Annotated in this window: 45 protein-coding genes and 1 tRNA gene (2 of these 46 only partly in view); 28 read left to right on the plus strand and 18 right to left on the minus strand. The window is 57.2% G+C overall.

All coding sequences use genetic code 11. The features are described from left to right. From RB2501_RS05910 to RB2501_RS05935, 6 genes are all read right to left on the minus strand, one after another. Positions 1-138, minus strand: the 5' portion of a protein-coding gene (locus RB2501_RS05910; protein ID WP_015753850.1) for a hypothetical protein. 774 nt of this gene lie to the left of the window's left edge; the window shows 138 of its 912 coding nt (coding positions 1-138); its start codon is at positions 136-138; the stop codon falls past the left edge of the window. A 57-nt stretch (positions 139-195) separates the two neighbouring features. Next, on the minus strand, positions 196-327 hold the full coding sequence (locus tag RB2501_RS16440; protein WP_015753851.1) for a hypothetical protein: 132 nt from the start codon (positions 325-327) through the stop codon (positions 196-198). Positions 328-395: 68 nt separating this feature from the next. After that, entirely contained in the window at positions 396-722 is a 327-nt protein-coding gene (locus tag RB2501_RS05915; protein WP_015753852.1) for a hypothetical protein, read from the minus strand. A gap of 319 nt (positions 723-1041) precedes the next feature. Then, a complete protein-coding gene (locus RB2501_RS05925; RefSeq protein WP_015753854.1) occupies positions 1042-2508 on the minus strand; it encodes a glutamate synthase subunit beta in 1467 nt (488 codons plus the stop codon). 1 nt (position 2509) lies between these two features. Next, entirely contained in the window at positions 2510-7012 is a 4503-nt protein-coding gene (gene gltB / locus RB2501_RS05930) for a glutamate synthase large subunit (RefSeq protein WP_015753855.1), read from the minus strand. A 424-nt stretch (positions 7013-7436) separates the two neighbouring features. Beyond that, positions 7437-8579, minus strand: a complete 1143-nt coding sequence (locus tag RB2501_RS05935) for an acyl-CoA dehydrogenase family protein (RefSeq protein WP_015753856.1) — start codon at positions 8577-8579, stop codon at positions 7437-7439. 270 nt (positions 8580-8849) lie between these two features. On the opposite strand from RB2501_RS05935, the gene RB2501_RS05940 reads away from it, so the two are divergent. From RB2501_RS05940 to RB2501_RS16485, 9 genes are all read left to right on the plus strand, one after another. Next, on the plus strand, positions 8850-10076 hold the full coding sequence (locus tag RB2501_RS05940) for a Glu/Leu/Phe/Val dehydrogenase dimerization domain-containing protein (RefSeq protein WP_041327537.1): 1227 nt from the start codon (positions 8850-8852) through the stop codon (positions 10074-10076). A gap of 15 nt (positions 10077-10091) precedes the next feature. Next, the gene (gene nhaD, locus RB2501_RS05945; protein WP_015753858.1) at positions 10092-11441 is read left to right on the plus strand and encodes a sodium:proton antiporter NhaD; all 1350 of its coding nucleotides are present in this window, start codon (positions 10092-10094) and stop codon (positions 11439-11441) included. A gap of 88 nt (positions 11442-11529) precedes the next feature. Then, positions 11530-12222 (plus strand): MotA/TolQ/ExbB proton channel family protein, encoded by a 693-nt coding sequence (locus tag RB2501_RS05950; RefSeq protein ID WP_041327023.1) that lies wholly within the window; start codon positions 11530-11532, stop codon positions 12220-12222. Between the two features lie 9 nt (positions 12223-12231). After that, positions 12232-12618 carry an ExbD/TolR family protein gene (locus RB2501_RS05955; RefSeq protein ID WP_015753860.1) on the plus strand — a complete coding sequence of 129 codons (387 nt, stop codon included), beginning with the start codon at positions 12232-12234 and terminating at the stop codon, positions 12616-12618. Then, positions 12618-13523, plus strand: a complete 906-nt coding sequence (locus RB2501_RS05960) for a hypothetical protein (RefSeq protein ID WP_015753861.1) — start codon at positions 12618-12620, stop codon at positions 13521-13523. The genes RB2501_RS05955 and RB2501_RS05960 overlap by 1 nt, the downstream gene beginning before the upstream one ends. Then, entirely contained in the window at positions 13524-14744 is a 1221-nt protein-coding gene (locus RB2501_RS05965) for a bifunctional folylpolyglutamate synthase/dihydrofolate synthase (RefSeq protein ID WP_015753862.1), read from the plus strand. Positions 14745-14899: 155 nt separating this feature from the next. Next, complete coding sequence (locus RB2501_RS05970) at positions 14900-16450, plus strand: sulfatase family protein (RefSeq protein WP_015753863.1); 1551 nt, start codon at positions 14900-14902, stop codon at positions 16448-16450. A 94-nt stretch (positions 16451-16544) separates the two neighbouring features. Further along, positions 16545-16619, plus strand: a tRNA-Val gene (locus RB2501_RS05975). A gap of 540 nt (positions 16620-17159) precedes the next feature. Continuing rightward, a complete protein-coding gene (locus RB2501_RS16485) occupies positions 17160-17330 on the plus strand; it encodes a DUF6747 family protein (protein ID WP_015753864.1) in 171 nt (56 codons plus the stop codon). Positions 17331-17585: 255 nt separating this feature from the next. Here RB2501_RS16485 and RB2501_RS05980 read toward each other — a convergent pair whose 3' ends face one another. The 3 genes from RB2501_RS05980 to RB2501_RS15965 all read right to left on the minus strand — a co-directional run bounded on the left by RB2501_RS05980 (position 17586) and on the right by RB2501_RS15965 (position 20731). Further along, positions 17586-18536: an amidohydrolase family protein gene (locus RB2501_RS05980; protein WP_015753865.1), complete on the minus strand. Its 951-nt coding sequence runs from the start codon at positions 18534-18536 to the stop codon at positions 17586-17588. Between the two features lie 180 nt (positions 18537-18716). After that, positions 18717-20327: a helix-turn-helix transcriptional regulator gene (locus RB2501_RS05985; protein WP_015753866.1), complete on the minus strand. Its 1611-nt coding sequence runs from the start codon at positions 20325-20327 to the stop codon at positions 18717-18719. 197 nt (positions 20328-20524) lie between these two features. Then, positions 20525-20731, minus strand: a complete 207-nt coding sequence (locus RB2501_RS15965) for a YgaP family membrane protein (RefSeq protein WP_083760691.1) — start codon at positions 20729-20731, stop codon at positions 20525-20527. A 252-nt stretch (positions 20732-20983) separates the two neighbouring features. On the opposite strand from RB2501_RS15965, the gene RB2501_RS05995 reads away from it, so the two are divergent. Next, positions 20984-21250: a hypothetical protein gene (locus RB2501_RS05995; protein WP_015753868.1), complete on the plus strand. Its 267-nt coding sequence runs from the start codon at positions 20984-20986 to the stop codon at positions 21248-21250. Between the two features lie 78 nt (positions 21251-21328). Here RB2501_RS05995 and RB2501_RS06000 read toward each other — a convergent pair whose 3' ends face one another. Further along, positions 21329-21952 (minus strand): HmuY family protein, encoded by a 624-nt coding sequence (locus RB2501_RS06000; protein ID WP_015753869.1) that lies wholly within the window; start codon positions 21950-21952, stop codon positions 21329-21331. A 24-nt stretch (positions 21953-21976) separates the two neighbouring features. Further along, entirely contained in the window at positions 21977-24106 is a 2130-nt protein-coding gene (locus RB2501_RS06005; protein ID WP_015753870.1) for a TonB-dependent receptor plug domain-containing protein, read from the minus strand. A 123-nt stretch (positions 24107-24229) separates the two neighbouring features. Between RB2501_RS06005 and RB2501_RS06010 the strand changes: the two genes are divergently transcribed. From RB2501_RS06010 to RB2501_RS06070, 13 genes are all read left to right on the plus strand, one after another. Continuing rightward, the gene (locus RB2501_RS06010) at positions 24230-25141 is read left to right on the plus strand and encodes a DUF6607 family protein (RefSeq protein WP_015753871.1); all 912 of its coding nucleotides are present in this window, start codon (positions 24230-24232) and stop codon (positions 25139-25141) included. Continuing rightward, positions 25138-26661, plus strand: a complete 1524-nt coding sequence (locus tag RB2501_RS06015) for an ankyrin repeat domain-containing protein (protein ID WP_015753872.1) — start codon at positions 25138-25140, stop codon at positions 26659-26661. The genes RB2501_RS06010 and RB2501_RS06015 overlap by 4 nt, the downstream gene beginning before the upstream one ends. After that, positions 26661-27149, plus strand: coding sequence for a DUF2271 domain-containing protein (locus RB2501_RS06020; protein ID WP_015753873.1), 489 nt, complete (start codon positions 26661-26663; stop codon positions 27147-27149). The genes RB2501_RS06015 and RB2501_RS06020 overlap by 1 nt, the downstream gene beginning before the upstream one ends. Positions 27150-27158: 9 nt before the next feature. Beyond that, positions 27159-29423 carry a PepSY domain-containing protein gene (locus RB2501_RS06025; RefSeq protein ID WP_015753874.1) on the plus strand — a complete coding sequence of 755 codons (2265 nt, stop codon included), beginning with the start codon at positions 27159-27161 and terminating at the stop codon, positions 29421-29423. Positions 29424-29644: 221 nt separating this feature from the next. Beyond that, on the plus strand, positions 29645-31285 hold the full coding sequence (locus RB2501_RS06030; RefSeq protein ID WP_041327026.1) for a TldD/PmbA family protein: 1641 nt from the start codon (positions 29645-29647) through the stop codon (positions 31283-31285). Positions 31286-31312: 27 nt separating this feature from the next. Next, on the plus strand, positions 31313-32629 hold the full coding sequence (locus RB2501_RS06035; protein ID WP_015753876.1) for a TldD/PmbA family protein: 1317 nt from the start codon (positions 31313-31315) through the stop codon (positions 32627-32629). A gap of 95 nt (positions 32630-32724) precedes the next feature. Then, positions 32725-33345, plus strand: coding sequence for a DUF4159 domain-containing protein (locus tag RB2501_RS06040; RefSeq protein ID WP_015753877.1), 621 nt, complete (start codon positions 32725-32727; stop codon positions 33343-33345). Positions 33346-33355: 10 nt separating this feature from the next. Further along, the gene (locus RB2501_RS06045) at positions 33356-34360 is read left to right on the plus strand and encodes an AAA family ATPase (protein WP_015753878.1); all 1005 of its coding nucleotides are present in this window, start codon (positions 33356-33358) and stop codon (positions 34358-34360) included. Further along, on the plus strand, positions 34361-35323 hold the full coding sequence (locus tag RB2501_RS06050) for a DUF58 domain-containing protein (RefSeq protein WP_015753879.1): 963 nt from the start codon (positions 34361-34363) through the stop codon (positions 35321-35323). A gap of 35 nt (positions 35324-35358) precedes the next feature. Continuing rightward, positions 35359-36657, plus strand: coding sequence for a BatA domain-containing protein (locus tag RB2501_RS06055; RefSeq protein ID WP_015753880.1), 1299 nt, complete (start codon positions 35359-35361; stop codon positions 36655-36657). Further along, complete coding sequence (locus tag RB2501_RS06060; RefSeq protein WP_015753881.1) at positions 36654-38936, plus strand: DUF4175 family protein; 2283 nt, start codon at positions 36654-36656, stop codon at positions 38934-38936. Before RB2501_RS06055 ends, RB2501_RS06060 begins: the two co-directional genes overlap by 4 nt. Then, positions 38926-40671 (plus strand): hypothetical protein, encoded by a 1746-nt coding sequence (locus tag RB2501_RS06065; RefSeq protein WP_015753882.1) that lies wholly within the window; start codon positions 38926-38928, stop codon positions 40669-40671. The genes RB2501_RS06060 and RB2501_RS06065 overlap by 11 nt, the downstream gene beginning before the upstream one ends. 36 nt (positions 40672-40707) lie before the next feature. Continuing rightward, entirely contained in the window at positions 40708-42375 is a 1668-nt protein-coding gene (locus tag RB2501_RS06070; RefSeq protein ID WP_041327027.1) for a sulfatase family protein, read from the plus strand. Positions 42376-42503: 128 nt separating this feature from the next. On the opposite strand, the gene katG is transcribed toward RB2501_RS06070, so the two are convergent. Further along, complete coding sequence (gene katG / locus RB2501_RS06075) at positions 42504-44783, minus strand: catalase/peroxidase HPI (RefSeq protein WP_015753884.1); 2280 nt, start codon at positions 44781-44783, stop codon at positions 42504-42506. Between the two features lie 145 nt (positions 44784-44928). Between katG and RB2501_RS06080 the strand changes: the two genes are divergently transcribed. The 4 genes from RB2501_RS06080 (at position 44929) to RB2501_RS06095 (ending at position 48412) form a co-directional block, all read left to right on the plus strand. Then, positions 44929-45270 (plus strand): hypothetical protein, encoded by a 342-nt coding sequence (locus RB2501_RS06080; protein ID WP_015753885.1) that lies wholly within the window; start codon positions 44929-44931, stop codon positions 45268-45270. Positions 45271-45317: 47 nt separating this feature from the next. After that, positions 45318-45827: an RpiB/LacA/LacB family sugar-phosphate isomerase gene (locus RB2501_RS06085; RefSeq protein ID WP_015753886.1), complete on the plus strand. Its 510-nt coding sequence runs from the start codon at positions 45318-45320 to the stop codon at positions 45825-45827. Between the two features lie 142 nt (positions 45828-45969). Beyond that, positions 45970-47691, plus strand: a complete 1722-nt coding sequence (locus RB2501_RS06090; RefSeq protein WP_015753887.1) for a GMC family oxidoreductase — start codon at positions 45970-45972, stop codon at positions 47689-47691. Between the two features lie 4 nt (positions 47692-47695). Continuing rightward, positions 47696-48412 carry a gluconate 2-dehydrogenase subunit 3 family protein gene (locus RB2501_RS06095; protein WP_015753888.1) on the plus strand — a complete coding sequence of 239 codons (717 nt, stop codon included), beginning with the start codon at positions 47696-47698 and terminating at the stop codon, positions 48410-48412. An 80-nt stretch (positions 48413-48492) separates the two neighbouring features. Here RB2501_RS06095 and RB2501_RS06100 read toward each other — a convergent pair whose 3' ends face one another. The 6 genes from RB2501_RS06100 to RB2501_RS06125 form a co-directional block, all read right to left on the minus strand. Beyond that, on the minus strand, positions 48493-50112 hold the full coding sequence (locus RB2501_RS06100; protein ID WP_041327028.1) for a sodium:solute symporter: 1620 nt from the start codon (positions 50110-50112) through the stop codon (positions 48493-48495). Positions 50113-50124: 12 nt separating this feature from the next. Continuing rightward, a complete protein-coding gene (locus RB2501_RS06105; RefSeq protein ID WP_041327548.1) occupies positions 50125-51330 on the minus strand; it encodes an aldose epimerase family protein in 1206 nt (401 codons plus the stop codon). A 101-nt stretch (positions 51331-51431) separates the two neighbouring features. Next, entirely contained in the window at positions 51432-52937 is a 1506-nt protein-coding gene (araA, locus tag RB2501_RS06110) for an L-arabinose isomerase (protein WP_015753891.1), read from the minus strand. Between the two features lie 12 nt (positions 52938-52949). Beyond that, positions 52950-53651 carry an L-ribulose-5-phosphate 4-epimerase gene (locus RB2501_RS06115; RefSeq protein WP_015753892.1) on the minus strand — a complete coding sequence of 234 codons (702 nt, stop codon included), beginning with the start codon at positions 53649-53651 and terminating at the stop codon, positions 52950-52952. A 2-nt stretch (positions 53652-53653) separates the two neighbouring features. Next, on the minus strand, positions 53654-55342 hold the full coding sequence (locus RB2501_RS06120; protein ID WP_015753893.1) for a ribulokinase: 1689 nt from the start codon (positions 55340-55342) through the stop codon (positions 53654-53656). 59 nt (positions 55343-55401) lie between these two features. Next, on the minus strand, positions 55402-56946 hold the full coding sequence (locus tag RB2501_RS06125; RefSeq protein WP_015753894.1) for an alpha-N-arabinofuranosidase: 1545 nt from the start codon (positions 56944-56946) through the stop codon (positions 55402-55404). Positions 56947-57231: 285 nt separating this feature from the next. Between RB2501_RS06125 and RB2501_RS06130 the strand changes: the two genes are divergently transcribed. Beyond that, positions 57232-57671, plus strand: partial view of an NUDIX hydrolase gene (locus RB2501_RS06130; RefSeq protein ID WP_015753895.1) — the 5' portion only. Its footprint extends 256 nt past the window's final position; the window shows 440 of its 696 coding nt (coding positions 1-440); its start codon is at positions 57232-57234; the stop codon falls past the right edge of the window.

The raw sequence follows: 57671 nt of genomic DNA on the forward strand, positions 1-57671 counted from the left end.
GGACGGGATGGTATCCGGAGAAATGAATTCCATGGAATTGGTCACCACCTCGATGGTGGGTTCCGGTTCCGGTTCCGGGTCGCCGGCAACTTCCGCCTTCTTGGGGTCTGATTTGCAATTCCAGAAGAGAAGCCCCATGCACAACATGAGTAAGTGCGCGGAGCTTCTGTAATTTCTATGAAACATAGGTCGCTGTTATATATTAAACTTGACACCGCCCATCAGGACAAGCTGTCCTTCGTCGATGATTACGTATTTGAGTTCGGCAAACGGAATGACGGAGCCGCCGATGATAAAGTTGGCGCCGGCCCCGAGGTTCAGCCCCAAACGACCATCGGAAACTGAAATGTCACCGCCAAACCCGGAATCGCCCGATACTTTGACCGAGGTGTAGTTCAGTCCGGCCAGGCCGTAGAATCCGATACCGTCGCTATCGAGAAAGCGTAGAATCCGATACCGTCGCTATCGAGAAAGTAGTAATTGACATTTCCATTGGCCTCAAACCAATTGATGTCGATTCCTTCTTCTTCCCTGGGGAAGTAATAGATCAGCGACGGGGAAATGACCAGGTTGGTGGCAATTGGAAACTCCGCATTGGCACCGATTCCCAGGCTTTCTACTTCTGTTCCGTAGGCGAGGAATCCCCCGATCCGGGTGTCTTCCTGGGCACTCCCCAGATTGGCAAGCAGAATTGCTCCGATAAGTAATACGAATTTTTTCATGTGATTGGAATTTTAGGTTGAATTGCTATTAAAATAAAAGTTTTTATTAAAAAACCATAACCTGGGTGGTTTGCCCGGTAGATTGCCGGGTCGCCGCAGGCTGAAAGGCCATCGGCTGTGGGGTCCTCTCCCTGCCTTTATTTACAGCCATGCCAAAACTATGTGGAAAGGGCCCAGGATGATCCCACAGATGTATCAAATGATTATACATATGTATCATTGGTCCGAAAATCCACATGTCTGCCGCAGGGCGTACCATGTGCCATAAAAAAGCCGCGGGGATCCCCGCGGCTTACTGTCAGAAACCTATAGCTAATTCTCAAATCCTGGGCAGGTCCCCTTCGCCCTTCAGGGGCAGTTCGGAACTTCCCATCAAATAGGAATCCACATGATGCGCAGCCTGTCTCCCTTCGGAAATGGCCCAGACGATCAGGGATTGTCCGCGTCGCTGATCGCCGGCGGCAAAAACACCCGGTACGTTGGTCTGGTAATCGGAAACAGAGGCTTTGATATTCGTGCGGGGGTCGAGTTCAAGGCCCAGCTGGTCGGCGATGCTCATTTCCGAGCCGGTAAAACCCAATGCAAGCAGGGCCAGGTCGCAGGGCCATTCCTTCTCGGTGCCCTTGAGTTCCACGAGCTTGGGCCGCTGGCCGGGGACTTTTTCCCATTCCACCTCCACGGTGACCAGGCCGGTCAGTTTCCCATCCCCGTCGCCTTTGAATTCTTTGGTGGATATGCTGAAATAGCGCTCTGCCCCTTCCTTGTGGGAAGAGCTCGTGCGGAGCCGCATGGGCCAGAATGGCCACGGCTGGTCTTCCGGCCGGCCGGCTGGCGGCTTCCCGAGGATCTCGAAATTGGAAACGGACTTCGCCCCCTGGCGGAACGATGTCCCGATGCAATCCGACCCCGTATCCCCTCCGCCGATTACGATGACATTCTTGCCTTTGGCGGATAGCTCCTTACCTTTAAAGGGAATACCGTCTACCCTGCGGTTGTTTTGCCCGAGGAAATCCATGGCCTGTACCACCCCGTCCAGGTCGGCTCCAGGAATCGGGAGCGGCCGGCGGACCGTGGCCCCCCCGCAAAGGAGGATGGCGTCGTAGTCGCTTTGCAGGTCTGTGGCGGCCACGTCCTTCCCGACATGTACGCCGCACCGGAATTCGATGCCTTCCTCTTCGAGGATTTCCAGGCGCCGGTCGATGACGTGCTTCTCCATTTTGAAATCCGGGATGCCGTACCGGAGGAGCCCCCCGGGTTTTTCATCCCTTTCAAAAACCGTTACCAGGTGGCCCGCCCGGTTCAGCTGCTGCGCAGCTGCCAGCCCGGCCGGCCCGCTACCCACTACGGCTACTTTCTTGCCGGTCCGCGTTTCAGGCGGGGTGGCAATCACCCATCCCTTGGCAAATGCCGTTTCGGCAATGTGTTTTTCGATATTCTCAATACTTACAGGGTCCTCGTTGATCCCCAGGACACAGGCCTCTTCGCAAGGTGCCGGGCATAACCGCCCGGTGAATTCCGGGAAATTGTTGGTGGCGTGCAATATTTCTGCAGCCTTATCCCATTTTCCCCGGTACACAGCGTCGTTGAAATCGGGGATCAGGTTCCCCAGCGGGCATCCGCTGTGGCAGAAGGGGATCCCGCAGTCCATGCAGCGGGCACCCTGTTCCTTCATGGCCTTCTCGGACAGCGGCTTGGTGAATTCCTTGTAATTCTTAAGACGTTCCTCCACGGGCGCATAGGGGTCCACCTTGCGCTCGTATTCCATAAATCCTGTAATCTTTCCCATTTTATATCGTCTCTAGCTTTTCGTTTTCCAGACGGATCAGCGCCTGGCGGTATTCCTCGGGGAATACCTTAATGAACTGGGGCAGGTAGGTCTCCCATTTTTCGAGGACTTCCTGGGCCAGCGGGCTGAAGGTGGCGTTGTAATGGTCTTCTATCATTCCCCGCAATTCCGCGATGTCCTGGTCTTCCTCTACTTTGAGCAGGTTCAGGGCTTCTTTGTTGCAATTTCGCTCAAAGGTCTTATTCCGGTCCAGCACATAGGCGATACCCCCGCTCATACCGGCCCCGAAATTCCGGCCGACTTCCCCGAGGATGACCGCTACGCCCCCGGTCATGTATTCGCACCCGTGGTCGCCGATGCCCTCTACGACCGCACGGGCCCCGGAATTCCGCACGCAGAAGCGCTCCCCGGCTTTCCCGTTGATATACGCCTCGCCCGACGTGGCGCCGTAGAGGCAGACATTCCCGGTGATGATATTCTCTTCGGGCCGGATGGTGGATCCGCCTGGGACCTTGATGATCAGCCGGGCTCCGGAGAGCCCCTTCCCGAGGTAGTCGTTGGTATTGCCGTTAACTATCATCGTCAGGCCGCGGGTTGCAAACGCCCCGAAACTCTGGCCGGCCGAACCGGTAAAATTCAGTCGGAGCGTATTTTCCGGCAGGCCTTCCGCCCCGTAAATCTTGGATATTTCATTGCTGATGATGGCGCCTACCGCCCGGTCCGTATTGTGGATCGGGAAGTCCAGGGACGTCTTCTCCTTCCGGAAGAGTGCCAGGTGGGCCTTTTCGATGATCTCGAATTCAATGGACTTTTCAATATTGTGGTCCTGCTTTACCGTATTGTAGAACTTCGTGCCTATCGGTACAGGCACCTGGTGCAGGATCGGGCTCAGGTCGATACCCCGCGCCTTGTAGTGGTCAATGGCCTTGCGGCGGTCCAGCTTCTGTACCTGGCCGACCATCTCGTCGACGGTCCGGAAACCGAGTTTGGCCATGATCTCGCGCAATTCCTCGGCTACAAAGTACATATAGTTGACCACGTGCTCCGGCTTGCCCTCAAATTTTTTGCGCAATTCCGGGTTCTGCGTAGCGATGCCTACCGGGCAGGTGTTCAGGTGGCACACCCGCATCATGATGCAGCCGGAAGCTACCAGGGGGGCGGTGGCAAAACCGAATTCCTCGGCCCCGAGCAGGCAGGCAACCGCAACATCCCGGCCGGTTTTGAGCTGACCGTCGCATTCCAGGACTACCCGGTTCCTCAGGTCGTTCATTACCAGGGTCTGCTGGGCCTCGGAAATACCGAGTTCCCAGGGGAGGCCGGCGTGCTTCAGGGAGGTCAGGGGAGAGGCCCCGGTACCCCCGTCGTGGCCGGAGATCAGGATTACGTCGGCCTTTGCTTTGGATACTCCAGCTGCCACGGTGCCCACGCCTACCTCCGATACGAGCTTCACGTTGATGCGCGCTTCCCGGTTGGCGGATTTCAGGTCGTAAATCAACTGGGAAAGGTCCTCAATTGAGTAAATATCGTGGTGCGGGGGCGGGGAAATCAACCCGACATAGGGGGTGGAATTTCGCGTTTTCGCGATGGCGGGATTCACCTTGGGGCCGGGGAGCTGTCCGCCTTCGCCCGGTTTGGCGCCCTGGGCCATCTTGATCTGGATTTCCCGGGCATTGGTCAGGTAATTCGAGGTAACCCCGAACCGGCCGGATGCCACCTGTTTGATGGCGCTGTTGCGCCAATCCCCGGTCTGGCTCCGGTAGAAGCGCTCGGCATCTTCACCTCCCTCGCCCGAGTTGCTTTTTCCCCCGATCCGGTTCATGGCAATGGCCAGGTTTTCGTGGGCCTCCTTGCTGATAGACCCGTAGGACATGGCCCCGGTCTTGAAGCGCTTCACAATTTCGGTCCAGGGTTCCACCTCCTCAATCGGGATCGGGTCGTAATTCGAAAACTCGAACAGGCCGCGGATAGTCATCAGGCTCTTGGTCTGCTCGTTAACCAGTTCCGCGTATTCCTTATAGGTCGAAGGCTCGTTGAGCCGGACCGCTTTCTGCAGCTTGGCGATGGACAACGGGTTGAACATATGCTTTTCCCCGTCCCGCCTCCAGCGGTATTCGCCCCCGATCTCGAGGTCCAGGTTGGCTGCCAGTTCCTTGCGGTCAAACGCCTTGTGGTGCCTGAGGGCTATCTCCTTTTCCATCTCATACAACCCGATGCCCTGGATCCGGGTGGGGGTATTCGGGAAATACTTCTCAACCATCTGGGTGTTCAGCCCGATGCATTCAAAGAGCTGGGAGCCCCGGTAAGAATTTAACGTGGAGATCCCGATTTTGTTCATCACCTTAAGGATTCCCTTGCCGATGGCTTTGTTGTAGTTGCGGATCGCCTCCTCCCGGCTGACGTCCTGGATATCGTGCTCCTCGATCTGTTCGGCGATGATCTCGTTCACCAGATACGGGTTGATCGCGCTGGCCCCGAAGCCAAAGAGCAATGCAAAATGGTGCACCTCCCGGGGTTCGGCCGACTCCACGATGATACTCAGCTTCGACCGCCGACCCAGGCGCTGCAAGCCGCTGTTTACATAGGAACAGGCCAGCAGGGCAGGGATGGGCGCCATGTCTTTGCTGACATTCCGGTCGGAGAGGATGATGATATTCGCCCCCTGGTCTATGGCCCGGGAGGCTTTGGTTAGCACGGCTTCCAGGGCGTTCTCCAGGCCGTTCAGGCCTTTGCTGATCTCATAGAGGATCGGGATGGAAACCACCTTGTAATCCGGGCTGCTGTCGTAGTTCTTTATTTTGTCCAGGTCTTCCTTGGAGATGACCGGGTTCTGAATTTTCAGCTTCCGGCACTGCAGGGGCGAGATGTCGAACAGGTTGTGGTCCGTCCCCAGCGTCAGGCTGATGTCGCAGATCAATTCCTCCCGGATGCCGTCCAGGGGCGGGTTGGTTACCTGTGCAAAGAGCTGTTTAAAGTAATTGTAGATAAGCTGGGGACGTTCGGAGAGCACGGCAATCGGGGTATCCGACCCCATGGAGCCGATGGGTTCCTTGGCGGCCTTGGCCATGGGCAGGATAATCGTATTGATGTCTTCCAGGGTGTACCCGAATGCAGCTTTCCGCTTCTCGAGCGTCTCTTCGTCCAGGAAGAGGGGACAGTCGTTATAGGGAATATCCCGCAGGTGCACCAGGTTCTTTTTGAGCCATTTGGCATACGGGTGTTTCCCGGCGATGGCTTCTTTGATCTCCTCGTCGTTCACGATTCGGCCTTCTTCCATGTTTACCAGGAACATCTTCCCGGGTTCGAGCCGGCCGTGGAAGGCGATATTCTCCGGCTCCAGTTCCAGTACCCCCGTTTCCGAAGACATGACCACATACCCGTCGCGGGTCACCGAGTAGCGGGAAGGCCGGAGCCCGTTCCGGTCCAGGACCGCCCCGATGTAGTTTCCGTCCGTAAACGGGATGGAGGCCGGTCCGTCCCAGGGCTCCATCAGGCAGGAATTGAATTCGTAGAAGGCGCGTTTGGCTTCGGACATGTCCGGGTTTTTCTCCCAGGCTTCCGGCACGAGCATCATCATGACTTCCGGCAGGGACCGCCCGGTCATCAGCAGGAGTTCCACCACCATGTCCATGGTGGCCGAATCCGATTTGCCCGGCAGGATGACGGGAAGGATTTCCTTAATTTCCTCCCCGAACAGGTCGCTCTGGAATAAGCTTTCCCGGGAGTGCATGCGCGACACGTTCCCGCGGAGCGTATTGATTTCCCCGTTGTGGCACATATACCGGAAAGGCTGGGCCAAATCCCAGGTGGGGAAGGTATTTGTCGAGAACCGCTGGTGCACCAGGGCCAGGCGGGTCACCACCCGCGGGTCCATCAGGTCCTTGTAGTATAACTTGATATCCATCGGCATCAGCAGCCCCTTGAAGATAATGATCCGGGTGGAGAGGCTCGGCAGGTAGAAGAAGCCCCGTTCGGACAGTTTGGAAGCGATGATGGCGTGCTCCGTTTTTTTGCGGGCTACAAAGAGCTTCCGCTCAAACGCAAAATCGTCCTGGTCTTCGGCAGCCTTCCCCACGAAAACCTGTTTGACGAATGGTTCGGTTTCCGCAGCGATGCGGCCGGGGACCCGGCGGTTTACCGGGACGTCCCTCCAGCCCAGGAGCCTGAGGCCCTGCGCTTCCAGGTTTTCCCCGAACAGGGTGGTGCAATAATCCCGTTGGTTTTCCTTTTGGGGCAGGAACACATTACCCACCGCATAGGTGCCAGGCTCCGGCAACTCAAAGGAGCATACCTCGGTAAAGAATTCGTGGGGGATATCGATCAGGATGCCCGCCCCGTCGCCGGTTTTGCCATCGGCGCTTACGGCCCCGCGGTGTTCCAGCTTCTCGAGGATCTCCAGGGCTTTATGAATGATGTCATTCGATTTTTTGCCCTTCAGGCTGCAAATAAAACCGGCGCCGCAGTTGTCGTGCTCAAATTCGGGGAGGTACAATCCTTGTTTTTCCATAGGGGTCTCGCTTTTGAATTCCGCAGGCCAAAATTGCTCGAATCGGCTTGCAGGTGGGGTCGCACCGGTCTTTTCCGGTTATGCGATTATCTCAAAATTAGGGATAACTCTGTCATTAATTCATCGATTTTTGTGATAATCTGCAAAAAATTCAACGTTGGTAATTATCACTTAAAATATTCCCATTTTGGGAATTGTTAACAAGACGTATTACGGAATCGTCAATTTCAGGTAAAGAAAATACCCGGGGAGCTGTGTCAGAGGGGTGTGAAGGTGAAAATGCACAGATTGGTTGGTCCAACCCCTGTAAATAATAAGGGGCCTGCCGCATAAACCGAATATTTGTCGTGCATACCGGGTAAAAAACAGGGGTGGGCTGCCCGGATTCGCCAGTAATCCTGCCCTATTTCAAAAGATTATGGGATTAATCCCGGAGGATACTCCTGGAGATGACGATTTTCTGGATCTCCGAGGTGCCCTCGTAGATCTGGGTAATCTTGGCATCCCGCATCAGGCGTTCCACGTGGTATTCCTTTACGTAGCCGTTCCCCCCGTGTATCTGAACGGCCTCCACGGCCGTATCCATGGCTACCTGAGATGCGTATAATTTGGCCATCGCGCCGGAGAGGTCGTAGTTCTCCCCCCGGTCCTTGTCTGTGGCGGCCCGGTACACGAGCATCCGGGCTGCCTCAATTTGGGTGTGCATGTCGGCCAGTTTGAAAGCGATTGCCTGGTGGTTGGCGATCTCCGTCCCGAAGGCCTTCCGCTCTTTGGAGTATTTCAGGGACAATTCGTAGGCGCCGGCCGCAATCCCCAGTGCCTGGGCCGCGATGCCGATACGTCCCCCGGAGAGTGTTTTCATGGCGAATTTAAAACCGAAGCCATCGGCCCCGATCCGGTTTTCCTTGGGCACTTTTACATCATTGAAATTCAGGGAGTGCGTATCGCTCCCCCGGATACCCAATTTTTGTTCCTTGGGTCCGATTTCAAAACCCTCCATGCCTTTTTCGACAATCAGCGCATTGATACCCTTATGGCCTTTTTCCGGGTAGGTTTGCGCAATCACCAGGTAGATATCGGCTGAATTGCCGTTGGTGATCCAGTTTTTGGTGCCGTTGAGCACATAGTGATCGCCGGCGTCTTTAGCAGTGGTCTTTTGGGAGGTCGCATCGCTGCCGGCTTCCGGTTCGGACAGGCAGAAGGCGCCGATTTTTTCTCCTGTCGCCAGAGCTGGCAGGTATTTCTGTTTTTGCTCCTCGGTTCCATAGGCCTCCAGACCCCAGCACACCAGGGAGTTGTTCACCGAAACCACAACGGATGCCGAGGCGTCCACCTTGGAGAGTTCCTCCATCACCAGGACGTAGGACAAGGTGTCGAGGCCGCTGCCGCCGTATTCCGGGGAAACCATCATGCCCATAAACCCGAGCTGCCCCATCGCCTGTACCTGGCGGGTCGGAAATTCCTGCTTTTCGTCCCGCTCAATCACTCCGGGCAGCAGTTCCGTCTGGGCAAAGTCCCGGGCGGCCTGGCGCACCATCTGTTGTTCTTCGGTTAAACTAAAATCCATGCGATTTGTATTTTTCTCAATGAAACTGTGCAAATATACGCCCTGGCTAAACGATATTCAATAGGTGCGGGCCTTTATTGAGAATCTGAAAACGCAGGCGGGGCAACCCTTTTTGAGGTAGCCACCCGATTCGTGCGAAAAGCAGGGCAATATTTTTATATTTGTCCGGGCCGTCACCATTGCGGGAACGGCTGGTTACATCGCCGGGGATTCCGGAAATCCCGGGTTCCGGCACCGATTGCAGACCATTCCAAAAGCCGCATTATGTTGATGAAGGAGCTCCTGGAGCGCTATGAGAACAAACCCCCTGAAATTGTATTTCAGTGGAAGGACCCGGAAACGGAAGCCGAAGGGTGGGCCGTTATCAATTCCCTGCGCGGGGGAGCTGCCGGGGGCGGCACGCGCATGCGGGAGGGCCTGGACCAGAATGAGGTACTCTCCCTGGCCAAGACGATGGAGGTGAAATTTACCGTCTCGGGCCCGCCGATTGGCGGGGCGAAGTCCGGTATCAATTTCAACCCGGACGACCCCCGGAAGAAAGGGGTGCTGGAACGCTGGTACCGCGCGGTTTCGCCCTTGCTGAAGAACTATTACGGTACCGGGGGCGACCTGAACGTCGACGAGATCCACGAGGTGATCCCCATTACGGAGGACGCCGGGGTGTGGCATCCCCAGGAGGGGGTGTTCAACGGGCATTTCCGGCCTACGGAAGCCGATAAGATCAATCGGATCGGCCAGCTGCGCATGGGGGTCATCAAGGTCCTCGAGACGGATACCTATTCGCCGGATACCTCCCGGAAATACACGGTAGCTGACATGATAACCGGTTTCGGCGTCGCTGAAGCCGTCCGGCATTTTTACGACATACACGGCGAGAGCGTGGTCGGGAAACGGGCCGTGGTGCAGGGTTTTGGCAATGTCGGCGGGGCGGCGGCCTTTTACCTGTCCAAGATGGGCGCCCGGGTGGTTGGCATTATCGACCGGGCCGGGGGGGTCATCAAAGAGGAGGGATTCAGCTTCGAGGAAATCCGCGCCTTGTTCGGGAAGAAAAAGGGGAACGCCCTGGTGGCGGAGGACCTGATTCCTTCGGCGGAGATGGATCGACGGATCTGGAGCCTGCCCTGCGAAATTTTTGCCCCCTGTGCCGCTTCGCGCCTGGTAACCCGGGAACAGATCAGTACGCTGATCGATTCGGGCCTGGAGGTCATATCCTGCGGGGCAAACGTGCCGTTTGCCGACCGGGAGATTTTCTTCGGCCCGATTATGGAGTTTACCGACCAGCGCGTCAGCCTGATACCCGATTTTGTATCGAACTGCGGGATGGCCCGGGTGTTTGCCTATTTTATGGAAGGACGGGTGTCCATGGAGGACGCTGATATTTTTAATGACACCTCCGGGACCATTAGAAATGCAATTTTGAATATATTTAACCAAAATCCAACTCGAAGGAATTTCAGCCGGACGGCCTTTGAAATCGCCCTGAAACAACTCGTATAATACAAACCAAACACTATGGAAACCATTATCATCATCGTCTTCCTGGTCGGCTACCTCGCCATCACCCTGGAACACAACCTCAAGATCGACAAGCTGATACCCGCTCTGGCCATGATGGCCCTGCTATGGGCAATCATCGCCCTGGCCCATTTGCCGGTATTTGAGGTGAATGCGGAGCTCAAGGAGCTGGAGCCCACGCATATAGACGAAATCCTGTTGCATCACCTTGGGAAAACCGCGGAGATCCTGGTCTTCCTCCTGGGGGCGATGACGATAGTGGAAATCATCGACTATTTCAATGGGTTTGCCACCATCAAGGGGTATATCCGCACGCGCAGCAAAACCAAGCTGCTCTGGCTGTTTTCCCTGCTGGCTTTTGTCCTGTCGGCCATTATCGACAACCTCACCGCCACCATCGTCCTGGTGACCATCCTGCAAAAGGTGATCAAGGACCGCAATACGCGGCTGTGGTTTGCGGGGATGATCATTATCAACGCCAACGCGGGCGGGGCCTGGTCGCCCATCGGGGACGTGACCACCACGATGCTCTGGATTGCCGACAAGGTATCCGCCCTCCAACTGGTCGAACACGTCCTGCTCCCGTCCATTGTCTGTACGGTGGTGCCGACATTGATCGCCAGCCGGTTCAAGGTATTCCGCGGGCAGATTGCCGCGGAGCCGGAGGATCTGGAGGAGCCGAAATCGAAATTCGGGCCCACCATGCTCTACCTGGGGCTGGGATCCATCGTCTTTGTACCGTTCTTTAAAACCATTACGCACCTGCCCCCCTACGTGGGTATGATGCTGTCCCTGGCCGTGGTGGCAACCTTTGCCGAGATCTACAGCCAGACCAAGTTCAGTATCAGTTCGGTGGATAAATCGGAGAGTGACGAGCACGACGCGCATGCGTCGCACAGCCCGGTGCATTCCTCCCTGTCCAAAATCGAGTTGCCGAGCATCCTCTTTTTCCTCGGAATCCTGCTCGCCGTGGCGGCCCTGGAGTCGCTCGGGTATCTGTTTACCTACGCCGAGGCGCTGAATGAGGCTATCCCGAATACGGATATCGTGGTGATGTTGCTGGGTGTCGGATCGGCCATTATCGACAACGTACCGCTGGTAGCGGCCAGTATGGGGATGTTCTCCCCGGGCATGGACGACCCGCTCTGGCACTTTATCGCCTATTCGGCGGGTACGGGCGGCAGTATGCTGATCATCGGCTCCGCAGCCGGGGTAGTGGCTATGGGAATGGAGAAAATCGACTTCTTCTGGTACCTGCGCAAGATTGCCTGGCTGGCACTGGTGGGCTTCCTGGCGGGGGCCGTGTCGTTTATCCTCCTGCGCGACCTGGTGCTCAACCCGATGTAGGCACCCGGGTAGCCTGCGTATTTTTTCTGCCGGAATACTTAAAACGGTAAAACTCCGTTATTAGAAGCAACCTAATAAGAGAGCTATTATGATAATGTTTCAGGACGCCGTCGATGAAGCCCAGTTGGGTGAGATCGCATCCGAGGAAAAAACCCTCTCCGTTATTGACCTGATCTTTAACGGGGGCACGGGAAGCATCGTGATCATCACGGTGCTTTTCGTCATGCTGGCCGTGGCCATGTACATCTATTTTGAGCGCCTGCTGGCCATCAAGGCCGCGTCCAAAATCGACAAGAATTTCATGAACCAGATCCGGGACCACGTAATGGGAGGCAAACTGGAGGCCGCCAAGATCCTCTGCGCCCAGACCGACAGTCCCGTGGCGCGACTCACCGAGAAGGGGATATCGCGGATCGGCAAACCCCTGGACGACATCAATACGGCTATCGAGAATGCAGGTACCCTGGAGGTTTACAAACTCGAAAAGAACGTGAGCGTCCTGGCAACCGTTGCCGGGGCTGCCCCGATGATCGGGTTCCTCGGGACCGTAATCGGGATGATCCTGGCTTTCCACCAGATGGCTACCAGCGGCGGACAGGCCGAAATGGGCGCGCTGGCATCGGGCATCTACACCGCCATGACCACGACCGTTGCCGGACTCGTGGTGGGCATTATCGCCTATGTGGGCTACAACCACCTGGTGAACCGCACCGACAAGGTGGTCCACAAGATGGAGGCGAATGCCGTGGAGTTCCTGGACCTGCTGAGCGAACCCATTTAAGCAGCGCGTATGAAACTCAAAGGAAGGAACAAAGTGAGCCCGGAGTTCAGCATGTCCTCCATGACGGACATCGTCTTTCTGCTGCTCATCTTTTTTATGCTGACGGCCAATTCCCCGAATGCCCTGGACCTCTTGCTGCCCAAGGCCCGGGGGAAGTCTACCAATACGCAGAATGTCTCGGTGACCATCAACAAGGACCTGGACTATTTTGTAAACAACCAGCAGATCAACGGAGCCTATATTGAAATTGAACTAAAAAAAGCACTGGAGGGCCAGGAAAACCCGACGATTATCCTGCGGGCCGAAGAGAGCGTTGCGATCAAGGAAGCCGTCAACGTGATGGATATCGCCAACAGGAACAACTATAAGGTCATCCTCGCCGTGCGTCCGAATTAATGTCATTACTGGATACGAGACACAAGAAAAAATCCTTCACGCTCACCACATTGCTGTTGAGCCTGCTGGTCCTTTTGCTGTTTTATATCGGCCTGACCTATATGGACCCGCCCGAGGAAAGCGGCATTACCGTCAATTTCGGGACCATGGAGTACGGGATGGGCAATGAGCAGCCCCTGGAACCCGTCCGCAGGCAGCAACCCGAACCTGAAGAAGGGGTTGAGGAGGAAGTCGTGGAGGAACCGGCCGAACCGGTCTCCGAGCCCGAAGTGCCCGAGGAATCTACCCAGACCGATGCCCCCACCGAAGAAGTCCTGACCCATGAAAACGAGGAATCCGTCCGTATCCGCCAGCAGGAGGAAGCTCGCAAAAAGGCCGAGGAAGCCGCGCGCAAAGCGCAGGAGGAGGCCGAGCGCATTGAACGGGAAAAACAGGCGGTGGCCGAGCGGCAACGACGGGAAGAGGAAGCTAAAAAACGGGAACTCGACGCGATGATGGGCGGCCTGAATAATTCGGACGGTACGGCCGAAGGCAGCGAGGGCGACGACGACCGCGCCGGCGACAAGGGCCAGCCCGGGGGGGACCCCTATGCCACTACGTATTACGGGGCACCCGGCAGCGGTACAGGCACCGGCGGCTACGGCCTGAGCGGCCGTTCCCTGGCGAGCAGGGGGCAGGTGCAACAGGAGTGCAACCAGTCCGGGCGCGTGGTGGTGAAAATTACCGTGGACCGCAGCGGAAAAGTCGTCGATGCGCAACCCGGGGTACGGGGAACCACAAACAGCGACCCCTGTTTGCTGGAACCCGCGCGGAAAACGGCGTTTATGCACCGCTGGAACCCGGATTCCAATGCGCCCAGCCGGCAGATCGGCTTTGTGGTGGTGAACTTTAAACTGGGCCAGTAGATGGACTACCGCCAGACGCTGGACTGGATGTTTGCGCGTCTGCCCATGTACCAGCACCAGGGGGGCGACGCCTACCAGGGCAAACTGGAACCCATCCGCCATTTCGCCACCCGCCTGGGAGACCCCCATAAGAAATTCCGGAGCATCCATGTTGCCGGCACCAACGGCAAAGGCTCCAGCAGCCATATGCTCGCCTCCATCCTGCAAGAGGCCGGGTACCGCGTCGGGCTTTACACTTCCCCCCATTTAAAGGACTTTCGCGAACGGATCCGGATAGACGGGCAACCGGTGCCCGAGGAGCGCGTGGTGCAATTTATCGCGGACCACCAGCCTTTCCTTGAAAAGGCGGGCCTTTCGTTTTTTGAATTGACCGTCGGCATGGCCTTTGATTATTTTGCCGGCCAGGAGGTGGATGTGGCCGTTATCGAAGTAGGCCTGGGCGGGCGTCTGGACGCCACCAACATCCTTGTGCCCGAGGTGAGCCTGATTACGAACATCGGGCTGGACCATACGGAATTTCTAGGAAAAGAGCCCCGGCAGATTGCCCGGGAAAAGGCCGGGATCATTAAACCCGGCGTCCCCGTGGTGATCAGCGAAACCCAGGAGGAGGTAGCCCCCGTTTTCCTGGAGGTAGCCGAAACGCATCAGGCACCCTTACGATTTGCCGACCAGGCCTCCTGGCCGGAATACCCGGTATCCCTGCTGGGCAGCTACCAGTCCCGGAATGTGAAAGGCGTGCTGGCCACCCTGGACGTACTGAAATCTGCCAGCGGCTTCCGGATAGATGAGGAAGCCGTCCGCAAGGGCCTGGCCCGGATTGCGGAAAACACCGGGCTCATGGGGCGCTGGCAGATCCTGCGGGAACACCCCCGGGTGCTATGCGATACGGCCCACAACCGGGAGGGCCTGGAATTGGTCCTGGAGCAACTCGCTAGTCAGACCTACCGGCAGCTCCATTTTGTGTTGGGCTTCGTGAAGGAAAAGGACCTGGACGGCATCCTGCCGCTCTTCCCGAAAGAGGCGCGCTATTACCTCTCCCGCCCCAACATCCCCCGGGGCATGGCTGTCGAAAACCTGGCATCGGCTGCCTCCCGGCACGGCCTTCCTTTCAACCGCTACAACCATATCTCGGAGGCTTACCAGGCCGCCCTGGCAGCCGCCGAACCCGAAGACCTGGTCTTTATAGGCGGCAGCACGTTCACGGTGGCGGAAGTGGTATGAAATGGGTGCGGCCTGTCGCCGTTAAAGGATTCCAACGAAATAATTACCTTAGGGTTTGCCGCGATCCCACCTCCCGCGGATAACACCTTAGTACAATGCAACTTATAAAGCGGTTCCGCATACCAACGATATCTCTACTGCCGGCATTCCCACTATTGCCGGCATTCCCTCAACTACCGGCAATCCTCTGCCTGGTTGTAGCCAGTTCCTGCTCAGGCGATCTGCCACAGGCAGCGGGCGGCGCGAATTCCGACGCCTCCCGGCCGAACATCGTGATAATCTATGCGGACGACCTGGGGTTTGGGGATACAGGCGCCTACGGCGCTACCGAAATCCAAACGCCCCATATCGACTCCCTGGCTGCGGGCGGGCTTCGGTTTACGCGCGGCTATGCCAGTTCGGCTACCTGCACACCCAGCCGCTATGCCCTGCTTACCGGCCAGTATCCCTGGCGGAAGGAGAAAGCGCGGATATTGCCCGGGAATGCCCCCCTGCTGATCGATACGGCACAGGCAACCCTCCCCGGCCTATTGCGCCAGGCGGGTTATCGAACCGGGATTGTGGGAAAGTGGCACCTCGGACTGGGCACGGGGGCTGTTGACTGGAACCAGGCCATTCGCCCGGGGCCCAACGAGGTAGGCTTTGAAGAAAGCTTTATCCTGGCTGCCACACAGGACAGGGTCCCCACCGTATATATCCGCAACGGACAGGTGGTGGGGTTGGAGCCGGACGATCCCATTCAGGTGAGCTACGAGGAGAATTTCCCCGGCGAGCCCACCGCCCTGGACCACCCGGAGCTCGTCAAAATGGGGTGGGATCACGGACACAACAACAGCATCGTAAACGGCATCCCGCGGATTGGGTTTATGAAAGGGGGGCAGGCCGCCCGCTGGGTGGACGAGGACATGGCCGATACCTTTCTGAAGGAGGCCCAGGTGTTTATCCGCGAGCGAGATCCGGAAGCGCCTTTTTTCCTGTTTTATTCCCTCCAGCAACCCCACGTCCCCCGTACCCCACATCCCCGGTTTGTGGGTGCCACCGACCTGGGCCCCAGGGGGGATGCCATCTTTGAAGCGGATTGGTGCATCGGGCAAATACTGGCCACCTTGCAAGATGAGGGCCTGCTGACCAATACGCTGGTGATCTTCTCCAGCGATAACGGACCGGTACTGAATGACGGCTACCTGGACCAGGCCGTTGAGCGGAATGGAGGGCATTCGCCCTGGGGTCCCTACCGGGGTGGGAAGTACAGCCTTTTCGAAGCCGGTACCCGGGTGCCCTTTATCGTGTCCTGGCCGGGGACTATTGCCCCTGGGGTGAGCGATGCCATGGTCAGCCAGATAGACCTCCTCGCTTCACTGGCCCACCTGACAGGTGTCCCGGATCCGGGAACGGACAGCCAGAATATCTGGCCGGCCCTCAGCGGCCGGTCCGATGCGGGGAGGGAGCATATGGTACTGGAAGCCACATCCCGGACGGCTTTTCGCACAAGGGACTGGGTCTATATCCCGCCCCAAAGCGGCCCCCCGGTGGCCAAAAATGTGAATATCGAGTTGGGCAATGCCGCGGCTCCCCAGCTATACCACCTCGAATCCGACCCGGGCCAAACCCGGAACCTGGCCGAAGAATTACCCCAAATCCGGGACTCCCTCATGCGGCAATACCAGGAGATTATATCCAGCCCGGGCACCCATCAAATCCCCTGATTCCAGCCCCAGTTAAACCATAAAACAGGGAGCTACTTTTTTGTTTTTTTTCTTTTGGGAAGGAAAAAACTATTCTATATTTGCACACCCTTTCGGGCTCTTAGCTCAGTTGGTTCAGAGCACCTGCCTTACAAGCAGGGGGTCGCTGGTTCGAATCCAGCAGGGCCCACATCAAGCAGAAAACCCCGCAACGTAAGTTGCGGGGTATTTTTTTGAACTTTCGTCAAAAGCTTGCTTTTGTAAGAAAGTGAGAAAAAATATCCCGGAATCCGCGAAAGCGGATTGGGGTTTTCTATTTGCAGGAGTGGGCACGGTCTGGATCACGAGCGAAGCGAGTAATCCAGCAGGAGTGGGCACGGTCTGGATCACGAGCGAAGCGAGTAATCCAGCAGGAGTGGGCACGATCTGGATCACGAGGCGAATGCCGAGTAATCCAGCAAGGCGGAATGCATTTTGGCCGTTCGGCCCGGGTCACAAACAAATCGAGTACTTCAGGAGCGTCCTGTCTCAATGCCTGCTACTCCCGGTATGGCTGCATTTTTATCAATTGTCTTTCTGGTATGCTTCCGGATTAAGAATTCTTTGAAACGCCAAAATTTTGGACGAAAGGAGATCCGACTTCATTCTGCCGATTAAATTTCCCATTTGTCCAAAGGAATTGCAAGGGGTCATGGTCAGTCCTATGTTTGCGGTCTAAAAACCCCCAATTATGAAGACAATACTACTCTTGCGTGAAATCTATTTTGAAGGCTTTAAAGGTATAGGCCATTTTCTGGTCAGAAACTACTTTAAAGTTTTCGCCTGGATCAGCTTCACATTATTTTTCATCGTTCTTTACGCATTTATATATCGGATAGTCACCGGGTTTGTATTCGATTAAAATTTAGGATGGTCCTTACTCAAGAAATTGAGCTAACCGAAGGTTTACCTTTTCCTTTGGAATGGCTCCTGGCTGATGGCGGCAGCAATTTGGCGCTAATCGCAATTGGATTGACTATAATCTTCATGAGTTTAATAATTTGGAAAAATTCAAGAACCAAACCATAGATAATCTGTGCCTCGAAATGTATAGCCGCTCCGAAAGGGGCGGCTATTTTTTTTAACATCGATACATTCCTTGCCAAGGCCTGTGTTCTCACCGGTGCGTAGTGGCCGCATTGCCTTCGGTGGCTGCGTCCGTGGTGAGAAACCGGACCGCGTTGTTGTAGAAGATATCCCGCTTCTGTGCCTCGGTTAAAAAGGGCGCTTCCTCTATTGCTTCAATGGCTTCCCCGATCTTTTCCGGCCAGACCATCTGGTCGGAGCCAAACAGGATGCGTTTGCCGAGACCGGCGCGTACAAGGGCTTCCAGATAGTCATAAAATGCGGTTCGCGGGATAACCCAGGTAATTGTGGAGACATCCACATAGAGCTGCGGATACTGGTACATCACCGCAATCATCTCATCCCGGAAGGGATATCCTGCATTTTCGACAAACAATCGGAGTTTGGGGTGCCGGGTAAGTATTTCTTCGAGTAGCAGCGGGTTGCCCGAGGCGGAACTGAAATGCGGCAGGTACGGTCCAATGCCGAGGGTATGGATCAAAACGGGGACATTCAATTCCTCCGCGAGTTGAAACAGCGGTTCCAGCGAAGGGTCGGTAGGAGGCAGGCCCACCAGTTGGGCGCCGATTTCACCGAGCCCCTGTAATTCACCCGATTCGTATGCTTTGCGGAGTTGTTCCGGCTGAATATCCTGGGGGTCCAGAATAAACGGTGCGGCAATAAAGCGGTCTGGCATGGCTTCGGACCAGGCATGAACGTCGGAGATGTCCACACCGCTCAGAAAAGCCTTAACGACGTTGTACCGGTCCATGGCTTCCCGTGTCTTTTCCATCAGGAGCACAGGATCCGTAGTGGCGGCCAGGCTATCTGCGCAGGGCTCTGGCCGGCAGAGAGCGGGGGCCCCCGCTGGCAATTCATGGGGGAAACCTGTGTGGAGATGCATGTCGATGATGGGCAGACGCTGTCGGGAATAGCGGCTATCCTGAGAATATCCGGGAAGGACCGTCCAGATGATCGTGAGAATGATGACAAACTTTTTCATAAGTGGATTCCTTTGAAGGTGTGGAGGTAAATTTCTTCCGGATTCGGGTGGCGCGCATCGGTAGGATTACCCAAATTATCAGCAATGGCATGGGTAATTCTACCCACTCATTAAAAAGCGAAGGGCAACCCCGGAAGACTACAGGGCCCTTTGGGTTATCGCTGCTCAGACAAGCGGTGTTCAGCCTGGAGCGTCAATCAACTTGTGCTTGATGGCCACCACCGTGGCAGCAACCCGCGATGATACCCCCAATTTGTCGAAAATGTTACTCACGTGGCGGTCTACGGTACGTTCACTAATGAATAGCTCCCGGGCAGCGGATTTATTTGTCATTCCAGAGGCGATCAGGCGAAGCACCTGCAGTTCCCGGAGAGTCAGGCGCCGCGTGGGATGCTCACGAGTTTTGTGCAGCACGGGTTGTATGCGCTCCAGATCGGGTTTGGCACGGAGTTGTTCATAAACCCATCGCGCCCCGGATAATTCCAGGGTGCAATTTTCTCGATCCTCCACCTCCAGGTAGGCGCGTCCTTTTAATTCCCTTACCCGCGCATATAGATAGGGGAGGGACCCTACGTGGATGTGGTTCAAGGCTTCGTTGAGGTGCTCAAGGGCATCCTGTAGGTTGCCTTCCGCGAATCGGACAAGGCCCGAAGCATATGCGGCTTGCGCTTTAAGCAAGGGCGCATCGACCCGCCCGATCCCGTCACGCAATTCTTTTAATCCCTCGTTTGCTTCCTGCAGGGATTCTCCGGCAACCCAGATGTCGATGGCTGCCGGCAATAGTTCCATGCGCGTATACGAATCATGGGTTTCCCTCAGGGCAGTTTGAATGGACGTTGTGGCAGTTTCTGTCTTCCCCTGCGCCAAACGGAGCAATGCGAGGCCGGGTTGCGGTTTCCTGCCCCAATTGGCGGATTGGCCAAAACAGGACTCCGCCTCTTTATAAGATCCCAACAACCGGTACAATTCTCCTTTGCGATAATAGGCTTCCCCCGCTGCGCCACTCCGGTACCGCGCCAACAAATTGCAAGCGCTGTCAACTTCGCGGAGGGCCCTGTGCCAGTCGCCTTGCAATTGCAGGATCTCACCCCGGCGTGCCATGCATTGACCTTTGAAGGGAACGATGTCCGGTTGAGCCGAACACCATTTGGTCAGTGCGGCCGTCCAAACTTGAGCCCGGCGGATATCCCAAACTTTCCTGCATGTTTCAATGACTGCGCAATACACGATTCCACTGACAATCGGGTATACCTCCCCGGCATCCACAACTACCAGGAGTTCGTCAAAGAGTTTTCCTCCGCTTTTTATTGCCCCGGAGTGGATGAGCGCCTGCCCCTTTCCCAATTGGCCCAGTGCCAACAGATCGTTGTCCTTGCACTTTTCTCCTATTCCTGCGGCCTGGGAAAAGAGGTCCCTGGCCTTTTTTGGTAGACCCCGGGAAAGGGTTTCAAGGGCTTTGGGAATCAGAAACAGGCCCTTTTCCGAAGGCGTTTCTCGAGGTGCGGATTCCAGCAATTTCATCCCCCGGGAAAGCCATCCGCTGCTGCGAGTCATTTCGCCATTGTTCATCAGCATAAGACCCAGCCAAAAAATACAGCGCAGGGCCCGGCTCCGATCCTGCTTGTCGAGATACGCCCGGTGGGCCCGGTCCATCAGGTCAAAACTCTCCTCGTCCCTCCCGGTCAGGTAGGCGGCTGTGGCATAGGTCGCCAGGGTATCGGCTGACATCGAATCCCGGGATGAGGATTTCAGCCGGTTGTAGGTTTCCGTCCAGGTTTCGCTATTGTCCATTCCTCTGGGTTCAGAACACGCCGGTTTTGCGTTGGTGGGTGTTTAGGCCATCGAGGATATAATTTATGAAATTTTGACAAGATCCCCTTTTGGGGTTGTTGTGACTTTTTAGTGTGGAAATCCCAGCCATTCATTCTATTCGGCCTGACCGGAATGGCTTTCATCGTGCTTGTGCATGAGCGTTTTTCCAGCCCGGATCACTCCCGCATCTTACAGGTACTCAATCCAAACGGCGCGTACAACGGGCAGAAACTGATAAAACTGGTCAGTATAAAGACGCCGGCCAGGATGAGCAAAACAATACCCAGTGTACCGCTGACGGTCCCGGTGTAATACAATACGCCGATGACTGCGGCTATCAATAGTCGGATGACACGGTCTACAGACCCCATATTCTTTTTCATACTTAAATGGTTTTACGTTAGAGACTCCGCGAGCCGGACGACCGCCAGGATCAGCAGGATGCAAATAAGGCATACAGCCAGCAATTTGATAATCTTCTGCCGCACGGGTCTTTCTGTTAAAAATACATACCAAATACGTTCCGGCAGCTGATATTTGTCAGTTAGGGGGTAGTACCCTGTCCCATAGCCTATGGAAATTTTGAATACTTTTAGAAAAATTGGAAGCGTTGCACTAACCCTGTCAGCCCAACGATGCCCTTCAAACACAAATATCTCCTGATCTGCCTGTTTATTGCGGGCTTCCTGTTGCTCACCTTCTTCTTTCATTATTTCGGCATCCGGTTTCCCGGATTGCAATTCGTACAGGAACTCCTGCTGATCCCCGTCCTGCTGGCACAGGTCATCGTCCTAATTGCCGGGATATTCCGGTATCGGAAGTTTCGTGAAAGGGAAGTGCTGGCCGGCATCCTGATGCTGGCTGTGGGTGCAGTCCTCTCCCTGGGCAGCTTTTTTCACTAGGCCGCCCATAATTCCCGGTCACAAAAAAACCCACCGTTTCCGGTGGGCTGGGATTGTGACAGCAACATTTCTGGCGAATTACTCCAGGCTGTCCTCCCCGTCGTTCGGGTTGTACAGGTAGTTGAAGGTATAATAGCGGGATTCGCTCTCCATATCCGGCTGGGACGGGTTGTCCCGGTAGTAGCTCAGGATTTCCACCTTCGCGTAGTTCCCGTTGCGGGTGCGGAAGACCAGGATCTTACCCGGTATCGGGGTGATGGTAAACTGTTGCGGGTTGTAGTTGTACCAACCGTTGTCACTGCCTGTGGGGATGGCAAAGCCGTTTGCGCCGTCCTGGGCAAACGTCAGGCCGGCAGCCGTGGTGACGCTGGCAAAGGTGCCGTCCACAATGGCTGCCGCGGCGTCCCCGTTGCGTTCCGGCTCGTCATTCGTGCCTGTCTCCGTGCCCCCATTGACCGCGATGGTGGTACCGCGGAAGGCGATGTCCCATTCGGTGTCGCTCGTAGTGGTGGCACCCGATTCAAAATCGAATTTGGTAAACGGCCCGCCAACGGGTTCACCCTGCCCGCCGGTCTGGGGGGCATGGAGGTTGGAAACCGTTTCGGACTCGGCGGGGAGGGCCCCGGGCCCATTATCGTCGTCTTTGCTGCAGGATGCCAGGGAAACGGTCAGGATGGTTAAGTAAAGGGAAAACTTCTTCATGGATCAGGAATTAAATTTGAATAATTAGAATTGATAATTGATTTTCGTAAAGAGGACCCTTCCCGGTTGGGTGGGAATATCCGGGTCCGTATAGCCAAACAGGTTGTTGGCCCCAACCTGCAGGGTAAAGTCTTTCAGGAATGTTTTGCTCACCGCTGCGTGCGCCAGGGCATACCCGTCCACAAAACTCGTGTCGTACGAATCGATCAGCCCATTGCCGTTTGTGTCGAATTGGGCGTACCGGCTCCGGTAAAGCAGGCGGAAGTTGAAATCCAGGCCCCAATCGGGGATGTCGTAATACAGTTTCAGGTTTGCATTGTGGCGGGATCGGTTTGGCAGCCCGAAGTAATCCGACCGACTGAGCGCCACGGTCTGGTTGGTGGCATCCCGGGCAAAAACCGAGCCATCCGCCACTGCTTCGCGCTGGGTTTTGTCGTAAGCATAGAGCAACTGGTAGCCGGCGTTCAGGCTGATATTTTCCGATAGCTTGTAGGTGGCATTCACCTCTGCCCCCGCGGTGAATATCTCGTCAAAATTCACATAGCTGAACACGTTTTGGCCATTGGTTTTCCGAGCGATGATCCGGGTGTCGATCAGGTTGCTGAAATCGTTGCGGAACAGGTTTAGTTCGGCATTCCAGCGTTTCAGGCGAAATGCGATGCCCGCGTTGTACCCCACGGAGCTTTCGGCTTGCAGGGGCGCATCCAGGTCGGAAATCGGGACGACGATCTGGCTGATCTGGCCCTGCTCGTCGAGTTCGGTGAGTTTGCGGCCGGCCACATTGTATCCGAGCACCGTATAGCCCACCGTGGAATTCGTATAGTCAAAATAGAGCTGGCGGAAATCCGGGGCTTTGAACCCATAGCCCACGGATGCCTTCAGGGCCGTGACGTCGGACAGCCGGTAGCGGACTGCCAGTTTGGGGCTCAGTTGGTCGTTGTACTCCGAATGGTTGTCGTACCGGGCGCCGGCAATGACATTCAGCCGATCCACCGGGTTGAAATCGTACTGGGCATAGACGTATTGGGAGCCGAAGCTGACGGCCCTGTCGAAATACGTCCGGTCCAGCTGTTCGAATTGCAGCCCGGTCCCCGCGGTGAGTTTTCCACCCCCATTGAGGGTATAGGTGCCCCGGATTTCCGGCCGCAGCAGGCGCTGGTCAAAATCGCTGTCGCTCAGGACCGTATCCGTCAGCGGGTCGGCCAGGCGCTCGTCTGCCTGAAAGTTGGTGTAATAGAATTCGTATTCCATTTCCAGGGCGTCGCTCCAGGCGTGTTCCCCCCGGGTGTGGAAGTTCCACTCCCGCTGGTGGCTGTCGCCCTCGTAGTCCGTCTCCCCAACCGACAGGCCGGCATCCTGCACCTGGTCGTAGAAACGCGAGGAGGTAAACAGGGAAAACCGATCCGAGAAGTCGTAGTAAAACCGGCCCTGGAGCGTGTAATTCTCAAACGGGTTCACCGTCTGGCCGGCGGTTTCCGGAGTCAGGTCGTATCCTTCGCTCGAGAACCGGTTGGCGAACAACCCGTAGCGGAAAGCGCCCCGCCGCTGCTTCAGGTTCAGGTTCATGTCCTGCTGGGCAAACCGTCCTATCCGGTAGTCTACCGAACCTTCCAGGGATTCAGTATTCGGTTTCTCCGTAATGATATTAATGACCCCGCCAAGCGCTTCCGAGCCGTAGAGGCTGCTGGAAGGGCCCTTCACCACCTCTACTTGTTTGATATTCCCCACTGCGAGTCGTTGGAGGTCGAAGTTCCCGGCGCTCCGTCCCACCAGCGGGACCCCGTCCATCAAAATCAGGATATAGTCCGAAGCAACGCCCTGGATCTGTACGCCTTCAAAACCGCTTTCGTCGGCGACGGTGATGATCCCGGTTTGTTCGCTGAGGATTTCCCCGAGCCGCACAGCCCCCGCCTTTTCAATCCGGTCGGCGGATACCAGGGTAACCGGCAGGGGGAGGGAGGAGACCTGCCGCTCCGTACGCGTGGCAGTCAGGACAACTTCCTGCAGGTAGGTAGGCAATATCGAATCCTCTGCAACCCGGTTTTCTCCGGGGGATTCCTGTGCCCCGGCATGCCACGAACCCAGGCTATTCAATCCGAAAAACAGGCAGGTCAGATAAAAGTAGAATGCAACCGGAGGCCGATTTTGGCTCATGATATTTATTTAGAATAATTCTTAATAGCGAGCCAAATATATTGATTAATCTTATTTAGAATAAATAAAAATAGTTATTTTCGTCCCCGAGATTTTTGTCCAACCCATAATAGATTTGAGAACATGCGATCCAACCTCCTGCTAATCACTGCCCTGGCGTTAACGGCCTTTGTCAGCGGTCAGGCCGAAAAAAAACAACAAGACCGGGAAGCCATCAAGAACATGTGCGGCTGTTTTGAAGTCACCTTCAATTTTGCCGAGACGTTTAACTACAGCAACGACTCCTTATATAAGCCCTCCAAGACCAAGGTGGACAAGGGGCTTGAATGGGCCCAGCTGGTCACCGATGCGGACGATAAAATTTCCATCCAACACCTGTTGCAGGTGGGCAACCCGTCGGATCCGCATATCGTCAAGCACTGGCGGCAGGACTGGCTTTTCGAAAACACCGATTTCTACAGCTACAACGGCGACAATGTCTGGGTGTTTGAGGAGAAACCGGCTGCAGACGTCTCCGGCCAGTGGACCCAAAAAGTCTATCAGGTGGATGATAGCCCGCGATACGAAGGCAGTGCCACCTGGGTACATGTAGACGGTAAAAGCTTCTGGGAAAACACGGCCGACGCCCCCCTGCCACGGCGGGAGTATACCACGCGCAGCGACTACAACCTGACGGTCCGCGGCAACCGGCATGAGATTACCGATTTTGGCTGGGTCCACGACCAGGACAACGCCAAGGTGATCCGCAAGCCCGGGGAAGAAGACGTGGTACTGGCCCGGGAAAAGGGATACAATACCTATGTGCGCGTCCCGGACAGCCGCTGTGCCGCTGCGGCGGGCTGGTGGGAGGAAAACCAGGAGAAATGGGCGCTGGTGCGCGCCAAATGGGATGAGGTTTACGGGCGGAAGGCCAACCTGGTCCTGGAAGAGAAGGTAGACAACAAGGCGCTCTACAAGCATTTGTTTGCCGAAGGCTACGAAGAAGCCGCTGCCATTGACGGCGTTATTGAATCATTTGTAAAAAAGACACGATGAAGACAGTTATCGAAAAGAAGCAGGCTATCCGCAACCGCGTTTGGGCACTGCTGTTCCTGCTGGTTGCCCTGCCGGTTGCCGCCCAACAGCAGAATCCCTTCCTGAACCGGGATTTCTGGAAAGCAGACCCAACGGTAGAGGATGTCAGGCGGGAAATCGCCAACGGCCACAACCCGGCCGAAATGACATCGAGCGCCTTTGACGGGGTAATCTACAGCATGCTTGAGAAAGCGGATCCGGAGGTAACCCGCTTCCTGCTCGCGCAGGAAGGGAACGACATTGAGAAGAAAACGCACGACAGCCGGACTTACATCCACTGGGCTGCCTACGCCGGAAATGCCGAACTGGTATCCTGGCTGCTGGAGCAGGGGGCGCGGACGGACGTGCGCGACAGCCACGGCTACACCCCGGCGGCATTTGCAGCTTCCACCGGGCAACGCAACACGGAAATTTACAACCTGTTTGCTTCCCACGGGGTAAACCTGGCAAACCAGAAAAGTGAGTCCGGGGCTAATTTGTTGCTATTGAACGTCCCTTATATGGACGGCATGGAAGAGTTCGCATACTTCCGGGAAAAAGGGATTGATCTGGCTGAAACCGACGCCAACGGGAACGGGGTGTTCAACTATGCCACCCGGGCGGGGAATATCGACCTGTTAAAGGAATTGGTGGCAGCCGGGGTAGACTACCAGACCCCGAATGCCGACGGGGGCAATGCTTTCTTCTTTGCCGCCCAGGGTACCCGGGGGCACCGCAACGGCCTGGAACTGTACGAATACCTGGCCGGATTGGGCCTGGACCCTGCAACCGTGTCGAAATCCGGGGAAAGCGCTTTCCACCGGGTGGCCTATTCCGACAAAGACCCGGAAATTATCCGGTTTTTTCTCGAGCACGGGGCTATAGCCAACCAGCCTGATGCCGAGGGCAATACGCCTTTCGGGAATGCGGCCGCCGGGAACACCCCGGAGGTGGTCGGAATCCTTGCCGGGGAAGTCTCCGACGTGGATGCGGCCAATGCCGCTGGGCAGACAGCCCTGATGCGGGCCGTCCGCAGCAACAACCCCGCCGTGGTTTCCCTGCTGATCGAAGCGGGCGCCGACGTTGCGGCCCGGGATGAAAAAGGCAACTCGATATCCTTTTACCTGCTCGCGTCCTTTGACGCCTCCCACCCGGAGGTTTATGACCAGAAACTGGCAGCCCTGCAACAGGCCGGTTTCAACCTGTACGAAACCCAGGCGGGCGGCAATACGCTGTACCATCTGGCGGCCGACGCCAACAGCCTGCCCCTGCTTGAAAAAGTGGCCCACGAAAGCCTGGATGTGAATGCCCGGAACGAAGAGGGGATGACGGCCCTGCATATTGCGGCCATGAAAGCATCCGACGATGCGTTGCTTCGCTACCTGGTAGGCCTGGGCGCGAATACGGCTATCCAAACCGATTTTGAAGAAACCGCCCTGGACCTGGCCCGCGAGAATGAGCGCCTGGACCAGAACGGGGTGACCTTAAATTTTCTGAACTGATGATGAAATTCAGGTTATTCATCGCCGGTATGGCCGCCGCCGCTGGCCTGGTGCTGGCGGGATTTGCCCAACCGGCCAATACGGCTGTAAAGTGTCTGATCCAGATGACGAATTACACGGGGGAAGGCGCGTATATCGTGGTCTCCCTCCTCGATGAGGAAGGGGAGTACCAGCAAACCCTGCAGGTGCTGGGGACCGACAGCGAATGGTACAGTGAAATCCCGGAATGGTGGCAGTTCTATGGCAAGTACCGGCCCGACATCGACGGGATATCCGGGGCTACCCTGAGCGGGGGCGAACGCTCGGTGAGCGTCCTGCAGATTCCGTCGGATAAAATTGATGCAGGGTACCAGCTGCGGTTTGAAACATCGGTGGAGGATCAGGAATACTATGCCGACGACCTGCAATTTGAGCTGACCAGCGAGAACCTCAAAAGCAAAAAGGAGGGAAGGGGCTTTATCCGGTATATCCGGATGCTGCCCCAATAATCCGGACGGATGACCTTGTCCCTGTGGAGATATAGCCACCTGGCCCTGGCCGTCGCCACGTCGGCCTTCCTGCTGATTGCATCGGTTACGGGCGTGATCCTGGCCCTGGAGCCGATTACCCACCAGGCCCGCGGATATGCCGTGGCCGACCTGGATGAGGTTCCGTTGTCCACCGCCCTGGAGGCGTTGACCGCCAACTACGAAGAGGTATTTACCCTGGAGGTGGAACGCTCCGGCTTTGTCCGGGCCGGCGTGCTGACGGCCGACCTGGAGAGCCTGGAGGTGTATGTGGACCCCCGAACCGGGGAAACCCTCGGACCCGTGGAGGAGCGGCCGGCTATCTACAGCTTTTCCACCAACCTGCACCGCTCCCTATTCCTCAAGGGTGCCGGTCGCTTTTTTGTAGGCCTGGTATCCCTGCTCCTCTGTATCATCGCCGTCAGTGGCATCGCCTTGCTCGCCCAGCGGCAGGGCGGCTTCCGCCGAATCCTGTCCCCGGTACGGAAAGACTACTTTGCCATGCGCTACCACGTGCTCCTGAGCCGCTGGATGCTGGTGCCCATCCTGGTGGTCGCACTCACGGGCGTCTACCTGTCGGCCGAGAAATTCCAGTTGCTACCCGAAGCCCAACCGCACCACCAGGAAGTTGCCTCCCCGCCAACCGGGGAGGGCTCCGGCCCGGCTATGTCCACAGGCGCACCTGGGCAGGCAGGGGTACTGGGCGAATGGGCGCTGTCCGAAGTGCGCCGCGTGGAATTTCCCTTCTCGGATGAACCCGGGGAGTACTACCTCATTGAATTAAAGGATCGGGAGGTCCGCGTTTCCCCCATGACGGGCGCCATCCTCAGCGAGGCGGATTTCCCGATGGTCACCCTGCTCTCCCGCTTCAGCTTTGCGGCGCATACAGGGCAGGGAAATGTTTTCTGGTCGATTGTGCTCCTGCTGGCATCCGCCTCCATCCTGTTCTTTATGTATTCCGGTTTTGCGATGACCCTCCGGCGCCGCAAGAATACCCGGGTCCGCAAGGACGGTTCGCATGGGGCGTCCATATCGAATCCCGACTCCAGCGAGGTCGTGGTCCTGGTCGGGTCGGAAACCGGGACCACCTTTGGCTTTGCCCGGTCGCTCTGCGAAGGGATACGGGCTACCGGCCGCACCGTACACCTGGCGGAGCTGAATGCCTACAGGACCTATCCGAATGCCCGGCAGCTGGTGGTGCTGACCGCTACTTACGGGGATGGGGAAGCCCCGACCAATGCCCGGAAATTTCTTTCGAAGGTCGATCGGGTGGAACAGCCTGCGGCCCTGCAGTTTTCCGTGGTGGGATTCGGCTCCACCCAGTACCCCGATTTCTGTCGCTACGCAGCCGATGTTCAGGAGAAACTGGAAGCGCACCCCGGTTTCCGGGCAGGTTTACCCCTCTACCGCGTGGACGACCAGTCCGAGGCGGATTTCCGGACCTGGCTGAACGCCTGGGGCGACCGTACCGAAATACGGGTGGGGTTTGAGGCACCTGCAGAGCCGGAGCCCCTTGACGAAATCGGGTTTACCGTAGTCAGCCGGAGCCCGGTAAACGCGGATGACACCTTCCTGCTAACCCTCCGGCCCGAAACGGACCAACCCTTTACCTCCGGCGACCTGCTGGCTGTCCGTCCCAACAAGGCCAGCGGATATCGGCAGTATTCCATCGCCTACATGGACGGGGACATCGTACTGAGTATCCGAAGGCACCCCGGGGGACGCTGCTCTTCCTACCTGTATAGCCTGCAGGCCGGGGACCGGATCGCTGCCGCCATCCAGGAGAACCCCGGGTTCCATTTCCCGGGGCATGTCCGGTCTGCCGTGATGATTGCCAACGGGACGGGGATAGCTCCCTTCCTGGGCATGATGCAACAGACAAACGGTACAGATGTACACCTGTTCTGGGGCGGGAGGACACGCGAATCCGGAAAGCTCTACAGCCCCTGGCTCAAACAGCTCCAGGACCCGGAAGGGCCCCCCGCTGCCGGCACCCCGAATTTCTCCCAGGGCGGCCCCAATATCCGGACCTGCTATTCCCGTGAGGGCGCTAAACGCTACGTCCAGGACCTGGTCCTGGAAGACCGGGAAACCGTCCTGCATACCCTCCGGGAAGGCGGGGTTCTGATGCTTTGCGGCTCCCTCAATATGCAGCGGAGCGTTTTGGACAACCTCGAGTCGTTGTTGGAAGCCGAAGAGGGCATGACCCTGGATGGCTATATCAAAAGCGGCCAGCTGCTCATGGATTGTTATTGATGCCGCTTCGGGATTGTCGTCAGGCAATAGGAACCGGCGGGGCATACTGTTAAAAAAACGCGGGTTTTTAACATATTAAGTTAAGATTAACATAATTCTTCTACCGGGCTTTTTATTTTTAAGCACTGCCGGATATGGCAGCTTACATCCTGCGCGTTCCGAGTGGCCCCCCTGGCTGCGTCAGTTTCTCCGCAGGCCACAAACTCATTAAACCACATTTTATGAAAAGAAGAAATTTTGTCCAGTACGCGGGATTGGGCACCGGTGCGCTTATGATGCCGTCCCTGCTGATCGGCCGGGAGATTCCGCAGGAAGCCCTGCTGGCGCCCGGTATGGACAACGCAGTTAAAAAGAGAATGGCTGACGTAGCCCTGAACACGGCAAAATCCCTTGGGGCCACCTACGCAGATGCGCGGATTGGACGCTATCTGAACCAATATGTATTTACCCGGGAGGATAAGGTGCAGAATGTGGTGAACACGGAATCCTTTGGAATCGGTATCCGGGTGATCGCCAACGGCACCTGGGGCTTCTCTTCCACAAACGACGTCACGGAGGACGGCATTAAGAAGGCCACCGAGCAGGCTGTGGCCATTGCCAAGGCGAATTCCACAATCCAGAAGGAGCCGGTGGTCCTGGCGCCGGTGCAGTCCCATGGGGAGGTATCCTGGAAAACGCCCATCAAAAAGGACTTTAAGGAAGTGCCGGTCTCCGATAAAGTAGACCTCTTGCTGTCCGCCAATGCGGCTGCCATCGAAAACGGCGCCAGCTTTGTGAATTCCGCTCTTTTCATGGTCAATGAACAGAAATACTTCGCCTCCACGGACGGTTCCTACATCGACCAGGATGTCCACCGGATCTGGCCAACCTTCGGGGTCACGGCCATTGACCGCCAGGCGGGAAAATTCAAAACACGCCAGGCCATGAGCGCCCCGATGGGAATGGGCTTTGAGTATATGGACGGCCTGGAATCGGAAAAACTGCAAGGCCCCTCGGGGATTAAACTCTACAGGAACAGCTACGATATGGTGGAGGACGCTGCCCTGGCCGCGAAGCAGGCACTGGAAAAACTCAACGCCAAATCTGTTGAGGCCGGCAAGTACGACCTGGTCCTGGAACCGAACCACCTGGGGCTCACCATCCACGAATCCGTGGGGCACCCGCTGGAACTCGACCGCGTCCTCGGGTACGAGGCAAATTACGCCGGGACCAGTTTTGCAACCCTGGACAAATGGAAATCCGGAGATTTCCAGTACGGCAGCAATATCGTAAACCTCGTTGCCGACAAAACGCAACCGGGCTCCCTGGGCGCTGTGGGGTACGACGACGAAGGCGTAAAGACCAAGAAATGGGATCTGGTCCGCAACGGGATCCTGACCAACTACCAGGCGATCCGCGACCAGGTGCATATGATCGACCAGAACGAATCCCACGGCTGTTGCTACGCGCAAAGCTGGGACGACGTGCAATTCCAGCGGATGCCGAATGTCTCCCTGGAACCGGGCAGCGAGCCCTATTCCATCGACCAGATGATTGCAGATGTGGAGAAGGGGATCTATATCGCAGGGCGCGGGTCGTATTCCATCGACCAGCAGCGGTATAACTTCCAGTTCGGGGGCACCGTGTTTTACGAGATCAGGGATGGGAAAATCGTCGGCATGCTGGACGATGTGGCCTATCAGTCCAATACCCAGGAGTTCTGGAATTCCTGCGTGAAGATTTGCGACGAGAACGACTACCGCCTCTTCGGCTCCTTCTTTGACGGAAAAGGGCAGCCCTCCCAGATCAGCGCCGTCTCTCACGGCAGCTCCACCGCCCGGTTCAACGATGTAAATGTGATCAACACAGGCAGGACCATTTAATCCTGGTTTTCCCTTAAAAATTATACAATGGCTATATACACAAAAGACGAAGCGAGAACCATTCTCGAAAAGGCATTGAGTTATTCCAAGGCCGATGCCTGTGAAATCAACCTGAGCGGGAGCAACAGCGGCAATATCCGTTACGCCCGGAATACGGTGTCCACCTCGGGGCACAGTTCCAACCAGACCCTGGTGGTCCAATCCAGTTTCGGCAAGAAATCCGGGACGGCCACCATCGACGAATTCGACGACGCCTCCCTGGAAAAAGTGGTCCGACGGGCCGAGGAACTCGCCAGGCTGTCCCCGGAAAACCCGGAATTCATGGAACCTTTGGGGCCCCAGGAGTACGATGATTCGCTTACCTACAAAGAATCCACGGCCAATATCAGCCCGGAATACCGGGCCAAAGTGGCCAGCAGCAGCATCGATCCGGCTGCGGCCCAGGACGTAACAGCTGCCGGCTTTTTCAATGATTCGGAAGGCTTTAGTGCGATGATCAATTCCAACGGGCTGTTCGCCTACAACCGGGCAACGGATATGGAGTTCACCGTGACGATGCGTACCAATGACGGTACGGGTTCCGGATGGGTGAGCCGCGACTATAACGACGTCGACAAGTTCGATGCCGCCGAGGCATCCAAAATCGCCATCGACAAGGCGGTGATGTCCCGGGAAGCCAGGGCAATTGAGCCCGGGAAGTATACGGTGATCCTGGAGCCCGCCGCTTCCAACGATTTGCTGGGGAATATGTTCTCCTCCTTCAGCGCCCGCTCCGCGGACGAAGGCCGGAACTTTATGTCCGCCCCGGACGGGGGCAACAAGCTGGGGCAGAAGATTGTGGACGAACGGGTGACCATCTGGTCGGACCCGCTCCACCCGGACGTGCCCTCGGCTACCTGGAACGGGTCGGGGCAGCCCCTGAAAAAGACGATGTGGATCGAGAACGGGGTGGTCAAAAACCTCGCCTACGACAGGTACTGGGCCGAGCAGAAAGGCGTAGAGCCCGTACCGTTCCCCTCCAACGGGATAATGGCCGGGGGGGATGCCAGCCTGGAAGACCTGATCCGCAGCACGAACCGGGGAATTCTGGTAACCCGCCTGTGGTATATCCGCAGTGTAGACCCGCAGACCTTGCTCTACACGGGCCTCACGCGTGACGGTACCTTCTATATCGAGAACGGGCAGATCAAGCACCCGGTAAAGAATTTCCGCTTTAACGAGAGCCCGATCATCATGCTGAACAACCTGGAGACCCTCGGACAACAGGTGCGTATTGACGGAAACCTGATCCCGTATATGAAGATCCGGGACTTTACCTTTACGAGCCTGTCGGACGCGGTTTAAACGAAAACGACCTGAAAACTGGTTGCCCGGCATACTCGGGCAGCCCGTTTTTTTTATCGCTTCAGGGGCAATGATTTAATGAAGTCTGCAGCGCATTGAGTAACGAGTTTTTCTTTACGAGATTACAATACGAATCCGGCGATTGGGATGTGGACCAGCGCATGCCGTCCAACCTGCTGAATTCCCTGGTTGAATACACGACGCTACGGGTCGATACCCGCGAGCGGATCATCTCCCTGGAAAGCGATGAGCTCTTCCGGAGCCCTTTCTGTTACCTGTCGGGGCACAAGCTCGTGGAGTTTACCCGTAAGGAAAGGGAGAATTTTGAGAAATACGTCCGCAACGGCGGATTTGTATTTGCCGACGATTGCAACCACGATATCGACGGACTTTTTGCCAAATCCTTTGAGCGGCAGATGGAGGAGATCTTCGGTCCCGGAGAACTCGCTAAGATCCCGAACGACCACGAACTCTACTCCATTTTTTTCGAGTTTGAGGACGGGCCGCCCACTACGTCCCAGGAGCTGAATGGGTGGGGGGACGACCTGGTCCACGACTACCTGAAGGCCATCCGCATCGACGGCCGGATCGGGGTGCTGTATAGCAACAAGGACTACGGCTGCGAATGGGATTACGATTTCCGGAACAAACGCTGGTATAAAATCGACAACACCCGGTTTGGGGTGAACATCGTCATGTATGCCTTAACATCTTAATATAAAGCCTATGGATACAGAATTGCAACGGGTTGCCGATGAGGTGGAAGGACTGACCGGCAAGCTCGGGGAGCTGAAGGCGGAGATCGGCAAGGTGATTATCGGCCAGGAGGAGATTGTCTCCCAGCTGCTCATCACTTTCCTCTCGGGGGGACACGCGCTGCTCGAGGGGGTACCCGGACTGGCCAAGACCCTGATGATCCGCACCCTGGCGGATGCGATCGACCTGTCTTTTAAACGGATCCAGTTTACCCCGGACCTGATGCCCTCGGATATCCTGGGTACGGAAATCCTGGAAGAGGATCACAGTACGGGGCGGAAGTTCTTTAAGTTCAACAAGGGGCCGATTTTTTCCAATATCATCCTAGCCGATGAGATCAACCGGACCCCGCCCAAAACCCAGGCAGCCCTGTTGGAGGCCATGCAGGAATTCGAGGTGACTTACGGCGACAAGACCTACCAACTGGACCGCCCCTTCTTTATCCTGGCCACGCAGAACCCGATTGAGCAATCCGGGACCTTTGAATTGCCCGAGGCACAGCAGGACCGGTTCCTGCTCTATATTAAGATCGGGTATCCCACGGATGCCGAGGAAACCCATATTTTAAAGGCCACCACCGGAAACCGGAAGCCCCGGGTGGACAAGGTGCTCACCGGTGCCGAAATCCTGCGGCTACAGCAGCTGGTCCGGGAAGTGTCCATCAGCGATGCCCTGATAGCCTATGTCAGCGAAATGGTCCGGGCCACCCGGCCGGCCACCAGCCCGCTGGAGTACGTCCGGGAATGGGTGGATTGGGGTGCCGGCCCGCGGGCGGGCCAGGCCATGATCCTTACGGCAAAGGCCCATGCCCTGCTGGCCGGAAGGCTTGCAGTGACCCCGGAAGATATCCGGTCGGTGATTTTCCCGGTCCTCCGGCACCGGGTACTTGTCAATTTCCGCGCAGAGGCCGAGGGCATCACTTCGGACAGGGTCACGCAACAAATTCTGGATTCAGTGAGCGTTAAGGATTCGTAGATGAGCAGGTTTGGCAAACGCGGCAAGACGGAAAAACAGGGCGGGCCGGACAGGCTTCGCCCCCGGGGACGGCAAAAATACAACGACCTGTTGCGCCCGGAAGTGGTCAACACCGTCGCGGGCCTTTCCCTCATTGCCCGGATTGCCGTAGAGGGCTATACCTCCGGGCTGAACAGGAGCCTGAGCATTGGTCACGGGCTGGAATTCAGCCAGTACCGCGGCTACGAACCCGGAGACGACCTCCGCCTGCTCGATTGGAAAATGCTGGCCCGGTCCGGCCGGTATTATATCAAGCAATCCGAGATCGAAAGCCTGGTCGGCGTCAAATTTATTGTAGACGCGAGCGCTTCCATGCTGCACCGGGAAGATCGGTTGTCCAAGCTGGAGTACGCCCGCCTGCTGGTGGCTGCCCTGGCGTACCTGGCCTGGAAGCAAGGGGATGCCGTGGGGCTTTTCGCCCTAAACGAATCGGATGTTGTGAGCCTGTTTTCAGGGACCGACAAAAAACACTATAATCGATTGCTTCTGGAATTGCTGAAAGTGGACGGGTCCGGGAAATGGCCCGACCCTTCCCGGGCTTCGCGGATGATCCCGGACAGGGGGTCCCGGGAGCTCGTGTTTTTCCTGACGGATATGTATGAACGGGAAGCGGAACTGTCCGGGTTCCTCCGGGAAATCAAATCGCCCAGGAACGAGGTGGTGGTTTTGCACATCGCCGGCCGTTCGGAGCTCGAATTCGACTATGGGAAGCAGGTGACCTTTGAGGATCTCGAAACGGGTGCCAAGGTAAAAGTGGACGCCCGGAAGGCCCGCAGTGCCTACCTTGAACAGATGGAGGATCGTTTGGATGCCATCCGCCAGCAACTCTTGTCCCAGGGCATCTTTTACCACTTGTTCCGTATGGACGAACCGTTGGGCGAAGCCCTGCAGTACTACCTGAAGCAACGCAACCGGATGAATTAACCCGGCCTCAAATAAAGGCCGGGAATAAAGAAAATATGAGTTTTACCGCCCCCATCTTCCTGTGGACCCTGCTCGGCGCGTTAATCCCGCTGGGCATCCACCTGTGGAGTAAACGGGAGGCGAAAACCATCAAAATCGGAAGCGTGGAATTATTGCGCGAGAGTGATTCCCGTCAATCCCAGAGCCTGCGACTGAGCGAAAAAAGGCTCCTCGCCCTGCGCATGCTGCTTATAGCGACCCTGGCGTTCCTGCTTGCAGGCCCCCAATGGGAATCCCGCGCCCGGAACCAGCCGCTGGCCTACGTGGTGGAGCCCTCCCTGCTGAACCGCGGCTCCCTGAACGCGTTTCTGGACAGCGCGGCCTCCGATCACCCGGTGTACCTGCTTCGCAAAGGCCTCACCGAATGGGGGGAGCCGCATACGGTTCCTTCCGGAAACCCTCCCCCAAACTACTGGCAGTTGGTCCCGGAGCTGGATTCCCTGGGGGCAGACAGCATCGTGGTATTTACAGCTGCTTATGTTCAGGGCCTCCGATCCAGGCGTCCGGAATCGTCCGGGCCGATCCACTGGGTGGTCCTGGATGGCGAGCCGGCCAGGGATACACCGGTATTGGCGCGTAAAATCCATGAAGGCTACAGCATACTCACCGCGCAGGGGGACCCGTCGTATACTGCCTTCCGTTGGCGGGAGGCCGACCCGGAAGCTGTACGGCGGATTGCGTATCCGGGCAGGGACAGCCTGCAGCTGGGTTCGGGTCCTTCTAAGGGGAAGTTGCCGCTCTTTGACGCCGACACGCTGGAGGTGGCTGTGTACCACACGGACAGCCTGGAATCGGAGCAGCTTTACCTGCGGGCCTCCCTGACAGCCCTTTCGGGATACATCGGGCAACCCATCCGGGTGCAGGGCGGGGTCGGGGAGCCGGATTCCATTCCCTCCCGTACCGACCTGCTGGTATGGCTTCTACCGGACCCTGCACCGGAAGGCGCCTGGAAGACACTCGCCTACCGGGACAGCCCGATGGCCGGCCAATTGATTGAACAGGGAGACTGCCCGTCGTGTTTTACCCTCACCTCCCGGCTGACCGCCGGGAATATGGTTTCCGGTTATTTCGGGGAACAACTCCTCAGCCTCCTGGATCCCGGCAAGCCCTGGGGCGATTTGCCGGACCGATACGATTACCGTCAACTCGAAGCGGGTGAACTGGCGCCCCGCCGGCTCCCCATGGACCAGGACCGGGAGCGGGTGCACCGGGCCGGTGCGGAACCCTGGCTTTGGGCCCTGTTGCTCCTTTTGCTCGTAACCGAACGCCTGTTCGCCAAATACCGGAGTCAATGAGCGAAGCCGGGAAAACTTATTTGCTCAATTTCGCAACCCGCTGGCAGCGTATGCTTTACGCCAGGAGCCTGCTTTACGGACTGGGTGCCGGACTTTGTGCGGGCCTGCTGGCCCGTTCACTCTGGGCAGGGGCGTTTGCCTTTCTGGCCATCGCACTCGTTTCCCTCCTCGCCAGCCGGCCCTGGACTCGCAACATGGACCGTGTTTGCGCCTATATCGACTCCCATGTGGCGGATGCCGGTTTCAGCAGTGGCCTGTTGCTGCAACCCGATGCGGAACTCCCCGGGTTGTCCCGGTTGCAAAAACACCGGGTTGCCGCCCGCCTCCAGGCCTCCCGGGAGCGTCCGTCCCCGCCGGTGGGCTTCCGAGGGGCGATCCTCTGGGGGGTATTCGCACTGGGTATCGGGCTGCTGGGGCACCAGATGGGTTTACTCCGCGGGTGGACGGGTTTTCCGGACCCCGGGGATTCCGCCACACAGGGCATCCGGTTTGCCCCTGCCGATTCCGTGGCTGCGGAGACGTCGGCGCCCGTCCTGACCCGGCAGCGTATCACAGTAAATTTCCCGGCCTATACCGGCCAGGCCCCCCGGGTTTCGGAAGATCCGAATATCCGGGCAGTAGCGGGGTCCCGCATCCGATGGGAGCTATATTTTGAAGGGCCCATCCACCGGGTCCGGCTCGAGCGGATGGGGGAGGAATACCCGTTGCGCCAACAAGGCGGGTTGTTCCGGCTGGAACTCCCCCTGGAAGAATCCGGTTTCTACAGTTTCCGGTTTACCGACTCCCTGGGCCGCGGGTACGTGACGGACCTGTATTCCCTGGAGGCCGTCCCGGACCGGGCGCCCGAGGTGGAGATCGCCGGGGTGCCCCAGTATGCGTATTTCGATGCCCCCGATGAAAAATCCCTCCGTTTTACAGGGAACCTGACCGACGATTTCGGGTTGCAGCAGGCCCGTATTGTGGCCACTGTGAGCAAGGGTTCCGGCGAATCCGTAAAGTTCCGGGAGGAGCGGCTGGATTTTGACCAACCGGTCCAGCCGGGGGCCCGGCGGCTCGTGTTGACAAAAACCATCGACCTGGACCAACTCGGCATGGACCCCGGGGATGAACTTTACTTTTATGTAGAGGCATCCGACAACAAGGAGCCCCAGCCCAATGTAGCCCGGAGCGAGACCTTCTTTGCCGTTATCCGGGATACGACAACCGACCGATTTGCGGTAGAAGGCAGCCTGGGGGTGGACCAGATGCCGGATTACTTCCGGTCCCAGCGGCAGTTGATTATCGACACGGAGAAGCTGATAGCCGAGAAACCGGATATCCCGGAGCGGGAATTTAAATTCCGGAGCAATGAACTGGGTTTTGACCAGAAAGCCCTTCGCCTGAAATACGGCCAGTTTATGGGGGATGAAGCGGAGATGGCTATGGCGCCTGCCCCCGGGGGCCAGGCTGCCGGGAGCGGGGAGGTCGGTGACGGGGAAGCTATGGAAGAGACGGAATCGGAAGGGGATGACCCCCTGGAGGCCTATACCCATGACCACGACGGGGACAACGAACACCACCTGGTAGACGGGGACTCGCATGGGGATTCCCATGGAGAAGCACCCGGGGGGGGCGGGGAGGAGGCGGAAGATCCCCTCCACGATTACCTGCATAATCACGCGGATCCGGAAGCCTCCACCTTGTTTGAGGAATCCCTGAAGGTCAAACTCCGGAAGGCCCTGAACATTATGTGGGACGCGGAGCTGCAGCTGCGGCTCTACAAACCCGAAGCATCCCTGCCCTACCAGTACGAAGCCCTGAAACTCATCCAGGAGATCAAAAACAGCGCCCGCGTCTACGTACACCGCATCGGTTTTGACCCGCCCCCGATTAAGGAAGACAAACGATTGTCAGGGGATGTGTCGGAGATATCCGACTATCGCAAACGGGAATCGACGACATATGAACTCCCCCTGGGCGATGTGCGCCGGGCGGTAGGGAGGCTCGAGGAATTGATCGGCGGCAGTCCGTTCGGGGAAGGGGACGGCCTCCTTTTCCAAAGAGCGGGCAACCAACTGGCTTCCAGGGCGCTGGAGGAACCCGGCAGGTACCTGGATTTGCTGCGCGGGTTGCAATCCCTGGAAAAAGCCTCGGGCAGATCCATGGCAAATTACCGCTCGCTGCACAAGGGTTTGTACGCTTTGCTGCCGGACCCCGAAAAGGTCCCTTCCGGCTCCACCCGGTTCGCGGACCCGGTAAATGAACGATTTCTAAAAGAACTCCGGGCCTATGACGATTAACCTGGTCATTGGAAATCCGGAATGGTTATGGCCGGCATTGGGGGTGGGCGTGGCGCTGCTCGTCTTGCTGTTGTACCGGGAGTGGGGCAACCGGGAAATCGGGGCGCTGCCGAGCCGGATGGCAGCCGCCCTGCTCGCTGTGGCCTCTCTGGTGATGCTGGCCCTGGAACCGGCTGTTGAAAGGGAGCGGGAAGGGGGGAGTGGGATCCTGCTCACCGATGGCTACCAGGAATGGCAGGTCGACAGCCTGAAGGAAGCCTATCCGGGAATCCGAACATATCGGTACATAAAAGGGAAATCCCTGCCGGTCCCGGGGAGCCTCAGAAAGCTTTTTGTCCTCGGGTACGGGCCCGAACCCTACGACCGATGGCAATTCGACAGCCTGGGCATTGTATTCCCCGGTGTGGAGCCCCCCGTTGGTTTCACGGAACTGGCATACCCCGGGCAGGTGCAGTTGGATCAAGAGTTGCATGTACGGGTGCATTACCGGAATTCGGGTGGCGGCCACCACCTGCTGCTGCGCGACCCGGGCGGCAATTCGGCAGATTCGATCCGCCTGGGCGGGGCCTCGGAGGGCACCTATGAGCTCCGGACGGTACCGAAGGCGGTCGGCGACTTCCGGTACAGCCTGGCAGCCAGGGACAGTGCCGGCCAGGTACTCCAGGAGGGCCCGTTGCCGGTCCGGGTGCGGCCCCGTAACACCATGCGGGTTCTCGTGCTGAACGATTTCCCGACATTTGAAACCCGCTACCTGAAGAATTTCCTGGCAGACAGCGGCCATGAGCTGCTGGTCAGGAGCCAGATTACCCGCAACCGGTATAAGTTCGAATTCATCAACCGCGATCCCGATCCGATTTACGCCCTTACAGACGATATTTTGTCGGGGTTTGACCTGGTGATCGCCGACAGGGCCGCTTATACCGGCTTGAGTGCCGCCTCCCGGGGTGCGCTGGAAACCCGCATTTCCGAAGGCGGGCTTGGGTTGTTTATCCAACCGGATGATGCGTACTTCCGGTTGCCCCGGCGCCTCGCACTTTTTGATTTTGATCGCAACCCGGACCCCGGTTCGCTTCCGGGTTCCGCCTCGGGGCCGGAGATTGAAAAATACCCTTATACGCTTACCGGGCCTTTCACCGCCCGGGGGATTGAGTGGTCCCCGGGCGTCTCCGTGGGGGTGGTCCGGCCTTATGGGCTGGGCCGGGTTGCCACCACCTGGCTGCGGGAGACCTACCCCCTGGTCCTGAGCGGGCAGGAAGACCGGTACAGGCTCCTATGGACCTCGCTTCTCAATGAAGTGGTGCAGGGCAGTCAGCAAACCGCTGCCTGGGAGGCCCAGACAACCATTCCACGGGTGGATGAACCCTTTCGGTTTCGCTTGCGCACCGCAGGGGAGGTGCCGCAGGTGGTTAATTCCGGGGGAGCCCGCGTACCGTTGCGTCAGAACGTCCTGATCCCGACGAAATGGGAGGGGACGGACTACCCGGTGAAAACCGGATGGAATCCCCTCCGCCTGCCTGCCGACAGCCTCCCGGGTTTTCGGTATTATGTGTTCGAAGAGGGCGACTGGCATACCGTGGCGGCCAGCCGGAGACTGGTCGCCAACCGAATCGCATTTCAGGGGGAGGAGCAGGTATCCGCCACCGTAACGGAGTACGTCCCGGTATCCCCACTGTGGTTCTATGCCGTTTTCCTGCTGGGCATGGGCTGGCTCTGGCTCGCTCCGAGGGTCCTCTGAATTTCTTATCTTGAACAACTAAACACAACCAAACCCATGCTCAAGCAATTTTCCTATGCAGTTTTGGCAGCAACGCTGCTCCTAACCGGTTGCGCATCTCCTGAAGAATCGCCCCAGACTCCCCCGAATATTATTTTTATCATGTCGGATGACCATGCCTACCAGGCGATATCGGCCTATGACAACCGGTTGATCGAAACGCCGAATATCGACCGGATTGCCCGCATGGGGATGTTGTTCACCAATGCAAGTGTTACCAATTCCATCTGTGCACCATCCCGTGCAACCATCCTTACAGGGAAGCACTCCCACATCAATGGGAAGGTAGACAACCACTTTCCGTTTGATACCACCAACGTCACATTTCCCCAGCTGTTGCAAAAATCGGGCTACCAGACGGCCATGTTCGGAAAATTACATTTCGGCAACAACCCCAAGGGATTTGACCAGTTTGCGATCCTTCCCGGCCAGGGCGCCTATTACAACCCGGAGTTCATCACCAAGGATTCCGGCCGGATTACCGTGCCGGGTTATACCACGGATATCATCACGGATATGACCCTCGACTGGCTCGACAAGGAGCGGGATCCCGATGCGCCCTACCTGCTGATGTACCTGCACAAGGCGCCCCACCGCTCCTGGTTGATGGCCGGGCGCCATATGGAAGAGTTTACCGCCCGGACCTTCCCGGAACCGGAAACCCTCTTTGACGATTATGCCACGCGGCCGGCTGCTGCGGAAGCCGAAATGAGCGTCCGCGACCATATGGGCTGGTCGGGCGACAACAAAATATTCCCGCAGACCATGCGGGAGATGGGACTGGATGAAATCGGGATCGACACCCTGCGGTTCAACTACAGTGTGGGTCGGATGGATTCCGTCCAGCGCGCCACTTTTGAGAAGTACTACGGACCCGTGAACGAGGCATTTAAAGAGGCGTACCCCGACATGACCGAAGAGGAGGTGATGAAGTGGAAGTACCAGCGCTATATGCAGGATTACCTGGGTACCATCCGGGCGGTTGATGAAAACGTCGGCCGGCTCCTGGACTACCTGGAGGCGAACGACATGATGGAGAATACGATCATCGTCTATACTTCCGACCAAGGCTTCTACCTGGGGGAGCACGGGTGGTTCGACAAGCGGTTTGTATATGACGAATCCTTCAGGACGCCGCTCCTGGTGGCCTGGCCCGGGAAGGTGGAGCCCGGGAGCGTCTCGGACGAAATGGTGCAGAACCTGGATTTTGCACAGACCTTCCTGGACGTAGCCGGGGTGGAGCAACCCTCCGACATGCAAGGCGAAAGCCTCGTCCCGGTATTGACCGGGAACATGGAGGACTGGGACCGGGAGGCCGTCTATTACCATTATTACGAATACCCTGCCGAGCACATGGTGAACCGGCATTACGCCATCGTTACCAAGGACTATAAATTGATCCACTATTATTTCTACCAGGATTACTGGGAACTCATCGACCGGAAAAAGGACCCCAAAGAGCTGCACAATTACTATGACGACCCGGAATATGCCGAAGTGCAGGCCCGGTTGCACAGTGAGTTGGAAGCCATCCGGGAAAAGTACGGGGACAGCGATTCCCTGAGCCGGCAGTATATCGACACCTTTATGGAATCGGCAGAAGAAGACGGCATCTGGGGGGTCAATAAGGAGCGCCTGGAAGAGATCCTGGAAGCGCGGAGATAAGATTAGGAACAGATAGGGTAAGATCCTGAATTAATCTGATGGACAGGCAAAAAAAGAAAAGGTGGCCCGCGGGGGCCACCTTTTTTTATGCAATACGGCGCTAAATTGGTTTAGCCGTACGTTCGCTTTCAGGCCAGTTCAAACCGGTCCAGGTTCATCACCTTGTCCCAGGCCTTCACGAAATCCCTGACAAATTTCTCGCCGGAATCGCTGCAGGCGTACACCTCGGCAATCGCCCGCAATTCCGTGTTGGAACCAAAGATGAGGTCGGCACGGGTTGCAGTCCATTTGACATTGCCGGATTTCCGGTCCCTGCCTTCAAAAAACTCCTCGTCTTCTGAAACCGCTTTCCAGGTGGTGCGCATATCCAGGAGGTTGACAAAGAAATCATTGGTCAGCACCTCAGGACGTTCGGTAAATACGCCGTGCTTGGAGCCGTTGTAGTTGGCATTCAGGGCCCGCATACCACCAACCAGCACGGTCATTTCCGGCGCGGTGAGCGTCAGGAGCTGGGCCTTGTCCACGAGCAGCTCTTCGGTGCGTGCCGAGAATTTCTGCTGCTGGTAGTTCCGGAACCCGTCTGCTACGGGCCGCAGGTGGTCAAATGCCTCCACATCGGTCATTTCCTGGGTGGCATCTGTCCGTCCCGGGGTAAAGGGTACGCGGATATCGTGTCCGGCATCTTTGGCCGCTTTCTCCACCGCAGCACACCCACCCAGAACAATCAGGTCCGCCATGGAAACTTGTTTATTACCGCTCTGGGAGTCGTTGAATGCTTTCTGGATCTTTGTCAGGCCGTCCAGCACTTTGCCCAATTGTACCGGGTTGTTTACTTCCCATTGTACCTGAGGCTCCAGACGCACCCGGCCGCCATTGGCGCCCCCGCGTTTGTCCGAACCGCGGAAAGTGGAAGCCGACGCCCAGGCGGCCCCGACGAGTTGGGAAACCGTAAGGCCCGAATCCAGGATCTCTGCCTTCAGGGATTCGATATCCTGCTGGTCGATCAGGTCGAAGTCCGCGGCAGGGATCGGATCCTGCCAGATCAGGTCTTCTTCGGGTACCTCGGGTCCGAGGTAGCGGGATTTAGGGCCCATATCCCGGTGGGTCAGCTTAAACCAGGCCTTCTGGTAAGCTTCCTTGAATTCCTCGGGGTTTTCGAGGAAGTGGCGGGATATCTTCTCGTAATCCGGGTCCATCCGGAGGGCGAGGTCCGTAACGAGCATAAAGGGGTCGTTCTTTTTCTCCGGATCGTGGGCGTCCGGAACGGTGCCGGCCCCGGCCCCGTCTTTGGGCTTGAACTGCCAGGCCCCGGCAGGGCTCTTGGTCAACTCCCATTCGTAGTTAAAGAGGTTCTCCAGGTATTTGTGGCTCCATTGGATGGGGGTATCCGTCCAGGCGCCTTCCAGGCCGCTGGTAATGGTGTCGGACCCCATTCCGGAACCGAAGTTGTTTTTCCAGCCCAGGCTTTGCATTTCGATGTTTGCCCCTGCGGGTTCGGCCTCCAGGTACTCGGTATCGGGGGCGGCCCCGTGCGTTTTCCCAAAGGTGTGCCCGCCGGCAATCAGTGCCACTGTTTCGTAGTCGTTCATCGCCATCCGGCCAAAAGTGACGCGGATGTCATGGGCAGCGGCCTCCGGATCCGGTTTCCCGTTGGGGCCTTCCGGATTCACGTAGATCAGCCCCATGTGGGCGGCCCCCATGGTGCGTTCCAGTTCGCCATCCTCATTGTAGCGCTCCTTATTCCCGAGCCACTCGGTTTCCGAACCCCAGTAGATGTCTTCCTCGGGCTGCCAGATGTCTTCCCGACCCCCGGCAAAACCGTACATCGGGAGGCCCATGGACTCGTGGGCCACGTTCCCCGTCAGGATCAACAGGTCGGCCCATGATAGTTTCTTGCCGTATTTCTGCTTAATCGGCCACAGCAACATCCGGGCTTTGTCCAGGTTGGCATTGTCCGGCCAGCTGTTCAGCGGAGCGAAGCGCTGGGCGCCGGTGCCGCCGCCGCCCCGGCCATCCGAGATACGGTAGGTTCCGGCTGCGTGCCACGCCATCCGGATAAAGAACGGGCCATAGTGCCCGTAATCTGCCGGCCACCAATCCTGGCTGTCCGTCATGAGTTCCCGCAGGTCTTTTTTCACGGCCTCCAGGTCCAGCGATTTAAACGCTTCGGCATAATTAAAATCTTTATCCATCGGGTCGGCCAGCTCGGAATGCTGGCGGAGGATGTTCAGGTTCAGCGAATTCGGCCACCAGTCGCGGTTCGTAGTACCCCCGCCGGCTGCCTGGTGCAGTTCCCCGTTCAGGAACGGGCAGTTCGCGGCGCTGGATTCATTGACGTCCCAGGCTTGGCCGTCCTGCGCGGTGTGCGCATGAATGTCCTTTGACTTGGCTTGGTTATCTTTTCCCATTTTAAAATTGTGTTTTTTGTGATTCAGAACTTAAATTTACGATAATCCTATCTTATGGAAATGGATTTTTGATAGTTTAAATCAATGCGGATTCGACAAAAACTATCGGGTCCGCGTAACCTTTCATTCTGCCGTATTTACAGCTATGGCATACCGCGTATACGTCATTGAATTGTCCCGTCGCGCCTTTACGGAAAACTGGCGGTTCCGAGCGGCGAATCCCCAGTTTAACGGGGTCCTGCAGTGCCTATACGTGGGGATGACTTCCAAGTCGCCCCAGGTCCGCTTCGAGCAGCATCGGAAAGGCTACCGGAATGCCAAGGGCCACAACCTGGCCTCGGGAATTGTTCAGAAATACGGCATGTACCTGCGGCCGAGCCTGTACAACCACCTGCCGGTCCTCCGGACGCGCAGGGAAGCCCTGAAACTCGAAAAAGACCTGACCCTGGAACTTCGGCGGAAGGGCTACGCGGTCTGGTCGAACTGATGCCAGTTCCCGTCGGGTTTGTATCTTTAATTGAAACAAACCATTCATTGAAACAAACCATTGATTTTTTCAAACGACAGATGATTTACATAGCATCCGACCATGCGGGATTTGAACTGAAGAATGCCCTGTGCCGCCACCTGGCTGCCTCGGGACGGGATGTGGAAGACCTGGGCCCGTATGCATACGACCCGGAGGACGATTATCCGGATTTCATCCTGCCGGCGGCGGAAGCCGTGGCGGCAAATCCCGGGAGCCTCGGGGTGGTTCTCGGCGGTTCCGGACAGGGCGAGGCATTGGCAGCCAACAAAGTAGAGGGCGTTCGGGCTGCCCTGTATTACGGCGGACCCAGGGATATTGTCTCCCTCTCCCGGACCCATAACCAGGCTAATATTCTCAGCCTGGGCGCCCGGTTCCTGGACGAGGAGGAGGCCATCGCCGTACTGGAACTCTGGTTGGAGACCCCTTACGGCAGGGAGGAACGACATGTTCGAAGAATTAATAAGGTCCGCGCATACGAACAAAAACGGGCAGGAGGGCCGGCCGAAAATTCATGAATCCTCGCCCGGCTTTGCGCGATAGAGGGAATCGATCGGGCTAAATGATTATCTTTAGGCGGCACAATGCCCGTGGGAATCCGCCAGAGGATAGCTCCGGGGCATCGTACCTGTTGATTCACTACCAATTAAATCCAATACTATGCAAATTATTGAGAACTCCCAGGTGTACGACGCAATTGTCGTGGGCTCAGGAGCGGGGGGCGGCATGGCGACCAAGGTACTGGCCGATGCCGGCCTGAATGTGGCCGTCGTTGAAGCCGGCCCGTTTTTTGATCCGGCCGACGAACAGCAGCGGACCCAAATGAAATGGCCCTATGAAAGCCCGAGGCGCGGTGCCTCCACCACCCGGGCCTTTGGGGATTTTGACGCCGCCTATGGGGGTTGGGAGATCGAAGGGGAACCCTACACGCACAAAGACAATACGGAATTCCACTGGTTCCGCTCCCATATGCTGGGCGGGCGAACCAACCACTGGGGGCGCATTTCCCTCCGGTTTGGCCCGCAGGACTTTAAGCATAAGGACATCGACGGGTACGGCGACAACTGGCCCATCGGATACGAAGATGTAAAACCCTATTACGACCGGGTGGATAAACTGATCGGCGTCTTCGGGACGAATGAAGGCCTCCCGAACGATCCGGACGGGTTTTTCCTGCCGCCGCCAAAACCCAGGCTCCACGAGCTGTTTTATATCCGCGGGGCACGCAAGACCAATGTGCCCGTGTATCCGTCGCGCATGTCGATGCTCACCAAACGGATCAATCAGGAGCGAGGGGTTTGCTTTTACTGCGGACAGTGCAGCCGGGCCTGCCAGGTATACGCGGATTTTTCGGCGGGTACCTGCCTGATATTCCCGGCACAGAAAAGTCGGGGCCAGGTAGATTTATTTGTGAATTGCGTGGTCCGCGAGGTAACTACCGATGAGAATGGCCGGGCAACCGGGGTCTCCTATATCAATAAGGAAGACCGGAAGGAATACAAGCTGAAAGGAAAGGTAGTCGTCCTGGGGGCGTCGGCCTGCAGCAGTGCCCGGATTCTATTGAACTCGAAAAGCCCGCAACACCCGAACGGCCTGGGGAACAGCAGCGACCTGGTAGGTAAATACCTGCACGATTCCACAGGTGCCAGTCGGGCCGGGTTTATCCCGGACCTGATGAACCGCAGCGTTTCCTACAACGAGGACGGGGTAGGCGGCATGCATGTGTATTCTCCCTGGTGGGGCGACAATTCAAAACTCGATTTCCCCAGGGGGTACCACATAGAAATCTGGGGCGGGATGGGAATGCCCTCGTACGGCTTCGGTTTCAACGCCAATGAGTTCAACAAGTTTTTCGGGACGAAGGTAGGCGGCTATGGGGATGTACTCCGCAGCGACGTGAAAAAGTATTACGGGGCCGTAGTCGGCCTGAGCGGCCGGGGCGAGTCCATTGCCCGGAAGGACAATTACTGCGAGATCGACCCGAACGTCCGCGACGAATGGGGGATTCCGGTTTTGCGTTTCCACTACAAATGGTCGGACCTGGAGCGCAACCAGGCAAGGCACATGCAGGATACCTTCGAGGAGATCATCGTCAACATGGGCGGGGAACCCCTCGGGGACAAACCCGGGAAAGACAGCGATTACGGGTTGCTCGCACCCGGGAAAATCATCCACGAAGTGGGGACCACGCGGATGGGGGACGATCCCAAAACGTCCGTGACCAACCGCTACCAGCAACTCCACGATGCGGACAACGTATTTGTGGTGGATGCCGGTCCTTTTGTTTCCCAGGCGGACAAGAATTGCACCTGGACCATCCTGGCCCTCTCCATGCGGGCTTCGGAGTACATCGTAAATGAATTGAAACAACAAAATATCTGACCCTATGGACAGGAGAGAAAGTCTGAAATCCATCGTACTCGGGTCCCTGGCCGGGGGCCTCGTACTCAACGGATGCAAACCCGGCGAGGAGCAGGAACTGGCCGAGGCCATTGAACAGAAAGCCGGAGATTATTACGGCCGTACCCCGGAAGAACTCGAGCGCGACAAGGAATTGATGGAGGAGGAACTCCTCACGGAACACGAACGGGAATTGCTCACGGTGCTCTGCGACGTGATCCTCCCTCCCGGCGATACCTACAAGGGTGCCTCGGATGCCGACGTGGCCGGGTTTATTGAATTCATGGCCAAGGACATTCCCGAATTGCAGACTCCGCTCAGGGGCGGGTTGCTGGACCTGGAGCACAAGTGCTACCAGGCCTTTGACAAGTCCTTTGTAAACGCTACGGAAGCCCAACAAAAAGAGCTCATCGACCCGATTGCGTATTACGACCCGGACGTTCCGGAGTTGGAGCGCGACCCGGCGGTCAATTTCTTTTCGCTGGTCCGCAACCTGACGCTCACCGGGTTTTACACCTCAAAAATCGGAATTGAGGAATTGGGTTATAAAGGAAATTCCCCGAATGTCTGGGATGGCGTACCGGAAGAGGTGCTCGCCCAGCACGGGGTGTCCTACGATCCCGAGTGGGTGGCGAAATGCATCGACCAGGAGAAGCGGAACATCCAGGCCGAATGGGACGATAAGGGCAACCTGATTACCTGACCCGGGAATCACCTGGGAACCGGGATTTTTGTCCCGCAGGTTAAAAGACAGCCGGTGGCCGGAAAGGCCCCCGGCTCTTTTTATTTCCCGTTAAACCAGATCATGATGCCGATAACGATAACGAGGATGCCGACCGAGACGACGATATCCTTCCAATTGTAACTCGCCTTATTGCGCTCTTTCTCCTCCCGGGTAATGGTCGCATAGGTGAGGTTGGCAATTTTTTCGGGCTCCGGGGCCGGGGTCATCAGGCTCACGCCAACCAGCACCACGATGCAAAACAAGAAGAACCAGGCCGCGAAAATCAGGTAATTCACAGCCCCCAGGGTATACAGCCAGCTGCCCGGCTCCAGGTGGTCCTTGGCGAGTTCCAGGGAGATACGCAGGGCACCCCCCAGGAATCCGACAATCAGGGTGACAAAAGCCCCCTGTGCGTTCACCCGCTTCATAAATATCCCCAGCAGGAATACCGCTGCGATCGGCGGTGCGATATAGGATTGCACGCTCTGCAGGTATTCGTAGAGTACCCCGGAGATATTCGCCATGATCGGGATCCAGATAATCCCGATGACCACCACGATGGCCGTGGCGATTTGTCCGGTGCGTACCAGTTTTTTCTCCGGGGTACCCGGGCGGAGCTTTTTGTAGATGTCCACGGTGAACAAGGTAGAACAGGAGTTGAACACGGAAGCCAGCGAGCTCATCAGGGCAGCGAGCAGCCCGGCCGCCACCAGGCCGCGCAACCCGGAGGGTAGCAGGTTGCTCATCAGCACCGGGAAGGCCTCGTCCGGGTTGTCCCAGTGCAGTTCTCCCCGCATTTTCAATGTGAGTGCAATTACGCCCGGGATCAGGAACAGGAAGACCGGCATCAGTTTGAGCAGGGCCCCGAAAATGGTGCCGCGCCGCCCCTCCTTGATGTTTTTTGCGGTCAGGGCCCGCTGGACGATGTACTGGTCCGTACACCAGTACCAAATCCCCACGATCGTGCTCGAGATGATTAGCCAGGGCCAGGGGAAGTCCGGGTCCGTGGCGGAGCGCCACATATTCAGGTATTCCGGGGAAACAGTTTCCCGCATGCTTTCCCAGCCGCCCACACGGTCCAACCCGATGACCGTCAGGGCCGCCGCACCGAGCACCAGGATAATGGCCTGCAGGGTTTCCGTGTAGACTACGGCCCGCATCCCGCCCAGGACGGTATAGATGCCTGTGAGGACCACGGTGGCAATCGCCCCGGTCCAGAAATCGATGCCCAGTAGGGCGGAGACCACCACGCCCCCGGCATAGATGGTCACGGAGATCTTGGTGAGCACATAGGCCACAATGGAAAATACGGACAGGATCCAGCGCGCGCGGGCATCAAAGCGTTTCTCGAGGAATTCGGGCATGGTAAACACCCCGGCCCGGGCGTAAAACGGGAGGAACACCCACCCGAGCAACAGGACGATCCAGGCGTGGATTTCGTAGATGAGCATCGGGAGCTTGTTACTGGCCCCTGTACCCGCCAGGCCCACCACGTGTTCGGAACCGATGTTGGAGGCGAAGATGGAAGCGCCCACTACAAACCAACCGACGTTGCGGCCGGCCAGGAAGTAGTCTTCGGTATTGTCCTTTTTTTTGAGGATCACCCATACGGCAATCCCCAGCAGGATGGCAAAATATATCGAAATGGTTACCCAATCCAGGGAATCGAGCATTTGCATAGCGGTATCGGTTTAATTGGTTGTATGAGGTGTGTTGGTTGAAAGTCTGAAGCGCGTATGGGAGCGATAGGTCTGTCCGGGATCCAGCCGCACCGAAGGGAAGGCCTCCTGGTTGGGGGAGTCCGGGTAGTGCTGGGTCTCCAGGCAGAAACCGCTGCGTTTCCCGTAGGTCCCGCCCCCTTTGGCGGGGAGCGACCCGTCCAGGAAATTGCCCGTGTAGAACTGCACCCCGGGCTCATCGGTGGCTACCTCCAGCTTTCGGCCGGTTGGCGGGTGTACCACCGTGGCAAATTGACGGAATCCGGCGTCCGGGTCGTTGAGTACCCAGCAATGGTCGTAGCCTCCACCCATAGCGATTTGTTCATTTGCTGCATCGATATCCTCCCCGATAGGCTTGGGCGCCGTAAAATCAAAAGGCGTCCCGGAAACCGGCCGGATTTCGCCCGTTGGGATGAGTCCGTCGTCAACAGGCAGGAAGGCATCGGCCTGCAGGGTAAGCACGTGGTCCCCGATGGATTGGGAGAAGTCGGCCGACAGGTTAAAGTATACATGCTGCGTGAGGTTTACAATAGTCGGGGCATCCGTCCTGGCCTCGTATTGGATATCCAGTTCCCCGGCTTCCGTGAGTGTGTAGGTGATTGCAACGTCTAGGTTCCCGGGGTACCCTTCTTCCCCGTCCGGGCTCGTGTAGGTGAGGACGGCCGTATTGCTTTCCGGCCCGTCCGGCAACCGAACTTCCCACAGGACTTTGTCGAATCCCTTAACCCCTCCATGCAGGTGATTATCCCCATTGTTTTTGGCCAGCGAATAGGTTTCCCCATCCAGGGTGAATTCCCCCCCGGCGATCCGGTTGCCGTAGCGTCCCACCAGCGCCCCGAAAAACGGGTGCCCCTCCAGGTACGGTTCCAAACTGTCGAAGCCCAGGACGACATCCTCCAGGTTCCCTTCCGCATCCGGGGCCGACCAATAGGTGATAATCCCGCCGTAATTTATAAAACGCAGCTCCATGCCAGCATGGTTCCGCATGGTATAGCGGGTAACCTCCCGACCGTCTTTGAGCTGGCCGAATGGCTGGATTTCAATTTTCGCTTTATTGCCGGCGTTTCCCTGAGCAGCCTCCGGGGCGGCTTCTTTCTTTCCCTCCCGGCAGCCTGTTGCCAGGAGCAGGGCGGCACATATCAGAATGGCCGTGAGGCAGTTTCGTGGTTTTGAGGTCATCGGTTGTTGTTTGTATTCATCGGTTAGTCGAATCCGTTTGCCGTCCGGCCCGGGCGGCTCCCGGCGTTCCATCGGGGCAATTGACCCGTGTGGAGCGCCTGTTACATCCCGTGTCGGAATAGGTGAAAATACGTTTCATTTGCCCGGATTTGCTCCTTAAATGCCCGAATCCGGGTTGCCGGGTCGATAACGAGCAATTCAATACCGAAAATTTCGGCAAAATCTTCCATAAAATCGGTGGTCAGGGCCTGTGAATATACGGTGTGGTGGGCGCCCCCTGCCAGGATCCAGGCGGTGGCAGCCGTCTCCAGGTCCGGTTTCGGGTCCCAAAGTACCCGGGCAACCGGTAATTTCGGCAGGTCCGCCAACGGGGCTACGGCCTCCACCTCATTGACCACGAGTCGGAAGCGATTTCCCATATCGATCAGGCAGGTGTTGATTGCAGGTCCGGCCGGGGAATTGAAAACCAGGCGCACGGGGTCTTCCCTGCCGCCGATCCCGAGCGGGTGGATTTCGCACAAGGGTTTCCCGGAAGCGATGGACGGGCAGATCTCCAGCATATGCGACCCCAGGACCAGGCTTTTGTCACTGCCAAAGTGATAGGTGTAGTCCTCCATAAAAGTAGTGCCCCCTTCCAAACCTGCAGACATGACCTTCATGGCGGCCACCAGGGCGGCGGTTTTCCAATCACCCTCGGCGCCAAAACCGTAGCCGTCGGCCATCAAACGCTGTACGGCAATACCCGGCAGCTGCCGAAAGGCCCCAAGGTTTTCAAATGTATCGGTAAAAGCGGAAAACCCGCCTTCCTCCAGGAAGTCGCGAAGCCCGAGTTCAATACGCGCGGCTTCCAGCAAGGCCTGGCGTTGCCCCCCATCCTGCTGCAGGGCGGGAGACAGGGTGTAATCCGCTTCGTAGGTCTTGACGAGCTCGGCCACCCGGGTCTCGCTCAGGTCCGCAATCCGGCCGGTTATGTCCGAAGTAGCGTAGCCGTTAACGGAGAAACCGAAACGCATTTGGGCCTCCACTTTGTCGCCTTCGGTGACCGCCACCTCCCGCATATTGTCGCCGATCCGGGCCACCTGCATACCCCGGAGTGCATCGGCCCCCAGGACCACCCGGGCCCAGATTCCGAGTTTCTCCTGTACGCTCCCGGACTTCCAGTGGCCGGCCACCACCTTGCGCGCCCGGCGCATGCGCGATGTCATAAAGCCGAATTCCCGGTCGCCGTGTGCCGACTGGTGCAGGTTCATATAATCCATGTCGATGGAGTCCCACGGGATGCCGGCGTTGAATTGGGTATGCAGGTGGCAGAGGGGTTTCTGGAGCTCCCCGAGCCCGCGAATCCACATTTTGGCCGGGGAAAAGGTATGCATCCAGGCAATGACCCCGATACAATTATCATCGTTATTGGCTTCCCTGCAGAGGGCCGTAATTTCGTCTGCAGTGGTCACCACGGGTTTAAAGACCAGGGGAATCGGGAGGCGATCCGACTGGTTCAGGCCATTGGCGATAACCCGGGCGTCCGATCCTACCTGATGGAGGGCCTCCGGGCCATAGAGGTGCTGGCTGCCGGTGACAAGCCAGAGTTCTTTGTCGTTTGGTTTCATTGTTTTGGTTGGTTATTGTCCGTAATAGGCATCGTCGCCGTGCTTCCGGTTGTAGTGTTTTTTAATAAGAGCTTCTTTGAGCCTCGGGGCCCCCGGGTTGATTTGCAGGGTCAGGTAGGCCATCTGAGCGACTGTTTCAAGGACCTTGCTGTTGTAGACGGCCCCGGCGGCATCCCGTCCCCAACAGAAGGGTCCGTGGTTTCCGATCAGGACCATTTCCACCTCCTCCGGCGAAAGTTTGCGTTCCCGGAAGCACTCCAGGATCTGTATGCCCGTGTTGTGCTCGTAATCCCCTGCAATCAGGTGGTCGGCCATGGGCGGGGCGCAGGGGATGTCCCGGGTCAGGTGGTCCGCATGGGTCGTGCCGAAAACGGGGATGTCCTGCTGGGCCTGGGCCCAGGCAACCGAATAGGTGGAGTGGGTATGCGCAATGCCCCCGATCCCTTCCCAGTTCTTGTACAGGAAGGCATGCGTGGCCGTATCCGAGGAGGGCCGGAGCTTCCCTTCCACTACCTTACTGTCGTAATCCACAACTACCATATCTTCCGGTCGCAACTGGTCGTAGGGAACCCCGCTGGGCTTGATGGCGAAAATGCCCCGGTCGCGATCGGCTGCACTGACGTTCCCGAAGGTGTGGATAACCAGCCCCAGGGCGTTGAGTTCCATATTCGCCTGGTAGCATTCGTTTTTAAGTGCATCGTGGGAACCTGCCATAGTTATGTTTTTTGCATTTGGGCATCCCGGGCCAGGGTGGCGGCAAAGGCCCCCAGTTTTTCATATACCCGAAATTCTTCCTCAAGAACGGCTGCAGCCTCCGGTTCCGGCTGGAATGTCACTTCTACCGGGCTGCCCATGATGCGGGCCGCAGCGGGGATATCCGGATGGATGCCGGCAGCCACAGCGGCATAGATAGCCGCCCCCAGGGCGGGTGCCTGGTCCGAGGCTGCTACCGCGATGGGCCGGTTGAGCACGTTGGCAAGTGTCTGCATGATAAAGCCCGATTTCCGGGCTACCCCGCCAACCCCGATAACCGAATGGATGGACACCCCTTCCGCCTCAAACCGGTCGACGATTTTTTTGGAGCCATAACAGATGGCGTGGACCAGGGCTTTGAACAGGTGGGGGGCGCTACTGCCCAGGGTCAGGTTGGCGATGGCGCTTTTCAATTGTTGGTCGGCGTCCGGGGAACGCCGGCCGTTGATCCAGTCCAGGGCAACCGGCAGGCTTTCCGATATCGGGATTTGCTCCGCAGCGGCCGAGAGTTCCGGGATCAGCCGGGCTGCTGCATCGGCCAACAGATCTGCCCGTTGTTTTTCGGTGAGTGCCGGGGAATGGAAAACCACCTTTTCCATGGGCCATAAAAGGAGATCCCGGAACCAAGCCAAAAGGTCGCCGAAAGCCGATTGTCCGGCCTCCAGCCCGGACATTCCCGGGATTACCGATCCGTCTACCTGGCCGCATATACCCGGCACCGTCCGCTCCCGGAGCCCTGGGTCCGGAGATACCATGATATCGCAGGTGGAAGTACCCATTACGCGTACCAGCGTGTTTTCTTCGATTTTGGCCCCGACCGCCCCGGCGTGCGCATCAAAGGTGCCAACGGCGAGGGCAGTTTGGGTTGTCAGGCCGAGTCTGTTCGCCCATTCGGCACTCAGGTGCCCGGCCAGCTGGTCGGAGGGGAAAGTATCCCGGTACAGACGGCCCCGCAATGTTCCCAGATAGGGGTCCAGTCGGGAGAGGAATGCCGTATCCGGCAACCCGCCCCAGGATGGGTGCCACATGGCCTTGTGGCCTGCGGCGCACCGGCTCCTTTTGAAGGCGGCCGGATCCTTACCGCCTGCAAGGAGGAATGTCATCAGGTCGCAATGCTCCATCCAGGACCAGGCGGCCTCCCGAACGGCGGCATCTTCCCGCACAATATGCAGGATCTTGGCCCAAAACCATTCAGAGGAATAGATCCCCCCGACATAGCGGGTGTAATCCGGCCCACCCCAGGCCCGGGTAAGCTCGTTGATCTCATCCGCTTCGGCCAGGGCCGTGTGGTCCTTCCAGAGCACCATCATGGCATTCGGGTTTTCCTCAAACCCCGGAACCAGGGCCAGGGGGGTCCCGTTTTCGGTCACCGGGACGGGGGAGGAGCCCGTGGTATCGATGCAGATGCCTTTTACCGTCTGCGGTTGGGCACCGCTTTTCCGAATGACTTCGCAAATAGTGGCCTCAACCCCCTCAATATGGTCCAGGGGGTGCTGCCGGAACCGGTTGGCAGCCGGGTCGCAGAATTTGCCGGCCTTCCAGCGCGGGTATGCGTATACAGCAGCAGCCTTTTCATTCCCGTCGGACGTGTCCACTAGCAGGGCGCGAACCGAATCGCTTCCGAAGTCCAATCCGATAACAAATTGCTCCATGGCTACTTTTTTACTTGTGGCTGCATAACGGGTGGTTGCCAGCCGGTTGCACGGGTGTGTTAGTTTTCCGAGAACACCAACACGGAGAACGGGGGCAGGCTGGCAGTCAGCATCCCGTTTCGAAACCGGAAATCCCTAAAGGAAACCGGCTTGATTTTTTCCGGATTGTCAAATGTATTGTGGTCCTGTAAGTTTCCGGAGCGCAGGATTGCCGCGTCCATATCGCCGGAGACGAGCCCCTTCAGGTTGAGGGATACCGGGTGGCTCCTGGAAGCGTCGATATTTACGAGGGATATGTGCACTTTTCCCTGGTCATCCCGGGAGGCGGAAACGGAAATCGCCGGCAGATCCTCCCCGTCCAGCGCGTAGACGGGCGATTCAAAATCAGTGTCCAGCAATGTGGCATCCTGGTGCACTTTATACATATGCATGACGTGGTAGGTGGGGGTCAACAGCATTTTTTCTTCATCCGTCAGTATCACCGCCTGCAGCACGTTGACGGTCTGGGCGAGGTTGGCCATTTTTACCCGGTCTGCATGATTGTTGAATATATTCAGCACCAGGCCCGCAATCATCGCGTCCCGCATGGTGTTTTGCTGGAACAAAAAGCCCGGGTTGGTACCATCAACCACGTCGTACCAGCCGCCCCATTCGTCCACCACCAGGTCCACGCGCCCCTGTGGGTCGTACCGGTCCATGATGGCCGTATGTTTTTCGATCAGTTCCTCCATGAGCCAGGAGCGCTGCATGGTCTGGAAATATTCAGATTCGTCAAAATCAACAGATGAACCCTTATCGCTCCAATCAATGACCGAGTAGTGGTGGAGGGCCACGCCCTGCAGCATGTCATGTGGGATGTTTTTCATCAGGACCTCGGTCCAGTTGTAGTCGTCGTCGCTGGCCCCGGAGGCAATCTTGTACAAACCACCTTCTATACCGCTGTCTGAAAGGAAGGTGGCGTATTTCCGGTAGATATCCGCGTAGTACTCGGGCCGCATGTGGCCGCCGCAACCCCAGGCTTCATTCCCGATACCCCAGTATTTCACCTTCCACGGCTTGTCCCTGCCGTTCTCGCGCCTCAGGTCGGACATCGGGCTCTTCCCGTCAAAATTCGTGTATTGCACCCAGTCGGCCAGCTCCTGAACGGTACCGCTGCCGACATTCCCTGAAATATAGGGCTCGGTTTCCAGCAATTCGCAGAGGTTCAGGAAATCGTGTGTGCCGAAACTGTTATCCTCGGTGACCCCGCCCCACCAGGTATTTACAATGGTGGGCCGGTCTGCCTTTGGGCCAATCCCGTCCTTCCAGTGGTATGTGTCCGCAAAGCACCCCCCGGGCCAGCGCAGGTTGGGGATCTCCAGGGCGCGCAGGGCGTCGACGATATCATTGCGGATTCCCGCCGTATTCGGAACCGGGCTCCCTTCGCCAACATAGAACCCGTCGTAGATACAGCGTCCCAGGTGTTCGGCAAAATGTCCGTAGATATGCCGGCTGATGGTCTCCGGTTGATCGGGTTCAACGACGCGGATGTTGGTGGCGGACTGTTGGCCGTAGCTGCTCAGGCAGCCGAGGGTCAAGAGATATACGAGCGTGAATCGGAACATGGTGTCGGTACTTGATGGTTGGTGATGATAAAGGCCGTGAAACAGACACGGCCTTTACCTTAACTAAAACTCAAAAAACTAATTCAAACAGTTCCGGCAACAATTCATTCCCGGAAGCACACAGAAGTGTTCTATCTACATTTCTAATGTAAGAAATCCGGCGCATTTAATCAAAAAAAGATTTTGAATTGCCTATTTTTAACAAATAAGGAAAAAAATGCTACTTTTTCCTAAAAATCATCAACACCTGCCGGGTAATTTCCCGGTCAGGTCCAGCTATTGGGTATGGAATTAAATTACTATACATCGGAGGACAAGGTGCTTTTGGCTGTAGATTGCATCATTTTCGGCTTCGATAAACACCACCTTAAAATTCTGCTGGTTAAGCGGAACATAGAACCGGAAAAGGGGAAGTGGTCCCTGATTGGCGGTTTCCTCAAGCAGGATGAAAACCTGGACGAGGCAGCTGCCCGGGTGCTGGAAACGCTTACCGGCCTGCACGACATCTATATGGAGCAGCTATACGCATACAGCAAAATAGACAGGGACCCGGGAAACCGGACGATTTCGGTGGCCTACTTTGCGCTGATCGATGTAGCATCGCACCAGTTTGAAGGCGTGCAACTGGAATCCGCCCAATGGTTCGACCTGGAGGAGGCGCCGAAACTGATTTTCGACCACGACCAAATGGTGGTAAAAGCTGTTTCCCGCCTGCGTCGCAGGGC

Origin of the sequence: Robiginitalea biformata HTCC2501, assembly GCF_000024125.1 — a bacterium.
In the GTDB taxonomy this organism is placed as follows: domain Bacteria; phylum Bacteroidota; class Bacteroidia; order Flavobacteriales; family Flavobacteriaceae; genus Robiginitalea; species Robiginitalea biformata.

What these genes read in the sequence shown, in the direction of transcription:
- RB2501_RS06115 (WP_015753892.1), bottom strand. Translation starts at nt 53,651, where the DNA reads ATGGCAGGTTCCCACGATGCACTTAAAAACGAATGCTACCAGGCGAAT.
- RB2501_RS05950 (WP_041327023.1), top strand. Translation starts at nt 11,530, where the DNA reads ATGATAATGTTTCAGGACGCCGTCGATGAAGCCCAGTTGGGTGAGATC.
- RB2501_RS06120 (WP_015753893.1), bottom strand. Translation starts at nt 55,342, where the DNA reads ATGGAGCAATTTGTTATCGGATTGGACTTCGGAAGCGATTCGGTTCGC.
- RB2501_RS05995 (WP_015753868.1), top strand. Translation starts at nt 20,984, where the DNA reads ATGCCCTTCAAACACAAATATCTCCTGATCTGCCTGTTTATTGCGGGC.
- RB2501_RS06100 (WP_041327028.1), bottom strand. Translation starts at nt 50,112, where the DNA reads ATGCAAATGCTCGATTCCCTGGATTGGGTAACCATTTCGATATATTTT.
- RB2501_RS06030 (WP_041327026.1), top strand. Translation starts at nt 29,645, where the DNA reads ATGAAAAGAAGAAATTTTGTCCAGTACGCGGGATTGGGCACCGGTGCG.
- RB2501_RS05940 (WP_041327537.1), top strand. Translation starts at nt 8,850, where the DNA reads ATGAAGGAGCTCCTGGAGCGCTATGAGAACAAACCCCCTGAAATTGTA.
- RB2501_RS06090 (WP_015753887.1), top strand. Translation starts at nt 45,970, where the DNA reads ATGCAAATTATTGAGAACTCCCAGGTGTACGACGCAATTGTCGTGGGC.
- RB2501_RS06015 (WP_015753872.1), top strand. Translation starts at nt 25,138, where the DNA reads ATGAAGACAGTTATCGAAAAGAAGCAGGCTATCCGCAACCGCGTTTGG.
- RB2501_RS06020 (WP_015753873.1), top strand. Translation starts at nt 26,661, where the DNA reads ATGATGAAATTCAGGTTATTCATCGCCGGTATGGCCGCCGCCGCTGGC.
- RB2501_RS06105 (WP_041327548.1), bottom strand. Translation starts at nt 51,330, where the DNA reads ATGACCTCAAAACCACGAAACTGCCTCACGGCCATTCTGATATGTGCC.
- RB2501_RS05915 (WP_015753852.1), bottom strand. Translation starts at nt 722, where the DNA reads ATGAAAAAATTCGTATTACTTATCGGAGCAATTCTGCTTGCCAATCTG.
- RB2501_RS06125 (WP_015753894.1), bottom strand. Translation starts at nt 56,946, where the DNA reads ATGTTCCGATTCACGCTCGTATATCTCTTGACCCTCGGCTGCCTGAGC.
- RB2501_RS16485 (WP_015753864.1), top strand. Translation starts at nt 17,160, where the DNA reads ATGAAGACAATACTACTCTTGCGTGAAATCTATTTTGAAGGCTTTAAA.
- RB2501_RS05960 (WP_015753861.1), top strand. Translation starts at nt 12,618, where the DNA reads ATGTCATTACTGGATACGAGACACAAGAAAAAATCCTTCACGCTCACC.
- RB2501_RS06095 (WP_015753888.1), top strand. Translation starts at nt 47,696, where the DNA reads ATGGACAGGAGAGAAAGTCTGAAATCCATCGTACTCGGGTCCCTGGCC.
- RB2501_RS06010 (WP_015753871.1), top strand. Translation starts at nt 24,230, where the DNA reads ATGCGATCCAACCTCCTGCTAATCACTGCCCTGGCGTTAACGGCCTTT.
- RB2501_RS05980 (WP_015753865.1), bottom strand. Translation starts at nt 18,536, where the DNA reads ATGAAAAAGTTTGTCATCATTCTCACGATCATCTGGACGGTCCTTCCC.
- RB2501_RS05925 (WP_015753854.1), bottom strand. Translation starts at nt 2,508, where the DNA reads ATGGGAAAGATTACAGGATTTATGGAATACGAGCGCAAGGTGGACCCC.
- katG (WP_015753884.1), bottom strand. Translation starts at nt 44,783, where the DNA reads ATGGGAAAAGATAACCAAGCCAAGTCAAAGGACATTCATGCGCACACC.
- RB2501_RS05955 (WP_015753860.1), top strand. Translation starts at nt 12,232, where the DNA reads ATGAAACTCAAAGGAAGGAACAAAGTGAGCCCGGAGTTCAGCATGTCC.
- RB2501_RS06000 (WP_015753869.1), bottom strand. Translation starts at nt 21,952, where the DNA reads ATGAAGAAGTTTTCCCTTTACTTAACCATCCTGACCGTTTCCCTGGCA.
- RB2501_RS05965 (WP_015753862.1), top strand. Translation starts at nt 13,524, where the DNA reads ATGGACTACCGCCAGACGCTGGACTGGATGTTTGCGCGTCTGCCCATG.
- RB2501_RS05985 (WP_015753866.1), bottom strand. Translation starts at nt 20,327, where the DNA reads ATGGACAATAGCGAAACCTGGACGGAAACCTACAACCGGCTGAAATCC.
- nhaD (WP_015753858.1), top strand. Translation starts at nt 10,092, where the DNA reads ATGGAAACCATTATCATCATCGTCTTCCTGGTCGGCTACCTCGCCATC.
- RB2501_RS06065 (WP_015753882.1), top strand. Translation starts at nt 38,926, where the DNA reads ATGACGATTAACCTGGTCATTGGAAATCCGGAATGGTTATGGCCGGCA.
- RB2501_RS06005 (WP_015753870.1), bottom strand. Translation starts at nt 24,106, where the DNA reads ATGAGCCAAAATCGGCCTCCGGTTGCATTCTACTTTTATCTGACCTGC.
- RB2501_RS06070 (WP_041327027.1), top strand. Translation starts at nt 40,708, where the DNA reads ATGCTCAAGCAATTTTCCTATGCAGTTTTGGCAGCAACGCTGCTCCTA.
- RB2501_RS06045 (WP_015753878.1), top strand. Translation starts at nt 33,356, where the DNA reads ATGGATACAGAATTGCAACGGGTTGCCGATGAGGTGGAAGGACTGACC.
- araA (WP_015753891.1), bottom strand. Translation starts at nt 52,937, where the DNA reads ATGAAACCAAACGACAAAGAACTCTGGCTTGTCACCGGCAGCCAGCAC.
- RB2501_RS06060 (WP_015753881.1), top strand. Translation starts at nt 36,654, where the DNA reads ATGAGCGAAGCCGGGAAAACTTATTTGCTCAATTTCGCAACCCGCTGG.
- RB2501_RS06035 (WP_015753876.1), top strand. Translation starts at nt 31,313, where the DNA reads ATGGCTATATACACAAAAGACGAAGCGAGAACCATTCTCGAAAAGGCA.
- RB2501_RS05935 (WP_015753856.1), bottom strand. Translation starts at nt 8,579, where the DNA reads ATGGATTTTAGTTTAACCGAAGAACAACAGATGGTGCGCCAGGCCGCC.
- RB2501_RS06050 (WP_015753879.1), top strand. Translation starts at nt 34,361, where the DNA reads ATGAGCAGGTTTGGCAAACGCGGCAAGACGGAAAAACAGGGCGGGCCG.
- RB2501_RS06025 (WP_015753874.1), top strand. Translation starts at nt 27,159, where the DNA reads ATGACCTTGTCCCTGTGGAGATATAGCCACCTGGCCCTGGCCGTCGCC.
- RB2501_RS15965 (WP_083760691.1), bottom strand. Translation starts at nt 20,731, where the DNA reads ATGAAAAAGAATATGGGGTCTGTAGACCGTGTCATCCGACTATTGATA.
- gltB (WP_015753855.1), bottom strand. Translation starts at nt 7,012, where the DNA reads ATGGAAAAACAAGGATTGTACCTCCCCGAATTTGAGCACGACAACTGC.
- RB2501_RS06055 (WP_015753880.1), top strand. Translation starts at nt 35,359, where the DNA reads ATGAGTTTTACCGCCCCCATCTTCCTGTGGACCCTGCTCGGCGCGTTA.
- RB2501_RS06080 (WP_015753885.1), top strand. Translation starts at nt 44,929, where the DNA reads ATGGCATACCGCGTATACGTCATTGAATTGTCCCGTCGCGCCTTTACG.